The sequence below is a fragment of the Actinophytocola sp. genome, assembly GCF_035762905.1.
Taxonomy (GTDB): domain Bacteria; phylum Actinomycetota; class Actinomycetes; order Mycobacteriales; family Pseudonocardiaceae; genus DASYTH01.
In genome coordinates, this window is record NZ_DASUCC010000085.1 from 1 (window position 1) to 51,092 (window position 51,092).

The 51,092-nt window shown below is 70.5% G+C and carries 48 protein-coding genes and 1 tRNA gene; 28 read left to right on the plus strand and 21 right to left on the minus strand.

Annotated features, from left to right (window positions below; genetic code table 11):
• The first annotated feature begins 37 nt into the window (after nucleotides 1-37).
• The 13 genes from VFV67_RS17180 to VFV67_RS17240 all read left to right on the plus strand — a co-directional run bounded on the left by VFV67_RS17180 (nucleotide 38) and on the right by VFV67_RS17240 (nucleotide 13,309).
• Nucleotides 38-829, plus strand: coding sequence for an ABC transporter permease (locus tag VFV67_RS17180; protein ID WP_326471197.1), 792 nt, complete (start codon nucleotides 38-40; stop codon nucleotides 827-829).
• 6 nt (nucleotides 830-835) lie between these two features.
• Nucleotides 836-1,657 carry an ABC transporter permease gene (locus VFV67_RS17185; protein ID WP_326471198.1) on the plus strand — a complete coding sequence of 274 codons (822 nt, stop codon included), beginning with the start codon at nucleotides 836-838 and terminating at the stop codon, nucleotides 1,655-1,657.
• Nucleotides 1,654-2,961: an MCE family protein gene (locus VFV67_RS17190; RefSeq protein ID WP_326471200.1), complete on the plus strand. Its 1,308-nt coding sequence runs from the start codon at nucleotides 1,654-1,656 to the stop codon at nucleotides 2,959-2,961. The genes VFV67_RS17185 and VFV67_RS17190 overlap by 4 nt, the downstream gene beginning before the upstream one ends.
• Nucleotides 2,958-3,998 carry an MCE family protein gene (locus tag VFV67_RS17195; protein WP_326471201.1) on the plus strand — a complete coding sequence of 347 codons (1,041 nt, stop codon included), beginning with the start codon at nucleotides 2,958-2,960 and terminating at the stop codon, nucleotides 3,996-3,998. Before VFV67_RS17190 ends, VFV67_RS17195 begins: the two co-directional genes overlap by 4 nt.
• Nucleotides 3,995-5,014 (plus strand): MCE family protein, encoded by a 1,020-nt coding sequence (locus VFV67_RS17200; protein WP_326471202.1) that lies wholly within the window; start codon nucleotides 3,995-3,997, stop codon nucleotides 5,012-5,014. Before VFV67_RS17195 ends, VFV67_RS17200 begins: the two co-directional genes overlap by 4 nt.
• Complete coding sequence (locus VFV67_RS17205; protein WP_326471204.1) at nucleotides 5,011-6,189, plus strand: MCE family protein; 1,179 nt, start codon at nucleotides 5,011-5,013, stop codon at nucleotides 6,187-6,189. The genes VFV67_RS17200 and VFV67_RS17205 overlap by 4 nt, the downstream gene beginning before the upstream one ends.
• Nucleotides 6,186-7,331 carry an MCE family protein gene (locus tag VFV67_RS17210; protein ID WP_326471206.1) on the plus strand — a complete coding sequence of 382 codons (1,146 nt, stop codon included), beginning with the start codon at nucleotides 6,186-6,188 and terminating at the stop codon, nucleotides 7,329-7,331. The genes VFV67_RS17205 and VFV67_RS17210 overlap by 4 nt, the downstream gene beginning before the upstream one ends.
• Nucleotides 7,331-8,521 carry an MlaD family protein gene (locus tag VFV67_RS17215; protein ID WP_326471208.1) on the plus strand — a complete coding sequence of 397 codons (1,191 nt, stop codon included), beginning with the start codon at nucleotides 7,331-7,333 and terminating at the stop codon, nucleotides 8,519-8,521. Before VFV67_RS17210 ends, VFV67_RS17215 begins: the two co-directional genes overlap by 1 nt.
• Before the next feature lie 138 nt (nucleotides 8,522-8,659).
• Nucleotides 8,660-9,784 (plus strand): sensor histidine kinase, encoded by a 1,125-nt coding sequence (locus VFV67_RS17220; protein WP_326471209.1) that lies wholly within the window; start codon nucleotides 8,660-8,662, stop codon nucleotides 9,782-9,784.
• Complete coding sequence (locus tag VFV67_RS17225; protein ID WP_326471211.1) at nucleotides 9,777-10,886, plus strand: hypothetical protein; 1,110 nt, start codon at nucleotides 9,777-9,779, stop codon at nucleotides 10,884-10,886. The genes VFV67_RS17220 and VFV67_RS17225 overlap by 8 nt, the downstream gene beginning before the upstream one ends.
• A complete protein-coding gene (locus VFV67_RS17230; RefSeq protein WP_326471212.1) occupies nucleotides 10,868-11,524 on the plus strand; it encodes a response regulator in 657 nt (218 codons plus the stop codon). The genes VFV67_RS17225 and VFV67_RS17230 overlap by 19 nt, the downstream gene beginning before the upstream one ends.
• 88 nt (nucleotides 11,525-11,612) lie before the next feature.
• Nucleotides 11,613-12,167 carry a YbaB/EbfC family nucleoid-associated protein gene (locus VFV67_RS17235; RefSeq protein ID WP_326471213.1) on the plus strand — a complete coding sequence of 185 codons (555 nt, stop codon included), beginning with the start codon at nucleotides 11,613-11,615 and terminating at the stop codon, nucleotides 12,165-12,167.
• Nucleotides 12,168-12,193: 26 nt separating this feature from the next.
• A complete protein-coding gene (locus tag VFV67_RS17240) occupies nucleotides 12,194-13,309 on the plus strand; it encodes a type VII secretion target (protein ID WP_326471215.1) in 1,116 nt (371 codons plus the stop codon).
• A gap of 9 nt (nucleotides 13,310-13,318) precedes the next feature.
• Here VFV67_RS17240 and VFV67_RS17245 read toward each other — a convergent pair whose 3' ends face one another.
• On the minus strand, nucleotides 13,319-14,371 hold the full coding sequence (locus VFV67_RS17245) for a dihydrofolate reductase family protein (protein WP_414636271.1): 1,053 nt from the start codon (nucleotides 14,369-14,371) through the stop codon (nucleotides 13,319-13,321).
• A gap of 36 nt (nucleotides 14,372-14,407) precedes the next feature.
• On the opposite strand from VFV67_RS17245, the gene VFV67_RS17250 reads away from it, so the two are divergent.
• On the plus strand, nucleotides 14,408-16,318 hold the full coding sequence (locus VFV67_RS17250; protein WP_326471218.1) for an ABC transporter ATP-binding protein: 1,911 nt from the start codon (nucleotides 14,408-14,410) through the stop codon (nucleotides 16,316-16,318).
• A 20-nt stretch (nucleotides 16,319-16,338) separates the two neighbouring features.
• On the opposite strand, the gene VFV67_RS17255 is transcribed toward VFV67_RS17250, so the two are convergent.
• Genes VFV67_RS17255 through VFV67_RS17265 form a run of 3 tightly spaced genes read right to left on the minus strand, consistent with a single transcriptional unit; the run spans nucleotide 16,339 to nucleotide 20,306 of the window.
• Entirely contained in the window at nucleotides 16,339-18,762 is a 2,424-nt protein-coding gene (locus VFV67_RS17255) for a penicillin acylase family protein (RefSeq protein WP_326471220.1), read from the minus strand.
• Nucleotides 18,763-18,804: 42 nt separating this feature from the next.
• Entirely contained in the window at nucleotides 18,805-19,551 is a 747-nt protein-coding gene (locus tag VFV67_RS17260) for an MBL fold metallo-hydrolase (RefSeq protein WP_326471221.1), read from the minus strand.
• A complete protein-coding gene (locus VFV67_RS17265) occupies nucleotides 19,551-20,306 on the minus strand; it encodes an SIS domain-containing protein (RefSeq protein WP_326471222.1) in 756 nt (251 codons plus the stop codon). Before VFV67_RS17265 ends, VFV67_RS17260 begins: the two co-directional genes overlap by 1 nt.
• A gap of 76 nt (nucleotides 20,307-20,382) precedes the next feature.
• Here VFV67_RS17265 and VFV67_RS17270 point away from each other — a divergent pair, with 76 nt between their 5' ends.
• Nucleotides 20,383-21,363, plus strand: a complete 981-nt coding sequence (locus tag VFV67_RS17270) for a GNAT family N-acetyltransferase (protein WP_326471223.1) — start codon at nucleotides 20,383-20,385, stop codon at nucleotides 21,361-21,363.
• Between the two features lie 27 nt (nucleotides 21,364-21,390).
• On the opposite strand, the gene VFV67_RS17275 is transcribed toward VFV67_RS17270, so the two are convergent.
• A complete protein-coding gene (locus VFV67_RS17275) occupies nucleotides 21,391-22,185 on the minus strand; it encodes an META domain-containing protein (protein ID WP_326471224.1) in 795 nt (264 codons plus the stop codon).
• A gap of 134 nt (nucleotides 22,186-22,319) precedes the next feature.
• On the minus strand, nucleotides 22,320-23,027 hold the full coding sequence (locus tag VFV67_RS17280; protein ID WP_326471226.1) for a histidine phosphatase family protein: 708 nt from the start codon (nucleotides 23,025-23,027) through the stop codon (nucleotides 22,320-22,322).
• Between the two features lie 88 nt (nucleotides 23,028-23,115).
• On the opposite strand from VFV67_RS17280, the gene VFV67_RS17285 reads away from it, so the two are divergent.
• Nucleotides 23,116-24,147, plus strand: a complete 1,032-nt coding sequence (locus VFV67_RS17285; RefSeq protein WP_326471227.1) for a helix-turn-helix transcriptional regulator — start codon at nucleotides 23,116-23,118, stop codon at nucleotides 24,145-24,147.
• Between the two features lie 106 nt (nucleotides 24,148-24,253).
• Entirely contained in the window at nucleotides 24,254-24,805 is a 552-nt protein-coding gene (locus tag VFV67_RS17290) for a DinB family protein (RefSeq protein ID WP_326471228.1), read from the plus strand.
• A 19-nt stretch (nucleotides 24,806-24,824) separates the two neighbouring features.
• On the opposite strand, the gene VFV67_RS17295 is transcribed toward VFV67_RS17290, so the two are convergent.
• Nucleotides 24,825-25,238 (minus strand): HIT family protein, encoded by a 414-nt coding sequence (locus VFV67_RS17295; protein WP_326471230.1) that lies wholly within the window; start codon nucleotides 25,236-25,238, stop codon nucleotides 24,825-24,827.
• Nucleotides 25,239-25,310: 72 nt separating this feature from the next.
• Between VFV67_RS17295 and VFV67_RS17300 the strand changes: the two genes are divergently transcribed.
• Complete coding sequence (locus VFV67_RS17300) at nucleotides 25,311-25,724, plus strand: hypothetical protein (protein WP_326471231.1); 414 nt, start codon at nucleotides 25,311-25,313, stop codon at nucleotides 25,722-25,724.
• Here VFV67_RS17300 and VFV67_RS17305 read toward each other — a convergent pair.
• On the minus strand, nucleotides 25,718-26,815 hold the full coding sequence (locus VFV67_RS17305) for a winged helix DNA-binding domain-containing protein (protein ID WP_326471232.1): 1,098 nt from the start codon (nucleotides 26,813-26,815) through the stop codon (nucleotides 25,718-25,720). The two genes, VFV67_RS17300 and VFV67_RS17305, sit on opposite strands and share 7 nt — an antisense overlap.
• 80 nt (nucleotides 26,816-26,895) lie before the next feature.
• On the opposite strand from VFV67_RS17305, the gene VFV67_RS17310 reads away from it, so the two are divergent.
• Nucleotides 26,896-27,900 (plus strand): LLM class flavin-dependent oxidoreductase, encoded by a 1,005-nt coding sequence (locus tag VFV67_RS17310; protein ID WP_326471234.1) that lies wholly within the window; start codon nucleotides 26,896-26,898, stop codon nucleotides 27,898-27,900.
• On the opposite strand, the gene VFV67_RS17315 is transcribed toward VFV67_RS17310, so the two are convergent.
• The 4 genes from VFV67_RS17315 to VFV67_RS17330 all read right to left on the minus strand — a co-directional run bounded on the left by VFV67_RS17315 (nucleotide 27,887) and on the right by VFV67_RS17330 (nucleotide 32,106).
• Entirely contained in the window at nucleotides 27,887-29,335 is a 1,449-nt protein-coding gene (locus VFV67_RS17315) for an MFS transporter (RefSeq protein ID WP_326471235.1), read from the minus strand. The two genes, VFV67_RS17310 and VFV67_RS17315, sit on opposite strands and share 14 nt — an antisense overlap.
• Nucleotides 29,336-29,413: 78 nt before the next feature.
• Nucleotides 29,414-29,893, minus strand: a complete 480-nt coding sequence (locus VFV67_RS17320) for a MarR family winged helix-turn-helix transcriptional regulator (protein WP_326471237.1) — start codon at nucleotides 29,891-29,893, stop codon at nucleotides 29,414-29,416.
• A 339-nt stretch (nucleotides 29,894-30,232) separates the two neighbouring features.
• Nucleotides 30,233-30,748, minus strand: a complete 516-nt coding sequence (locus VFV67_RS17325) for a flavoprotein (RefSeq protein ID WP_326471239.1) — start codon at nucleotides 30,746-30,748, stop codon at nucleotides 30,233-30,235.
• A complete protein-coding gene (locus tag VFV67_RS17330; RefSeq protein WP_326471241.1) occupies nucleotides 30,745-32,106 on the minus strand; it encodes a helix-turn-helix transcriptional regulator in 1,362 nt (453 codons plus the stop codon). The genes VFV67_RS17325 and VFV67_RS17330 overlap by 4 nt, the downstream gene beginning before the upstream one ends.
• 232 nt (nucleotides 32,107-32,338) lie before the next feature.
• Between VFV67_RS17330 and VFV67_RS17335 the strand changes: the two genes are divergently transcribed.
• A complete protein-coding gene (locus VFV67_RS17335; RefSeq protein ID WP_326471243.1) occupies nucleotides 32,339-32,698 on the plus strand; it encodes a hypothetical protein in 360 nt (119 codons plus the stop codon).
• 316 nt (nucleotides 32,699-33,014) lie between these two features.
• On the opposite strand, the gene VFV67_RS17340 is transcribed toward VFV67_RS17335, so the two are convergent.
• From VFV67_RS17340 to VFV67_RS17350, 3 genes are read right to left on the minus strand one after another with little or no spacing between them, the layout of a single operon-like run.
• Complete coding sequence (locus tag VFV67_RS17340; RefSeq protein ID WP_326471245.1) at nucleotides 33,015-34,013, minus strand: NADPH:quinone reductase; 999 nt, start codon at nucleotides 34,011-34,013, stop codon at nucleotides 33,015-33,017.
• A 42-nt stretch (nucleotides 34,014-34,055) separates the two neighbouring features.
• Nucleotides 34,056-35,567, minus strand: coding sequence for a DHA2 family efflux MFS transporter permease subunit (locus VFV67_RS17345; RefSeq protein ID WP_326471247.1), 1,512 nt, complete (start codon nucleotides 35,565-35,567; stop codon nucleotides 34,056-34,058).
• A 21-nt stretch (nucleotides 35,568-35,588) separates the two neighbouring features.
• Entirely contained in the window at nucleotides 35,589-36,041 is a 453-nt protein-coding gene (locus tag VFV67_RS17350) for a MarR family transcriptional regulator (protein WP_326471249.1), read from the minus strand.
• A gap of 177 nt (nucleotides 36,042-36,218) precedes the next feature.
• On the opposite strand from VFV67_RS17350, the gene VFV67_RS17355 reads away from it, so the two are divergent.
• The 3 genes from VFV67_RS17355 to VFV67_RS17365 are packed head-to-tail and all read left to right on the plus strand — an operon-like array spanning nucleotide 36,219 to nucleotide 38,245.
• On the plus strand, nucleotides 36,219-36,818 hold the full coding sequence (locus VFV67_RS17355; RefSeq protein ID WP_326471250.1) for a DsbA family protein: 600 nt from the start codon (nucleotides 36,219-36,221) through the stop codon (nucleotides 36,816-36,818).
• Nucleotides 36,819-36,845: 27 nt separating this feature from the next.
• The gene (locus VFV67_RS17360; protein ID WP_326471252.1) at nucleotides 36,846-37,820 is read left to right on the plus strand and encodes a phosphotransferase family protein; all 975 of its coding nucleotides are present in this window, start codon (nucleotides 36,846-36,848) and stop codon (nucleotides 37,818-37,820) included.
• Between the two features lie 8 nt (nucleotides 37,821-37,828).
• Nucleotides 37,829-38,245: a DUF6285 domain-containing protein gene (locus VFV67_RS17365; RefSeq protein WP_326471254.1), complete on the plus strand. Its 417-nt coding sequence runs from the start codon at nucleotides 37,829-37,831 to the stop codon at nucleotides 38,243-38,245.
• Here VFV67_RS17365 and VFV67_RS17370 read toward each other — a convergent pair.
• Genes VFV67_RS17370 through VFV67_RS17380 form a run of 3 tightly spaced genes read right to left on the minus strand, consistent with a single transcriptional unit; the run spans nucleotide 38,212 to nucleotide 40,575 of the window.
• On the minus strand, nucleotides 38,212-39,339 hold the full coding sequence (locus VFV67_RS17370) for an aromatic ring-hydroxylating dioxygenase subunit alpha (RefSeq protein WP_326471256.1): 1,128 nt from the start codon (nucleotides 39,337-39,339) through the stop codon (nucleotides 38,212-38,214). The two genes, VFV67_RS17365 and VFV67_RS17370, sit on opposite strands and share 34 nt — an antisense overlap.
• Nucleotides 39,336-39,764, minus strand: a complete 429-nt coding sequence (locus tag VFV67_RS17375; RefSeq protein WP_326471257.1) for a hypothetical protein — start codon at nucleotides 39,762-39,764, stop codon at nucleotides 39,336-39,338. The genes VFV67_RS17370 and VFV67_RS17375 overlap by 4 nt, the downstream gene beginning before the upstream one ends.
• Nucleotides 39,765-39,810: 46 nt before the next feature.
• Complete coding sequence (locus VFV67_RS17380; protein WP_326471259.1) at nucleotides 39,811-40,575, minus strand: SDR family oxidoreductase; 765 nt, start codon at nucleotides 40,573-40,575, stop codon at nucleotides 39,811-39,813.
• A gap of 271 nt (nucleotides 40,576-40,846) precedes the next feature.
• On the opposite strand from VFV67_RS17380, the gene VFV67_RS17385 reads away from it, so the two are divergent.
• Nucleotides 40,847-41,686, plus strand: coding sequence for a class I SAM-dependent methyltransferase (locus VFV67_RS17385; RefSeq protein WP_326471260.1), 840 nt, complete (start codon nucleotides 40,847-40,849; stop codon nucleotides 41,684-41,686).
• Between the two features lie 70 nt (nucleotides 41,687-41,756).
• Here VFV67_RS17385 and VFV67_RS17390 read toward each other — a convergent pair whose 3' ends face one another.
• Both VFV67_RS17390 and VFV67_RS17395 read right to left on the minus strand, forming a co-directional pair.
• Nucleotides 41,757-42,317, minus strand: a complete 561-nt coding sequence (locus VFV67_RS17390; RefSeq protein WP_326471261.1) for a hemerythrin domain-containing protein — start codon at nucleotides 42,315-42,317, stop codon at nucleotides 41,757-41,759.
• Nucleotides 42,314-43,897, minus strand: a complete 1,584-nt coding sequence (locus tag VFV67_RS17395; protein WP_326471263.1) for a thiamine pyrophosphate-requiring protein — start codon at nucleotides 43,895-43,897, stop codon at nucleotides 42,314-42,316. The genes VFV67_RS17390 and VFV67_RS17395 overlap by 4 nt, the downstream gene beginning before the upstream one ends.
• 119 nt (nucleotides 43,898-44,016) lie before the next feature.
• Between VFV67_RS17395 and VFV67_RS17400 the strand changes: the two genes are divergently transcribed.
• Together VFV67_RS17400 and VFV67_RS17405 are read left to right on the plus strand one after the other, a co-directional pair.
• Nucleotides 44,017-44,436 (plus strand): CBS domain-containing protein, encoded by a 420-nt coding sequence (locus VFV67_RS17400; RefSeq protein ID WP_326471265.1) that lies wholly within the window; start codon nucleotides 44,017-44,019, stop codon nucleotides 44,434-44,436.
• Nucleotides 44,437-44,509: 73 nt separating this feature from the next.
• Complete coding sequence (locus VFV67_RS17405) at nucleotides 44,510-45,427, plus strand: sensor histidine kinase (protein ID WP_326471266.1); 918 nt, start codon at nucleotides 44,510-44,512, stop codon at nucleotides 45,425-45,427.
• Between the two features lie 127 nt (nucleotides 45,428-45,554).
• On the opposite strand, the gene VFV67_RS17410 is transcribed toward VFV67_RS17405, so the two are convergent.
• Nucleotides 45,555-49,313 (minus strand): HAMP domain-containing protein, encoded by a 3,759-nt coding sequence (locus VFV67_RS17410; RefSeq protein WP_326471267.1) that lies wholly within the window; start codon nucleotides 49,311-49,313, stop codon nucleotides 45,555-45,557.
• Between the two features lie 124 nt (nucleotides 49,314-49,437).
• On the opposite strand from VFV67_RS17410, the gene VFV67_RS17415 reads away from it, so the two are divergent.
• On the plus strand, nucleotides 49,438-50,742 hold the full coding sequence (locus VFV67_RS17415) for a PP2C family protein-serine/threonine phosphatase (protein WP_326471269.1): 1,305 nt from the start codon (nucleotides 49,438-49,440) through the stop codon (nucleotides 50,740-50,742).
• A 73-nt stretch (nucleotides 50,743-50,815) separates the two neighbouring features.
• Nucleotides 50,816-50,887, plus strand: a tRNA-Arg gene (locus VFV67_RS17420).
• The last annotated feature ends 205 nt before the right edge of the window (nucleotides 50,888-51,092 follow it).

A 51,092-nucleotide genomic window follows, 5' to 3' on the forward strand; every position in this document is an offset into this window, starting at 1 on the left:
GTTACCGCAGTAGGGCATCGGAGCTTTGCGAGGCGACATGAGCGCAGGTCGGACGGACCCGAACGTCGCCGTTCGCGGGCTGGCCCAGGTGGGCCGGCTGACCTCGTTGGCCTGGGAAGTCAGCCGGCTCACCGTCCGCCGTCCGTTCCAGGTGCGCGAACTGATCCAACAGTGCTGGTTCTTCGCCAGCGTCACGATCCTGCCGACCGCGCTGGTGGCCATCCCGTTCGGCGCGGTGATCGCCCTGCAACTGGGCTCGCTGACCCAGCAGATCGGTGCCCAGTCGTTCATCGGCGCGGCCAGCGCGCTGGCCATCGTGCAGCAGGCCAGCCCGCTGATCACCGCGCTGCTGGTCGCCGGCGCCGGCGGCTCGGCGATGTGCGCGGACATCGGCTCCCGGAAGATCCGCGAGGAGATCGACGCGATGGAGGCGCTCGGGGTCAACCCGATCCAGCGCCTGATCGTGCCGAGGGTGCTGGCCGCGGTGATCGTCGCGGTGCTGCTCAACGGGTTGGTCAGCGTGGTCGGGGTGGTCGGCGGCTACTACTTCAACGTGGTCATGCAGGGCGGCACGCCGGGCGCCTACCTGGCCAGCTTCAACGCCCTGGCCCAGGTTCCGGACCTGTGGATCAGCGAGATCAAGGCGGTGGCGTTCGGGTTCGTCGCCGGCATCGTCGCGGCCTACCGCGGGCTCAACCCGGCCGGCGGTCCGAAGGGCGTCGGCGACGCGGTGAACCAGACCGTGGTGATCACCTTCCTGCTGCTGTTCCTGATCAACGTGGTGCTCACCGGGATATACCTGCAGATCGTCCCGCCGAAGGGGATGTGACCGCCGATGGCCACGGTGGCGGCACTGGCGCCGCAGCGGGGACTGGCCACGCTGGGGGCGCAGCTGGCCTTCTACGCCCGGGTGCTCGCCTGGGTGCCGCGCACGATCGTCCACTACCCCAAGGAGATCCTGCGGCTGCTGTCCGACGTGTTCTTCGGCAGCGGCGCGCTCGCGGTGATCGGCGGCACGCTCGGCGTGATGATCGGCATGACCGCGTTCACCGGCCTGATCGTCGGGCTGCAGGGCTACTCGGCGCTCAACCAGCTGGGCACCTCCGCGCTGACCGGGTTCATCGCCGCCTACTTCGACACCAGGGAGGTCGCCCCGCTGGCCGCCGGGCTCGCGCTGTCCGCCACGGTCGGCTGCGGCTTCACCGCGCAGCTGGGCGCCATGCGCATCTCCGAGGAGATCGACGCGCTCGAGGTGATGGCCGTGCCGAGCGTGCCGTACCTGGTGACCACCCGGGTACTGGCCGCGCTCGGTGCGGTGATCCCGCTCTACGTGGTGGGCCTGGTCTGCTCCTACGCCGCGTCCCGGCAGATCACCGTGTGGTTCTACGGTCAGTCCGCCGGCACCTACGACCACTACTTCCACCTGTTCCTGCCCCCGGGCGACGTGCTCTGGTCGTTCCTCAAGGTGATCGTGTTCAGCGTGGTCGTGATCATGGTGCACTGCTACTACGGCTACACCGCCACCGGTGGCCCGGCCGGCGTCGGTGTCGCGGTCGGCCGGGCGGTACGCGCCGCGATCGTGCTGCAGATGCTGCTGGACTTCTTTCTCAGCCTGGCCATCTGGGGCGCGACGACGACCGTCCGGATCGCCGGATGAACGCGGCCGAGCGTCCGGCGCTGCGCCACCAGGTCTACGGGCTGGTGTTCCTGGTGATCACCGGGTTGCTGGTCGCGCTGTCGATCGCCTTCTACCGCAAGACGTTCACCCCGGTGGTACCGGTGCGGCTGGAGACCGGCCACGCCGGAAACCAGCTGCGGGTGCAGGCCGACGTCAAGCTGCGCGGGGTGGTGGTCGGCGAGGTGCGGGCGATCCGGTCCGAGGGTGACCGGGCGGTGCTCGACCTGGCGCTCGATCCGGACCTGGCCGGGCGGATCCCGGCCAACGTCACCGCCCGGCTGCTGCCCAAGACGCTTTTCGGCGAGCGCTACGTGGCCCTGTCCACCCCGGCGCGGCCGGACCGGCCGATCGCCGCCGGCGACGTGATCAGCCAGGACCGCACCGCCGCGTCGGTCGAGATCGACGCCGTGCTCTCCGACCTGCTGCCGGTGCTGCAGGCGGTCCGGCCAGCGGAACTGGCCGCGACCCTGAACGCCATGTCCACCGCGCTGGACGGACGCGGCCGGCAGCTCGGCGAGACACTGGTGGCGCTGAACGGATACCTCGAGGCGCTCGATCCGGCCCGGCCCGACCTGCGGGCGGACATCCAACGCCTGGCCGAGGTCGCCGACACCTACGCCGACGCCGCGCCGGATCTGTTGCAGGCGCTCAGCGATCTGACCACGACCAGCCAAACCCTTGTCGCGCAGCGGGTCGGGCTGCAGAACCTGCTCGGGACGCTGACCACGGCCGCGACCGACCTGACCAACTTCCTGGCCGCCAACCGGAACAACCTGATCAGCCTCGAGGCGAGCGCCCGGCCGGCGTTGGAGGTACTGGCCAAGTACGCCCCGGAGTACCCGTGCCTGCTCCAGCAGTTGGTGGACGCGATCCCGGCCGCGGATGCCGCGTTCGGCAAGGGTTCCGCGCACCCCAACGTGTCCCGGGTGACCATCGAGATCACCGCCAACCGGGGCAAGTACCGGCCCGGCGTGGACACCCCGCGCTACGACGACAAGCGCGGGCCGCGGTGTTACCCGGTGGCCCGGCCGCCGGCCCGGTTCCCGCAGTACCCGCCCGGCGGCCCGTTGCGGGACGGCTCGACCAAGCCGCCGCCACCGCGCTCGGACCGGCCGCAGGACTTCCAGCCCACCGCGCCCGCGGTGGCCAACCTGCCGGCCGAGCGGGACCTGGTCGCGGCGCTGGTCGCGCCGTCCCTCGGGGTCATGCCCGAGGACGTCCCGCCATGGGCGACCCTGCTGATCGGCCCGCTGCTGCGGGGTGCGGAGGTGACCGTGGAATGAGGGGTCTGCTCGCGCCGCTGGTCAAGCTCACCGTGTTCGCGGTGGTCACGGTCGCGCTGACCGCGCTGCTCGGCCTGACCATCGCGAACAGCAACCTGAGCGACACCAACGACTACGCCGCCCGGTTCACCGACGCGACCGGGCTGAACCCCGGTGACGACGTGCGCATGTCGGGCGTCCGGGTCGGCCAGGTCGGCTCGGTCGAGGTGGTGGACGGCCGATTGGCCGAGGTGGGCTTCGAGGTGGCGGCGGCCCGCCGGCTGCCCGCGTCGGTCACCGCGACCATCAAGTACCGCAACCTGATCGGCCAGCGGTACCTGTCGCTCGCGGTCGGCACCGGCGACCCCAACGCGGTGCTGAACCCGGGCGGGACCATCCCCGTTGAGCGCACCGCACCCGCGCTCAACCTCACCGTGCTGTTCAACGGGTTCCGGCCACTGTTCCAGGCCCTCGATCCGGCCGAGGTGAACAAGCTGGCCGGCGAGCTGATCCAGGTGCTGCAGGGGGAGGGCGGCACGATCGACAGCGTGCTGGCGCACACGGCGTCGCTGACCGCCGCGATCGCCGGCAAGGACGAGGTGATCGGCCAGGTGATCGACAACCTGAACACGGTGCTGGACACGGTGAACGGCCGCGGCGCCGAGCTGTCCGACCTGATCGACACGGTCGCGCGACTCGCCACCGGCCTCGCCGAACAACGAGCGCCGATCGGCGACGCGATCGCCGCACTCGGTGAGCTCACCGACTCGACCGCAGGTCTGCTCACCGCCGCCCGCCCGCCGCTCAAAGCCGACATCGCCGCCCTCGGTGCCCTGTCGACCAACCTCGCCACCAACGGCGACACCGTCGACCGGTTCCTCCGCACGCTGCCGCACAAGGTCGCGTCGATCAACCGGGTGGCCAGCTACGGCGGCTGGTTCAACTACTTCCTGTGCAGCGCCTCCGGCCGGGTCGGCATCTCCAGCCTCGGCATCGTCGTCGACATCCCCGCGCTCCCCCTCCCGGGCTCACCCATGCCGGAAAGGTGCGGCCCATGAAGCGGTTGAAGGACCGGAACCAGGCGAGCGTCGGCGCGGTGGCGCTGGTGCTGGTGGCGCTGGCCGCACTGGCCGCGTTCAACGCCGACGACCTGCCGATCATCGGCGGCGGGACCACCTACACCGCCGAGTTCGCCGAGTCGGCCGGGATCAAGCCGGGCAACGAGGTCCGGCTGGCCGGGGTGAAGGTCGGCGACGTGCGCCGGGTGGAGCTGGTCCGGAACCGGGTGCTGGTCGACTTCCGGGTGCGGGACGTGGCCATCGGCGACCGCAGCCGGATCTCCATCGAGATCAAGACCCTGCTCGGCGACAAGTTCCTCGCCGTAACGCCGGACGGCACGGCGGCACAGGACCCCAACGACGTGATCCCCCGGGCCCGCACGGTGTCCCCGTTCGACATCGTGCCGGCGGTCAGCGAGCTGTCCCGGACCGTCGACCGAATCGACACCGCCGAGTTGGCCCGCAGCTTCCAGGTCATCTCGGAAAGCTTCGCGCACAGCCCGCAGCACATGCGCGACGCGCTCACCGGCCTGTCCCGGCTGTCCACCACACTGTCCACAAGGGACGAGCAGTTGGCCAGGCTGCTGTCCAACACCGCCGCGCTGTCGCAAACCGTGGCCGACCGGGACGCCCAGCTGCGCACCCTGTTCACCGACGCCACGCTGCTGCTCGACGAGCTGTCCCGGCGCCGGGAAGCGGTCCGCGCGTTGCTCACCGGCACCCGGGACCTGGCCGAGCAGCTCACCGGTCTGGTGGCGGACAACCAGCAGCAGCTGCGGCCGGCACTGGACGAGCTGACCAAGGTGACCACGATCCTGCAACGCAACCAGGACAACCTCAGCCAGGGCCTGCACAACCTCGCGCCGTTCGTCCGGATGTTCAACAACGTGGTCGGCAACGGCCGCTGGTTCGAGGGTTACATCTGCGGCCTGCTGCCGCCGCCGACGACGATCGGGGTGTTCGACATCAACCCCGAGGGCTGCGCCACACCGCTCACCCCGGGGGGCACGCGATGACCCCGCGCCCGGTCCGCCTCGCCGCCATCGCGGCCGTGCTGCTGCTGGTGCTGGTCGCCGCGCTGTGGTGGCTGGTCAGCGGCCGCGCCGGAACCGCGGTGACCGCGTACTTCGACAAGGCCGTCGGCGTGTACCCGGGATCCGAGGTGCGGGTGCTCGGTGTGTCCGTCGGCCGGATCGACGGCGTTGTCCCGCAAGGAGACACGGTCCGGGTCACGCTGACCGTGGACTCCGGCGTCGAGGTTCCGGCCGGCGCGCACGCGGTGGTGGTGGCGCCAAGCCTGGTCAGCGACCGCTACATCCAGCTCACCCCCGCCTACGAGTCCGGTCCGCTGCTCGCCGACGGCGCGGTGATACCCAGGGAACGCACCCAGATCCCGGTCGAGCTGGACGACCTGACCGCGAGCGTGAACGAGCTGGCCACCGCGCTCGGGCCGAACGGGGCCAACGCCGACGGCGCGCTGGCCGGGGTGCTGGACACCGCCGCCGCCAACCTGTCCGGCAACGGCGAGCTGCTCGGCGACACCGTGCGGCAGCTCGGGGACGCGGCGGCGACGCTGTCCCGCTCCTCCGGCGACCTGTTCGCCACCGTGGACAACCTTCAGCGGTTCACCCGGATGCTGGCCGACAGCGACGCGCAGGTGCGCCAGTTCAACGAGAAGCTGGCCGGGGTCACCGGGTACCTGGCCGAGAGCCGGGACGACCTCGGCGGGGCGCTCGCCTCGCTGGCCACCGCGTTGACCCAGGTGCGGGCGTTCGTGGCGGAGAACACCGATGCCTTGTCCGGCAACGTGAAGCGGCTGACTGGGGTCACCCAGGCCCTGGTGGACCAGCGGGCGGCGCTGGCCGAGATCCTTGACGTGGCACCGCTGGCGATGTCGAACTTCCTGTCCACCTACGACGCGGCCTCGGCGTCCTTCGCGATCCGGGGCAACCTCAACGAGTTGACCTATCCACCGCTGCTGCTGGTGTGCCGGACGATCGCCTCGGCAACGCCGGTTCAGTTGCCGAGCACGCTCGCCGACCTGTGCAAGCGGCTCGCCCCGGTGATCGACGGGACGCTCAAGCTGCCCACTCCGGCCGAGGTTCTTGCCGCGCTGTCGGCCGGGAAACTGCCGCCGCTCCCGCTGCCGATCACCGATCTGTACGTGCCGTCGCTCGGCGGTGCCGGATGATCCGCGCGCTGGCCCTGGTCCTGGTGCTGCTCTCCGCCGGCTGCGGGTTCACCGGTGTGTACGAGGTTCCGCTGCCCGGCGGGGCCGATCTCGGCGACCGGCCGTACCGGATCTCGGCGGAGTTCGCCGACGTGCTCGACCTGGTGCCGCAGGCCGCGGTGAAGGTCAACGACGTGGCGGTCGGCCGGGTGGAGCGGATCGAGCTGGCCGCGGACAACGTCACCGCCGTGGTGCGCATGGTGGTCAACGGCGACGTGCGGCTGCCCGCCAACGCCGGGGCCGAGCTGCGCCAGTCCAGCCTGCTCGGCGAGAAGTACGTCGCGCTGCACGCCCCGCAGGCGCCGGCCGGGCAGCTCGCCGAGGGGGCGGTGATCCCGATCCGGGCGACCAACCGGAACCCGGAGATCGAAGAGGTGCTCGGCGCACTGTCGCTGCTGCTCAACGGTGGCGGAATCGGGCAGCTGCAGACCATTCTCCGCGAGGTCAACCTGGCGCTGGCCGGCAACGAGCCGGAGCTGCGGTCCCTGCTGTCCAATGTGGACAACCTGGTGACCGACCTGGACGCGCAGCGCGGCGACATCGTGCGGGCGATCGACGCGCTCAACCGGCTGTCCGGCACGCTGGTGGACCAGACCGCCAACCTCACCGCGGCGCTGGACCGGCTGGCCCCCGGCCTGAAGGTGATCACGGAGGAACGCACCGCGCTGGTGTCTCTGCTCGGCGCGCTGGACCGGCTGTCGGACGTCGCGGTGGACACGGTGAACCGCGGCCGGGACGACCTGGTGGCCGACCTGCGGCTGCTTGAGCCGACCCTGCGCAAGCTCGCCGAGTCGGGCGCGAACCTGCCGAACTCGTTGCAGATCCTGGCCACCTACCCGTTCACCGACTACTTCCTCAACCCGCTCAAGGGCGACTACGTCAACGTGGACGTGCGGTTCGACCTGGACCTGAGCGTGCTGCTGGAGAACATCGGCAACGCCAGCACGCCGCTGTTGCCGGTGCCGGACGTGGCCCCGCCGGCCGCGACGTCGCAGCTGCCGGCGTTGCCGCTGCCGTTGCCGCTGCCCCCGGTGCCGGTCCGGCCGCCTGCGCCCGATCCGATCTCGGCGTTGCTCGGTGCGCTGCTGGGCGGTGGCCGCTGATGCTGCTGCCCAAGGTGCGCCTGTTCCTGTTCTCGCTGATCGCGGTGGTCGGAATCGGCTACGTCGGCGGAACCTATGTGGGACTGTTCTCCACCGGCTACACGGTCACGGTCCAGCTCGCCGACTCCGGCGGGATCTTCGCCAACGCCGAGGTGACCTACCGCGGCGTTCCGGTCGGCCGGGTGCGCGAGCTGCGGCTGTCCGACGACGGCATCGACGTGCTGCTGGACATCGACGCCGCCGCCGGGCCGATCCCGGCGGACACCGCGGCCGTCGTGGCCAACCGGTCCGCCATCGGCGAGCAGTACGTCGACCTGGTGCCCGAGCACGACCGGTGTCCCTGTCTCGGCGAGGGTTCGGTGATCACTCGGGACCGCACGGAGCTGCCGTCCGCGCCGGAGACCCTGCTGTCCAATGTGGACCAACTGGTGGCGTCCGTGCCGACCGACTCGCTGCGCACCGTGGTCGCGGAGCTGGACGCGGCGTTCCGCGGCACCGGCCCGGCCCTCGCGGTGCTGCTGGACAGCGCCGGCTCGCTCACCCGGGCGGCCACCGAGCACCTGCCGCAGACCACGTCATTGCTGGCCGACGGCCGGATCGTGCTGCAGACCCAGGCCGAGCAGTCCCGGCTGATCACCGACTACAGCCGCAACCTGCGCCTGCTCGCCGACGCGCTCAAGCGCTCCGACCCCGACCTGCGCACGCTGATCGACACCGTGCCGCAGGTCTCGGTCCAGGTCACCGACCTGCTCCGCAGGTCCGGCTCGGACCTCGGTGTGGTCATCGCCAACCTGCTCACCACCGCCATGATCACCCGAACCCGCACCGACGCCGTCGAGCAACTGCTGGTCGCCTTCCCGATCATCACCGCCACCGCGCCGGGCGCCAACCCGGATGGCACCGGCCACCTCGGCCTGGTGCTCACCTTCAACGACCCGTTCTCCTGCACCCGCGGCTACGAGGGGACGAACCAGCGGCCCGCCAACGACATCACCGACGTCCCGGCCAACCAGAACGCCTACTGCGCCGAACCCCCCGGCAGCCCGATCGGCGTGCGCGGCTCACAGAACGCCCCGTTCGGCGGCAAACCCGCCGACTTCCCCCCACCCGGCCAGGCTTCGGTCCCCACCCCCGCCCGCCCACCACTGCCCGCCCTACTCCCGCAGCTGTTGCCGCCGCTCCGGAATTAACTGCTGTCGTTGCGTTCCAGCGAAGTGCGGATCACGGGTTGATGGTGGCTGGGTACCGTCACGGTCCCCCGCGGTTGCGTACGAAAAGCGGCTGGCGTACTAAACTGCACGTTGCAGCCGGGGAAAGCTGGGGTGCAAATGGAATCTCCGTGGGGCGCAACCGTTGGCGAGCTGCGCCGGCTGTGCCGCCGGTATGTCGTCGTCCTGCGGACCGCCGTGGTGGTTCTGGCCGGCGGCGCGGCGGTGGCCCAAGCCCCGACCGATCGGCTTCCCTTGGTCGTCGCGGTCGTGGTGGGGCTGTTCGGCTGGAGCGGGATGTACCTCCGGTACGCACCGCGCAGCGGTCTGCTTCTCGCCGACTCGGTGTTGATCATGGCGCTGTGCCTGGTCCAAGGCTGGGTGGTGCGGCCGGATGCCCTGCCGGACAGTACGAACTGGGTATTCGCCATCGTCACGATCTCCGCCGGCGGGCATCAGTGGTTCACCACGACGGCCGCCGGCCTGCTGCTCACCACCGGGTTCTTCGCAGCCCACCTGACCGGCAAATACCTTGCCGCGCCGGACGACCTGGCTGTCTCCGCGGCGCTGGCATTGTGGATCTTCGGCGCGGCCGTCCTAGCCAGACTGCTGTGGGTCCTGCTCCACGTGGGTGCCACGCAGGCCGACCGCGTCATCGCGGCGAGCAACCGGGCGGCGCGGGATGGTGCGGTCGCGGCGGCGCGGCGCGCCGATGAACGAGAGCACCTCGCGGTGCTGCACGACACGGCCGCGGCCACGCTGCTCGCCGTCGGCACCGGGATGGTCGCCGGCACCGAACCGTGGCTGGCCGAGCAGGCCGGGCGGGATCTGGAAATCCTCGCCGCACCTCGGGAATTCCCGGACGGCCGGGCCGATCTGGCTCGGCTGCTCGGCGAGGTGGCGCGGCAGGCGCCGATCACCGTCCGGCTACACGTGCCGGACCCGATGCCCCTACCGGCCGGCCCCGCCGAGGCGATCGGCGCGGCGGCCAGGGAGGCGCTGGCCAACGTCGCTCGGCACGCCGAGGTGGACACCGCCGTGGTTGTGGTGACCCGCACCGGCCCGACGGTCATGGTGGATGTCTCCGACCAGGGCCGGGGTTTCACACCGGACCAGGTGCCGCCAAACCGCCGGGGGGTGTCGGAGTCGATCAAGCAGCGCATGAGTCGCGCAGGCGGACACGCCGCGGTGACCTCCCGGCCGGGCGCCGGTACCGTGGTTCGGCTGCGGTGGTCCAGTGAGTGAATCGAGCCGGACCCTGGTGACGAGCGCCCTGATGCGCGCGCTGCGTCTGATCATCCTGGCCGTGGCCGTCGTTTCGATGCTTGTCTTCGCCCTGCCGTTGCTGGTGGTCAACGCGGCGTTGTACAGCAGCATGGCCCAGCAGGTGGTCGCGTTCGCGCTGCTGATGTCGGTTGCCGTCGTAGCCGGAGTCCAGGTGTTGGGCGACCGGCCGGTGGGTGGGGTGCGCTGGGTTCTGGTGGCGGTGGTGTTCACCGCGGCCGGGCTGGCCACCACCGGGATCCCGACCGAGCACCTGATGGCCGAGGCGGAGTGGTCCTACGGCGAGATCGGCTGGTTCCTGCTGCTCGTGCTGATCGACCGCGGCACCGTCGCCACCGCGGTCGCACTCGGCATGTACACCGCCGGCAGCTTCGTCCAGTTGGTCATGGTTGGTCAGGGCCAGGAGGTCGCCGATCTTGCCGTGGTGACAACGGTCGTGCTCGGCTGTGAGCTGCTGGTGCTCGCCATCGCCATGGCCCTGCGCCGGATCGCTGCCAGTGCGGTGCGCGCCGCCGAGTTGGCGGAACGAGCACGCACCGCCGACGCCATCGCCGAGCGGCTGCATGCCGACCGCAGGGCCAGGTATGCCGACCTCGCCACCACGATCGTGCCGCTGCTGACCGATCTGACCACTGGTGCGGCGAACCTGTCCGACGATGCCGTACGCGCGAACTATGCGGTGGCGGCCGCCCGGATGCGCAGGCTGTTCGCTGAGCACGACGAGGCCGTCGACCCGCTGCTGCACGAGCTGCGGGCGTGCCTGGATCTGGCCGACCGCAACGGGGTCGCGGTCTACCTCGGAACCATCGGAGAACATCCGCCGCCGCCACTGGTGGTGCGCCGCGCGCTGACCGAACCGGCAATGCGGGTCATCGCCGCCGCCAGGTCCGAGGTGCGGGTGACCGTACTCGGGTCACCGGCCGGCGTCACGGTCAGCGTGCTCGCCGACGCGGCGGCTACCGAGCCGGAACCTCGAGCCGGCGATCACGTCGGAATCAGGGTGACCAGACTCGTCGACGGACCGAAGGTCTGGCTGGAGGCGACATGGCCGGCGCCGAACTGACCACGGTGGTGGTGATCGACGACCACCCGGCGATCGTGTCCGGTGTCGAGGCCTGGTGCGCGGCGGCCGATCCGCCGCTGCGGGTCGTCGACTCCGGGGCGACGCCGGCCGTGGCGTGGACCGAGCCCGGCCGGTCGGCCGAGGTCGTCCTGTTCGACCTGCAGTTGACCAAGGAACTGCCGGCGTATGTCGACCTGCGGCGCCTGGTCGACGCCGGCCGGCAGGTGATCGTGTACAGCATGCGCGAGGATCGGGACTCCATTCTCACCTGTCTCGACCTCGGGGCGTTCGCCTACCTGGCGAAGACGGAAGGCCCCCGGCACCTGGTGCACGCGATCCACGCGGCGGGCCGAAACCTGCCGTACACGCCGCCGGCCATGGTCCGCGCGATCAGCACCGACACCCGGCCGGACCGGCCGCGGCCCACGCCTCGGGAGGTCGACGTGCTGGTCAACTGGTTCGCGTGCGAATCCAAGGAGATGGTGGCCCGCAAGCTCGGCCTGTCCGTGCGCACGGTGAACAGCTATATCGACCGGGTCCGGATCAGGTACGCCAACGCCGGACGCCCGGCCTCGACGAAGGCCGCGCTGGTCGCCAGAGCCATCCAGGACGGCCTGATCCGACTGGACGAGCTGTAGCGCCTGTGGGTCGATCGACCGTCGCGGCTGGCGGTGCCGCTGGCTACGGTCGGGTGCGGGGAAATCCACCAGTCCGGGGAGAACCACCATGTCGACGTATCGCATGTCGCTGGACGGAGCGGCGGCCGACGACACAATGCGGCAGATTGACGACGCGGTCGAGTTGGCTGTTCGCCGCCACGAGGTTTTCACCGAAGCCAACCGTCAGATCGACGGCATCACGGTCACCCGGCGATCACCGGACGGAGCGGTCGAGGTTACGGTCGGATCCAACGGCAACGTGTTGAACGTCCGCTGCACCGAAATGGTCCGCACCATGCCACCGCATCAGGTCGCGACCACCCTCCAACACGTCCTGCAGGCCGCGCAGGCCGGAGTCGCCAGCAGGGTCGCGGAAATCCTGCGCGCAGCCGCCCCTGACGACCCCCTCACCGGCCACCTGGTGGCCAAGGCGCACAACGCATTCCCGCCGCCACCGCCCCCAACACCCGGCTCGCCCGCAGATTCCCGACAACGACAAATGGCCATCGGCGCCATCGAGAGTGACGACGCGGTGCAGCCATACCGAACAGCACGACGCCGTCCGTCCCGCGGCCGTAACCAGAATCCGGACGACTGGACCGGCCGATCCATCCTGTCCTGATCCGCGAGACTGCTAGGAAACCACGAATGGCGCCGCCCAAAGGCATCGAAGTCGACCCCGACGAACTTTACGCCCACGCACGTGCCGTCGCTGGGATGCAGCACCCTCTCGATCGCGTTGTCGCTGCGACAAAGGCGGTGTGCCCGGACGGCTTCTCCTCCGCGTACGGCGTGCTGTGCCAACAAATCGGGCTTGTTTTGTGGTATTTCCGCGAGAGCGCGGAGGACACCATCGTCAAGCTCGATCGCTCGTTCGACTCGACTGCCAAACAACTTGTCAAAGCCGTCGAAACCTATACGGAATCAGACAAATCGAATGCGCAGGAACTTCGTAAACTCGGCGAGAGCCTACCGTCGAACGACCCCAACTGGGTTATCGAGCGCAACTCCTCTGACGGAGGATTCTTATCCAACTGGGAAAAAGGTGAGGAACGGGTCAAGGGCGCGGGGATCGTCAGCAGTACCTGGGACCTGTACCAGGAGATCAGCGACTCGAGCAAGCAGAACTACGCCTCGATGGTAGGCCACATCGCCGCGATGGGAGTGGATACCGGCGGCTTCATCGGCGACCCGGTCTCATCCGCCGTCGGCTGGCTGGCGGGCTGGGCGATGGAGCACATCACGCCTTTCCGGCTCATTCTCGACGCGCTTGCCGGAAAGCCTGAGATGGTCGAGGCGGCGAGCAAGACGTGGAAGAATATCCAGGGAGAGTTGGACCGCCTCGCCGACCACTACGCGGCGCACAAGGACCGCACCGGCAACTGGAACGGCGACGCGGGTGACTCATACCGACAGAAGGTCGCCCAGCCCATCATCGACGTGATGAAGTCGTCCGCCAACCTCGCGGGAGCCCTGAGCATCGTCGTCGGTACCACAGGCACTCTGGTCGATCTCGCCCGTTCCGCGGTACGGGACCTCGCCGCGCAGGCGATCGGCGAGCTTGCTAGTGCCGGGGTGCAAAAGATTATCCCTTATAAGCCACCGTTCGAAGAACTTTCGAACGCGCGATATATGCTCAACAACGCTAAATCGATTGTGAAATTCCTGATCGTGTTCATCAACCACTTCAGTGAGCAGGTTCTCCTTGTCCTCGAAGCCTTCAAGGCCGTCGCCAAGAGCATTCCCATGCTCGACGGCGTATGACACCAGCTATCAGAGCAGGTGCCGGTTGGGTTCCTTGGCGGCGGGGGCCAGGTCGGGGAACTCGATCACCTCGACTCCGCCCGCCGCCAGGAGTTCGGCGCCGTGGCCGTGGACGAAGGTGCTCGGTTCGCGCCAGGCGATGACCACCCGGCGGATGCCGGAGTCGAGGATGTGCTGGGTGCAGGTCGTCGGGCGGGAGGAGCGGCTGCTGCACGGTTCCAGTGAGCTGTACAGGGTGGCGCCGGGTGGTGGCGGTCCGGACAGCTTGGCCAGCGCGGACTCCTCGGCGTGCACGGTCGGGTCGGTGTCCCGGGAGTAGCCGCGGGCCAGCTCGGTGCCGGCGGCGTCGACGATCACCGCGCCGACGCTGAACGCGGTCTCGGACGGTGGACAGCACCGGGCCAGCTCCGTCGCGGTACGCAGCAGCCGCCAGTCCGCCGCCGCGGTGCCGAGAAAGTACCGCAGCAGCACCAGATCGCCGATCGGCTCGGCGCCGGCGAGGGTCATGCCTGAGCCGAACCGTCCGGAGTAGACGAACCGAGGGGCGCGCGGGTCGCCGACGAACAGCGGGGCCACCACCAGTTGCAGCTCGTCGACAAGGCCGGCGGTGAGGAACTGGGTGTGCACCGTTCCGCCGCCCTCGACCATCAGCCGCCGCACCCCGCGGGCGCGCAGGTCGGCCAGAATCCAGCGCAGGTCGATGTCCGGACCGGTCTCCACCACGGTCGCCGCACCGGTCAGCCCGGCGGCCGCGCCGGCCGGCGCGTACACCAGCTTGGCCGCCTCGCCGGTGGTGAAGAACTGGGCGGCCGGATCCAGGTCCCCGGTCGAGGTGATGGTGACCTTCACCGGGTGCGCCTTCCCGCTGCGCACCAGCAACCGCGGGTTGTCCCGCCGGATCGTGTTGGCACCGACCAGGATCGCGTCCACCCCGGCGCGAACCTCATCCACCCGGGCCCAGTCCGCGTCGTTGGACAGCACCAACCGGTCCGGGCCGGCGTCGTCGATGTACCCGTCGACCGACATCGCGCAGCTGAGCAGAACATATGGGCGGTTAATCAATCGGCTCTCCCTTTGCGCTCTGTCACCATTCGAAGTATGGACGGTAGCCAAGCCAGCGACACCGACAGGCCGCTGATCGGGGTCGACGGGATCGCCGCCCCGAAGTGGGCGGGCGGGGCGCAGCAGGTCGCCGCGGCGAGTTGGTGGAAGACGGTCCGCGCGCTGCCCGCCGCGGTCTCCTCGGTGGTGCGGCTGGCCTGGGCGGCCTCGCCGGGGTGGACCCTGCTGGCCGGCATGCTCCATCTGGCCGCCGGTGCGGTGACCGCGTTCGGCCTGCTGGCCACCGCCAACGTGCTGACCGAGCTGCTGCAGGCCGGCCCGACCCCGGAGCGGGTGCTCGCCGCGCTGCCGGCCCTGGCGCTGGTGGTCGGCGCCTACGCCGCCAAGGCCGGGCTGGACGCCGCCGTCGGGCTGGTGCAGGGGATGCTCACCCCGCGGGTCGAGGTGCTGGCCAGGGACCGGCTCTACGCGGTCGTGCTCGAGGTCGAGGCGGCCGCGTTCGACGACTCCGACTACCAGGAACTGGTGCGGCAGGGCGGAATCCAGGGGGTGCGCGCGTTCCGCTCTTCGGTCGACGGCGTCGGCGACCCGCTGGCCTCGCTGATCTCGCTGGTGGCCGCGCTGGTCACGGTGAGCGTGTTCAGCATCTGGCTGCTCCCGGCGCTGCTGGCCGCGGCGGCGGCGAACGCCTGGGCGTCGATGCGCGCGGCCAAGCTGCGCTATGCGTCGTTCCTCAAGATGATCGCGCGGGACCGGCAGTCCTGGGTGATCGGCGACCTGGTCACCGAGCGGGAGGCGGCGCTGGAGGTCCGGGCGTTCACCGCCCAGCCGCAGTTGCTGGCCGAGTACCGGCGAGTGGCCGGGATGCTCGTCGCCGAGGCGGTCCGGGTCGCTCGGCGGCAGACCTGGATCCAGCTCGTCGGCCGCGCGATCTCGGGTCTCGGCACCGGAATCGCGTACCTGGTGCTTGGCTGGCTGCTCTACGTCGAGGCCATGCCGCTCGCCCTGGCCGGCGCCGCGGTGGTGGCCATGCGCACCGGCTCCACCGCGCTGAGCAACACCATCCACGGTGTCAACGGCCTGTACGAGGACAGCTTCTACATCGAACTGTACGAGAAGCTGCTGACCGACAGTGCCGGCCGGCGCGGGCCGGCGGCGGTCGGGCCGGCCCCGGTCAACCCGAAGACCATCGAGCTGCGCGAGGTCTCCTACACCTACCCCGGCCAGGACGCACCGGCCATCGAGGGCGTCTCGCTGACCCTGCGGCGCGGTCAGGTGGTCGCGCTGGTCGGGGAGAACGGCTCCGGCAAGTCGACCCTTGGCAAGCTGATCACCGGGTTGTACCGGCCGACCACCGGAACGGTGCTGTGGGACGGCATGGACATCGCGACCGCGCGCCGGGACACCGTGCACGGCCAGATCTCCGTGGTGTCCCAGGAACCGCTGCGCTGGCCGATCACCGCGGCGGACAACATCAGGATCGGTCGGCTGTCCCGGGACAGCCGGGACGGGACGCTGTGGACCGGCAGCGCCCAGCTCTCCGGCGCCGACGAGCTGATCGATTCGTTGCCGCGCAAGGAGAACACCATGCTGTCCCGGCTGTACGAGGACGGCCAGGACCTGTCCGGCGGCCAGTGGCAGCGGCTGTCGGTGGCCCGCGGCGCCTACCGGGACGCGCCGGTACTGGTCGCCGACGAGCCCACCGCCGCACTGGACGCCAAGGCCGAGGCGCGGGTGTTCGGCGCGCTCCAGACGGCCAGCCGGGACGGCGCCGGCACCCGCACCACGCTGCTGGTCACCCACCGGCTGGCCAACGTCCGGCACGCCGACCGGATCCTGGTCCTCGAGCGCGGCCGGATCACCGGCGACGGCACGCACGCCGAGCTGATGGCGGCCGGCGGCCTGTACGCGGAGCTGTACTCGCTCCAGGCACAGGCCTACCGGTAGCGGTCGACGTCGCCTTCGGCTCAGCGTTCCCGCAGGCGCACCACCTTCAGCCCGGGTGCGGACCGGATGTCGTGCTCGCAGAACCGGGACCGCACCCACCGGCTGGCGGAGAACAGCTCGGTCTGGTCGGCGTGGTGCGCGGAGCGCGGATCGCTGGACTGCGAGTAGCTCAGCAGCGTCACCGCGTCCGGGCACGGCCCGCCGGTGTACGACACCACCTGCATGTGGCTGGAGCCGTGCACCACCTCGGTGGCGCCGCGCGCCGGATCCCACCCCGGGATGATCATGTTGAGCACGCCCTGCGATCCGTGCCCGCCGTGCACCGGGATGGTCCTGCCGCCCCGCACCACGTAGTGGTTTCGGCCGAGCGGGGCGTCCGGCTCGATGCCCGCGGCGCGGAGCTCGGCGACGGCGTCGCCGAGCGCGGTGTGCAGCACCGGGTTGGCGGTGTCCAGCGTGTGCGGGGTACGGACCGGATCGGCCGGATCGAACGGCACCCGCCACACCGCGGGCGGACCGTCGAACGCGTCGGCCACCCGCAGCCAGTACCGCTCGAACAGCAGGCCGCCGCGGCTCCCGACGGTCATCGTCTTGTCCCAAGTGGACAGTGCGGCGCAGGCCCGGCCGACCGGCACGGTGCCGCCGGCCGAGGTCGGCGCCTGGCCGTTCGGGAACGCCGCGCACATCGCCGCGGTGGCCGCGGCCGCCTGCTCGCCGATGAAGCTGCGGTCGTTGAACAGCAGGTTCTGCAGGTCCTGCCGGGTGAACCGGCCGCGGTCGAGCTGCTGCTCGATCGCCGTGATTCCCATCCGGGTGCGCGGTTCCCGCTCGGTGCCGATGGTGCCGACGATCCGCGGGTAGCCGGTGATCGGCTGGCGCGGGTTGGACAGCCAGGCGCTGTCGTTGGAGTTCGCCACGTAGTCGGATCGGGTCAGCAGCGGCATCCGGCGCGGGCCGAAGATCCCGGGCAGCAGGGCATCCGGATCGCTGCCCCACGCGCAGTTCCCCCGTGCGCCGTCCAGCACCGGGATCCCGGTGGCCGGGAAGATCGCCGCGCCGAGCGGGGTGTTGCACCGCGCGGCCAGCTCGTCGGTCACGTGCGGCGCCACCTGGATGTCGGCGTAGAGCGCGCGGCCGGACTGGTCGGCGGCGATCGTGTTCACCCACGGCACGCCCTGGGTGCGGGACAGCACCTCGACGATGTCCCGGGTACCGCGCGCCTGGCCGAACTCGAACCAGGTGTTCAGACCGCGCATGTTGCCCGCATTGGCATCCCGCATGGTGAACGCGGAGGTCGCGGTCCAGTTCAGCGGCAGGCCGAACACCGGCGAGAGCATCGGCCCGTACCGGGTGGAGTAGAGCGTGCGCTGCACCGTGGACAGTGAGCCGTCCGGGTTGCGCACCTGGACCGAGACCTGCCGGCTGGTCATCTGCTCCGGCCGGCCGTCCACCAGATACGTGGTCGGCGAGGCCAGCGTCAGCTGGTACAGGCCGAACGTGGCCGGAGTGGCCACCGTGTGGCTCCAGGCCACGTCGCGGTTGAAGCCGATCTGGACCAGCGGGATGCCGAGCAGGCTGCCGCCGCTCACGTCGAGCCGGCCCGGCACGGTCAGCTGCGACTGCCAGAACCGCCGGCCGCCGTGCCACGGATAGTGCGGGTTGCCCAGCAGCAGGCCGCGGTGGTTGCGGGCGCCGGCCGAGCCGATGGCGATCGCGTTGCTGCCCATGTCCTGCATGCCGATGGCGGCCGCGACCCGCTCGGCGGCGTCCGGCGGCACCGGCGCGGCGGCGGTCGCCGGGCCGGCCGCCGGCGGCGCCGCCTCGGTGATGCCGTCGATCACCTGGCCCTGGCCGGCGAGTGTGGCCAGCGCGTAGAAGTGGCGGTACACATCGGTTTCGGCGATCGGGCGCACCCAGGCGGCACCCCGGCAGGCCGGGTCGGTGATGCCGGCGGCGCCGGTCTCCCGCAGGAACCGGTTGTAGCCGGCGACATAGCCGCGGACGATCTGGCGCACCTCGGCCCGCGGGCCGTGCGGCGGCGGGCCGGTCATCGACCGCTCGACCACACCGGAGTCGTTCACCTGGCGGAAGTACAGGTCACTGCTCAGGCTGGTGCGCGCCGCGCCGTAGGCGGTGTTGCCCGGCGCGTCCGGTCCCAGGAAGCGCGAGCGCTCGGCGGCCACGGTCAGATAGGTGTCGGCCAGTACGCAGATGTTGTCCCGGGCCGCGGCGAACCCGTAGCCGTAGCCGAGACCGGCGAAGTCGTTCGCCTTGATGTGCGGGATTCCGTATTCGGTGTACCGGATGTCGGCGGCCAGGCCGCGCGCGTCCCGCAACTCGGTCGCGCCGTCGGCCGGCTCCGCGGCGGCCGCACCGGTGATCGTGGTCAGGACGGTTGCCATGGCGGCGGCGACGGCCACGGCCCGGCTCAAGCTTCGTCGCATGCCGACCTTCCTACCGGAGTGGCCGCGTTCCGGGATCAGGGATCACCCGGATATCAGGAAATCCCGGCCCGGCTCGGCGACCTCGACCGGACCGGCGAACTCGGTGCGGGCGCGAGTGATCGCCGCACCGGGATCCGCGTCGGGATGCAGATGGGTGAGCACCAACCGGCGGGCGCCGCCCAGTGTCGCCGCCCGCCCGGCGTCCTCCGGCCGGCTCACCGAGGTGAATCGCGGCGGGCCCGGGGTGGACAGGAAAGCCTCACACAGGAACAGATCCGCGTCCTCGGCCAGCCGGGTCACCGCCGGACACGGTGCGGAGTCCGCGGTATAGCCCAGGATCGCGCCGGCGCAGCTGGCCCGCAGGCCGTAGGTCGGCAGGCTGTGCCGCATGGCCACGGCACGCAAGGTCAGCGGGCCGAAGTCGTGCCGGGCGCCGTCGGTCAGCTCGACCACGGTGAAGATCCGGCCCAGCCGCTCGGGTTCGTCGAGCATCGGCGCAAGCGCGGCGCTCCACCCGGTCGGACCGAGCACCGGCAGCGGCCGGTCCCTCGGAGTGCCGTAGGCCAGCGTGTGCCAGAGCATCGGCAGATCGGCGCAGTGGTCGGGGTGCAGGTGGCTGATCCAGACCGCGTCCAGTTCGGCCGGCGTGGCCAGCCGGAGCAGTTCGACCAACACCCCCGACCCGGCATCCACCAGAACCTTGCGGCCCGCGGCCTCGAGCAGGTAGCCGGAGCACGCCCGGCCCGGGCCCGGCCAGCCGCCGGTCGAGCCGAGCACCCGCAACCGCATCAGTAGGCCATGCGGCGGATCCGGCCGGCGTAGTGCTTCTCCAGACCCAGGTTGCGATCGTGGCCGCCGGGGACATTGGAGGAGATGTAGACCGGCGGCGTGCTGCCGTCGTCGAGCAGTCGCCGGATCGCCTCGGCAACCACCATCTGGACCAGGACCGAGGCGGTGACCGAGGAGACCGCGCAGGCCGTCGCGCCGTCCGGCATGGACAGGATCGCGTCGCCGAACGGGGCGCCGGTGTCCAGGGTGACGTCGGCCAGCTCGTTCAGCCGCTTGCCGGACTCGTGCTTGGGGGTGGCCTGCCGGCTGTGCTCGAGCGAGGTGATCGCGATCAGCTTGTGCCCGGCCGCGGTGGCCAGGTGGGCCAGCTCGACAACGGATCCGTTGACCCCGGAGTTGGACGCGATCACGAACAGATCCCCGGGCCGGGGCGCGGCCAGCTCGAACAGCGGTGCGGCCACGTGCGCCTGCCGCTCCAGCATCGGATCGTCGAGCACGCTCGGATCCTGCCCGCCGGCGATCACCAGGTCGGCCAGGCTGATCCGGTTGGTCGGAATCAGCCCGCCGGCGCGGCCGGCGATCTCCAGCGCGGTGGCCTGGGAGTGCCCGGTGCCGAACGCGTGGATGACGCCGTCGGCGCGGACGCAGTCGGCGAACAGGGCGGCCGCGGCCTCGATGGCGGGCATCGACCTCGCGGTCAGCTGCTCGAGCAGGCGCAGGATCTCGGTGGCGTAGGTCTGTGCGGATACGTTCACCCGGCCAGTCTTCCCGATCGGGGTATCTCCGGAAATTCCGTAGACGGCGCCCGCCGCGTCCCCGCACCCTGCGGCTATGCAGCTTCCCGACGGACACACCGCCCGGCCGGCCACGCTCGCCGACGTCGAGGCCATCCACGCGCTGGTGTCCCGGTACACCGTCGACGTCGTCGGGTTCGCCGACTACACGCTGGACGACGTCCGCAACGACCTCGCTGACCCGGGCTTCGACCCGTCGGCGGGCACCTGGCTGGTGCACCGCGACGACACCCTTGTGGGTTATGGCTGGGCCGCCGCGCGGGCAACCGGCGAGCTGGTCGACATCGACGTGGTCACCCCGCACGACGCGCTGTTCCCGTGGCTCTACACCCGCACCCTGGCCCGCGCCGAGCAGTTGGCCATGGCCGGCGGCCACCCCACCACCATGGTCAACCAGGGCATCTACCGGTCCGACACGGCCACCCGCACCGCCGCAGGCGCCCACGGCCTGACCCCGGCCACCGTGTTCCTCCGCATGCGCATCGACCACGGTCCGCCCCAACCCCAAACCCCGAAGCCGCCGCCCGCCCCCGAGCCCCCGCCCGGCGTCACCCTCCGCGTCGGCCCCGGCGACGAGCCGTTCCGCCGCACCGCGCACGCCATCCTGACCGAGTCATTCCAGGACCACTTCGCCTTCGTCCCCACCTCGTTCGACCGGTGGCACGCCCGCCTCGACGCCGAGTCCACCTTCGACTGGTCCCAACTCATGGTCGCCGACCTCGACGGCACCCCGGCCGCCATGCTCGTCGCCAACTCGCGCTTCCTGACCACCGACAACTGCGGCTACGTGGCCGACCTCGGCGTCCTCCCCACCGCCCGCGGCCACGGCATCGCGCGCTGCCTGCTCCAAACCACCTTCCACCGCGACCACAACGCCGGCCGCACCGGCACCATCCTCCACGTCGACAGCAACAACCCCACCCCCGCCCTCAACCTCTACCGAAGCGTCGGCATGCACCCCATCCTCACCATCGACATGTGGCAGCGCACCTGGCCCACCCCCACCAACGCGCCCTGACCACCCACTCGCGGACGGGCTCTGTGATCAGCGTTGGCCGCGGGCTTTGAGGGCGGCGTTGGAGGGGTGGGTGAGGGTGAGGACGTCGGCGTCGATGGTGTGGTCGACGATGCCGTCGAGGACGGTGACGATGGCGGTCTCGAGGGCCATCAGTTCGGGTTCGCAGGCCATCTTGGTGGTGGCGATCGGGCCGAAGCGGATCTTGTCGCCGAGCAGTTGGTAGCTGCCGGAGCCGGTGTTGCAGCCGGTGTTGAGGTTGAGGGTGCCGTCCTTGAACTCCAGGGTGGCGGTGGCGCCGGATGGGGTGGAGGTGGCGATGTCGCCGGACATGAGGGTGTCCACCTGCCAGTGGGTGCCTTCGAGCGGCAGGCCCGGGTCGGCAACGGTGCGGTCCAGCATGGTGACCTCCGTCTTGTCCGAGGTGAGGATCAGGTTGGCGCCGTCGAGCCGGATGGTCGGGCGGCCGGTGAGGAAGGACGACAGCCACTGGTCCTGATCGGCGCGGGCCTCGTCGCAGGCCATCATGGTGCTGCCGAGCTCGTCGAGCACCAGCGCGCCGTTCTCGATGCGGGCCGCCCCGCTCATCTTGTTGCACCCGGCGTCGGCGAGCAGGCGCCCGTCGTCGGTGAACTGGATGGTCAGGCTGGTGCCCGGCACGAGCGGCCGGGGCTGGCCGTTCTCGGTCACGTCGGTGGACACGAAGGTGCGGCCGCGCAACTGGTCGACGTCCGTGCCGGCCGGCGCCGGATCGGGGTCGCCGCACGCGGCGGCGAGCAGGGCGAGTGGCGTGAGCAGGGCGACGGCGAACGGTGTGGCCTTCATGTCTCCTGGACGGTACCGGTCCCCGGCCGGGTTGTGTCAGGAATCCTCGGCGCGGTACCTCGGGTCCGTTGGTAGGCCTGGGAGAAGTCGCGCCGAACCTCCACAATGGACAGATCGCGGGCGCCGCTCCTCGGTCAGGTCAGCGGGGCCGGCACCAGGGTGAACGCCGGGTCGAGGTGCGCGGTGTCGTTGAACCGCCGGACGATCCAGACGTCCGGGACGATCACCAGATGGGAGATCGACCCGTTGTCCGCGCCGACGAAGGCGAACGACCGGGCGTTGGTGGCGGTGGCGAGCACCTGTCCGATCACGCCGCCGTGGGTGAAGACCGCGATGGTCTGGTCGCGGTGCGCGGCGGCCAGCCGCTCGATCGCCGCCCGGACCCGCGCGGCGAACTCCTCGGCCGGCTCGGCACCCGGGATCACGTCCCAGCGTCCCTCCCGCCACAGGCGCTGGGCGATCTCGCCGTTCTCCGCCACCTTGTGCCGGAAGATGCCGCCCTCCCAATCGCCGAGCAGCACCTCGCGCAGCCCGGGCTCCACGACCGGGGTGATCCCGAGCCGCTCGGCCAGCGGGGCGGCGGTCTGCACGGTGCGGCGCAGCGTGGTCACGTAGATGTGGTCGATCTTGGCGAAGCTCAGCCGATCCGCCACCCGCCGGGCCTGTTCCCGGCCCTCGGGCGCCAGTTCCGGGTCTGAGTGCCCGTCGACCAAGGGAAACTGGCGGTCACGGCGGGCCGGTTCGGATTCGCCGTGCCGGATGAGCAGCAGTTCGGTCGAGCCGGGTGGGCGCTCGAACCGGAACTGGCGGTACTCCTCGGGATGATCACTTGTGGTACTCACGTGCGCAGGCTAGTCCGGCCGGGCGACGACCAAGACCTTAACTTGCTTAACCGGCGGCGCCGGTTACTCTCGAGCCGGAGGTGGGGCGATGAGCCGGGCGGCGCGCAGGCTGCTGGCCAGCCGGTTGCGTGCGCTGCGCGAGACCACGTTCCCGGTGAAGATCACCCAGGAGGCGCTGGCCACGGCGCTCGGCAAGGGCAAGCCGCTGAGCAGCGCGGCCATCTCCATGTGGGAGAACGGCGAGGTCGACAAGTGGCCGTCGGAGTCCCGGCTGGTGCAGTACGCGCTGATCTTCAGCTCGGCCCGGGGGATCGGGCTGTCCGCGCCGCCGACCGACGTGTCCACATTGGACAAGCCGGCCCGGATTCGGTTCCATCGGTTGCGCACCGAGCTGCTCGAGCTGCGGGACAGCGCCGAGCGGGAGGCCAAGCAGGAGCGCGGCGCGCCGGATCCGTTGGGCGGCAACGAATTGTGGCAGCACGACCGGGCCGAGAAGGTCTACGTGGTCGCCCCCGAGTTGTCACCGGAGTCGGCCGCGGCCGACGGCGGCCGGGGCTACGTGCGGCTGGCCCGGTACGGCGATCTGGACGCGTTCTTCGAGATGTTCGTGGCGCTGACCAGGATGGGTTACCGCAACCTCAGCCACCGTTCGGCCCGGGAGCCGGGCATCGACACCGCCCGGCACCTGGTGCTGCTCGGCGGGCCGGCCGGCAACCCGCTGATCCGCACCTTCTTCCACCTGCTGGATCTGCCGTTCGAACAGCCCGAGGTGGCGTCGGGCGCGCCGGAGCGGTTCCGGCTGGCGGACGGCACCCCGGTGCTGCCCGCGGTGCTGGGTGAGCGTCAGGTGGTGGAGGACGTCGGGCTGTTCGTGCGGGCCGCCAACCCGACCAACCCGGACACCGACGTGACCATCTGCGGCGGCAGCCACACCTACGGCGTGCTCGGCGCGGTGCACCTGTTCACCAATCCCCGGCTGGGCGCGGACAACGTCGCGGTGGTGCGGGAACGGCTCGGCGGGACCCGTGGATTCGCCGTGCTGTTCCGGGTCAAGGTGATCGACGGTCGGGTGCCACCGCCGCGGCTGCCCGGCTCGATCATCGACTGCGTCCGGTTGTGAACTTCACCGGTTTCACCACGGCGGCGGTGAAGCATGTAGCCGGGCTGAAAGGTGCGTGAAGAAACTGTCGCTGGTGTCCGGCCGGTCCGCGGGCGATGCTCAGAGCGTGATCGTTCCTGACACCAAGGACTGGACCTGGGTGCTGCACCGGCCCTGCCCGGACTGCGGCTACGACGCGAGCACCGTGGCCGGCGCGGAGGTGCCGGACCGGCTGCGGGCGAACGCGGCGGCCTGGCGCCCGGTGCTCACCGGCCCGGCCGACCCGCGGGTGCGGCCGGCGCCGGACGTGTGGTCTCCGCTCGAGTACGCCTGCCACGTACGCGACACCTGCCGGGTCTTCGACGGGCGACTGCGGCTGATGCTGACCGAGGACGATCCGCACTACCCCAACTGGGACCAGGACGCCACGGCCGTCGAGGACCGCTACGCCGAGCAGGACCCGGCCCTCGTCGCCGAGGAGCTGGCGACCGCCGCGGAGACCCTGGCCGCGCGGTTCGCCTCGGTGTCCGGTGCGGCCTGGCGGCGCACCGGGCACCGCGGCGACGGCGCGGACTTCACGGTGGACACCTTCGCCCGCTACTTCCTGCACGACCCGGTGCACCACCTGCACGACGTCGGGGGCGGCGCAATGTCACATTCGGCGACCGGCATCGCATGAAGGTGGCATTGCGCCGGGTTCAGAGGGCGGCGCGGATCTTCTCGGCGTAGGTCTCGGCCGGGTCGTCCGGGGTGTACTTCTCCCTCGGCCCGAGCCAGAACCGCAGGCCGTCCTTGCGTCGGCGCGGGATCACGTGCAGGTGCAGGTGTGGGACCGACTGGCTGATCACGTTGTTGATCAGGATCATCGAGCCGTCCGCGCCGAGCCCGTCCTCGACCGCGCGCTCGAGCCGCTGGGCCAGCTGGAAGAACTCCGGCACCAGCTCGGCCGGCAGATCGCTGAGGATCTCCAGGTGCTGCCTGGGCACCAGCAGCACGTGGCCGCGGAACAGCGGGCGGTGGTCGAGGAAGGCCAGGGTCGTCGGGGTCTCGTGCACCACGGTGGCGGCCAGCTCGCCGTCGATGATCGCGCAGAAGGTGCAACGGCTCGGCATGGCGACCAGTGTAGTGCTGTGACTCCAGTCACAATTGAGTATTTTTCTAGCGCGACGAAACACGATTTTGTTATGCGGATTTCTGAGGCGACGGCACCGGCCCCCGGATGGCTCCGGGAGCTGGCCGACGCCCGGTCGAGCTACCAGGAATCGTTCGGCTGGCCGGTGTCCGTGCAGGTCGGCGCGCGTCATCTGGTCGTCGCGCTCGGCCGGGTGCTGAACGCGGTGAGCATGCCGGCCGGCCTGGGCGCCCGGGTCCTTGACCGGCTGACCGGCCCGGTGCCCATTTTCGCCAGCCCGGACGGAACCCGGTGGACATTTCTGGTCGGCCCCGGCACGCCGGCGAATTCGACCATTTCCGGAGACGTGGAATTGGCGCCGCCAGGCAGCCACGTCGCCATTCCGGTGAACCCCTCCGAGCGCTGGGTCGAGCCGCCGCGCCGCGCGCTGCCGCCGGCCCGGTCGGTGCTCGCCCTGGTCTACTGAGCGAACCGGACCTCGGGCGCGTCGCCGGGCGCGGCGAACGCCAGCAACCGGGCACCCTCCTCGGCCACCGCCGCGCCGTCCGCGCCGGACAGCGGGTCGAACGGCCGGACGGCCAGCGTCGCCGTGCCGCCCGCGCGGGTGATCCGCCATTCGCCCCGGGTGACGCCGTCGACCAGCAGCAGGCTCGGCATGACGTTGCGCTCCCGGTAGCCCTGCTGGTGGACCGCCGGGGTGACCACCCGGCTCCGGTCGGCGTGCGAGAGCAGCAGGTTGTCGTAGTCGTAGAGAAACCGCGGCGGGGCCGGGGTGTCCGGGTCGGGCCGCGGCGCGCCCGGCAGGTCGAACAGCTCCCGGCCGCCCTCGTCCCGGAAGGTCACCAGGCCGGAACGCAGCCGGTCGAACACCTCGGCCAGCCGGGTCAGGCCGGACCAGGTCTGCGCGTCCAGCACGCTGGCCGGGCCGAACGCGGCCAGGTAGCGCAGCACCAGCTCGTCGATGGACGGCGTCGGGTCGACGCCGCGACCCAGCCAGTGCTCCACGGTGGTATGCGCCGGCCGGCCGCTGCGCCCCCAGACCCCGCGCGGCGGCACCTGGACCAGCGGCACCCGGGCCCGGACCGCCTGCGCCAGCGAGTCCGGGTCGCGGTCCGGCCACCGCTGGGCGAGCGCCCGGCCCAGCTCGCGGAAGATCATCGGCCGGTCCTCGAGCAGCGCCCGGGCGGCGGTGTCGACCGCGTCCGCGTCCAGACCGACCAGGTTGCGGCCGAAGTTGCTCGCCATGCTGCGCTCGATCACCGGCTGCACCAGCGGGCGCATCGCCAGGCAGTCCCGGGCGGTGACCAGGTGGATGGTCGAGCGCATCAGCGCCATCCGCACCACCTTCCGCTCGGTGAGCAGCGCGCCGAGCGCGTCCGGGTCGAACCCGGTCAGCCGGCACCACAGGCCGTGGTACCAGGTGTGCGGGGTCTGCGCCTGCAGCCCGGCCAGGTGCTCGATCGCCTCGAGCAGCGGCATCGCCGTGCGGCGCAGCAGCAGCTGGCGGTCCAGCGTGGCCCGGTTGAGCGCCCGCGGGAGCAACGTGGCCGGTGACATCCGATCTCCGTTCCAGCGGTCATGCGGCCCGGTGGGTCGACAATGGCAGCAGGGTTACCGAACGACGAAGGGTGGCGCCCGTGCGGCCCGAGGTCTACCTGCTGATTCTCGGTGATCACCTGCCGGACCCACGGACCGGGCTGGCGGTCAGCGAGGCCGAGCGGCTGCGCGCCATGGTCGAGCAGGCGATCGTCGCCGAGGAGGCCGGGTTCACCGGCGTGGCGATCGGTGAGCACCACTTCACCCGCTACATCGTCTCCGCGCCGGAGCTGGTGCTGGCCGCGATCGCCGCGCGGACCAGCACGCTGCGGCTGTCCACCGGGGTGACGCTGCTGGCGCACCGCGACCCGGTGCTGGTCGCCGAGGAACTGGCCACGCTCGACGTGCTCTCCGGCGGCCGGGCCGAGCTGATCGTGGCGCGGGGCGTGTCCCAGGAGACCGACGCCGCGTTCGGAATCGGCCAGGGCCAGCTGCGCGCCCGGTTCGACGAGCACCTGCGCCTGCTGCTGTTGTTGCTGGAGAAGCCGGACGTGACCTGGAACGGGCGGTTCCGCGGCCCGCTGGCGGCGGTGACCACCACGCCGCGCCCGGTCCAGACGCCCCGGCCGACGGTGTGGATCGGCAGCGGCTCGGCGGCGTCGGCCGACCTGGCCGTGGAGCTGGGCCTGCCGCTGATGCTGCCGAGCACGCTGCGCGACCCGGTGGCGCACCTGCCGGTGGTCAGCCGCTACCGCGAGCGGATCCGCTCCGCGGACGCCCGGGTGGCGCTGCCCAGCCACGTGTTCGTCGCGCAGTCGACCGCCGAGGCGCACACCCGATGGCGGCCGTACCTGGCCTCCTACGCGTCGTTCGCCGACGAGTGGCGGGGCGACGGCACCCGGCTGGACATCGACAAGCTGCTGGCCGGCGCGGCGGTGTGCGGCGATCCCGAGCAGGTGGCGGGCCGGCTCAACCAGCTCGCCACCCTGCTCGGGTTGGACGCGCACCTGGTGATCGTCGACATCGGCGGGCTGGCCCAGCCGGATGTGCTGGCCGTGATCCGGCTGTTCGGCACCGAGGTGATCCCGCGACTCAGTGCACCGTGACCGGGTCCCGGTCGGCGTCCGGCTCGGCCGCGGACCGCAGCACGGTGACCGCGAGTCCGAGGGCCAGCGCCACCAGCACCGCGCCGATGCCGAACGCCAGGCGGAACCCGCTGGTCAGCGCGTCCGGCTCGGCCACCCCGGCGGCCCGCAGGTCGGCCGTGCGGGCGGTGGACAGCGTGGCCAGCACGGCGAGCCCGAGCGCGCCGCCGACCTGCGCGGTCGTGTTGACCAGCCCGGAGGCGAGCCCGGCGTCGCTTTCGGTGGCACCGGACATGGCCAGCGTCATCATGCTCGGGAAGGCGAGCCCGGCGCCGATGCCCATCAGCAGCACCGAGGGCAGCACGTCGGCCAGGTAGCCGCCGTCCACCGGCGCCCGGGTGAACAGCGCAAGGCCGGCCAGGACCAGCGTCAGGCCGGGCAGCAGCACCCGGCGGGCGCCGAACCGGGTGATCAGCCGGGCGGACAGGCCCACCGACAGACCGCCGATGGCCAGCGCCGTCGGCAGGAAGCCAAGCCCGATCTCCAGCGCGTCGTAGCCGAGCACCTGCTGCATGTAGAGCGTGCCGAGGAAGAACATGCCGAACATGCCGGCCACCATGAGAATCTGGATCGCGTTCGCCCCGGTCACGTTGCGGGAGCGGAACACCCGCAGGGGCAGCAGCGGGTTGGCCGCGGTGCGCTGCCGGGCGACGAACGCGGCGAGCAGCGCGGCGGCGATCGGGCCGAGGATCAGCGTGTGGGCCGAGTCCCAGCCGTACTCCTCGGTCTTGACGATCGTGTAGACGCCGAGCATCAGCGCGGCGGTGACCAGTCCGGCGCCGGTCACGTCGGCCCCGGCGCCGAAGCCGATCCCGTGGTCGGCCCGGACCAGGCGGGCGGTCAGCAGCGCGGCGCCGATGCCGATCGGGATGTTGACGAAGAAGATCCAGTGCCAGTTGAGCGCCTGGGTGAGCACGCCGCCGGCCAGCAGGCCGATCGAGGCGCCGGCCGCGGCGACGAAGCTGAACACGCCGATCGCCCTGGCCTGCTCGTCCCGCTCGGGGAACATGGTCACGATCATGCCCAGGGTCACGGCGGTGGCCATGGCGCCGCCGACGCCCTGCAGGAACCGGGCGCCGATGAGCATCTCCGGGGTGACCGCCGCCCCGCACAGCGCGGAGGCCACGGTGAACACGCCGAGCCCGGTGAGGAACATGCGTTTGCGCCCGATCAGGTCACCGACCCGGCCGGCCAGTAGTAACAGGCCGCCGAAGGCGATCAGGTAGGCGTTGACCACCCAGGCCAGGCTGGTCTGGGTGAAGCCGAGGTCGTCCCGGATGGCCGGCAGCGCCACGTTCACGATGGTCATGTCGAGAACGATCATGAGCATGCCGAGGCACAGCACGAGCAGCGCGAGCCACCGGGCGTCCCGGTGCGGTTGGACTGTCGCAGACACGAAATCCCCTCCTGGTCCTTGCGTTCCAGGAGCGACCGTAGCAGATAGTTTCGTTTCAGACGATCTATTAACGGACGATTAGATCCGGCGTCTCACTGGGCGGTCACACTGGACCGGGGTTGACAACCGGTCGCCGACCAGTCTGGTCAGCCCGCCGACGAACCCGTCGCGCTCCCTGGCCGGCAGCGTGTCCAACACGTCGGCGTAGATGCGGTCGACCAGCTTTCGCCCGTCCCGCACGGTTTTCGCGCCGGCCGCGGTCACCGCGACGATCCGGGCCCTGCGGTCGGTCGCCGAGGGCCGCCGCTCGGCCAACCCCGCCCGCTCCAACTCGTCGAGCGTGACCACCATCGTGGTCTTGTCCATCCCGCACAGCTCGGCAAGCCGGATCTGCGTCAGCTCCCCACCCTCCAACGCCTTGCACAGCACGCAGTAGTGCCGCTGGCTGACCCCCAACTCCTCCAGCGCCGCGGTAAGCTCGGTCATCAGCACATGACTGGCCTGCGCCAGCAGGAACATCAGATCGACCCCAACCTCACCCCGCACCCGCGTACCCATCCCACCAGCCTACCAGTCCGTCCGCAACGGGATTATCTACTGACCGGACGGGTTGCCCGAGCAGTTGTCGATCCTGATTCGCACGGCATCGCTCCGCCGACCACCGGACTGCGCACCGCCGCGGCCAGCACCTAAGTCCTGGGCTCGGGTGCTCTTGATCTTCGCCCGGTAGTCGTCGCAGGCCGTCATATGGACCTACAAACAGCCGGGCATCGGTGCCAGCAGCCCAAACTCCGTTCCCGACGCTGACATCGCGTGCGTCAACTGAACAACATACGAAGCCCTTGGTTGAATCCCCTGGCCTACAGTCCCTCACCCACCAACGCATCCACGCGGGGATTAAAACAGCTCACTGATGGGCTGCCAGTTAAAGGGAAGCTCGATTCGCTGCGGCCGAATAGCCTCATTCGGCAACACGGTCACGCCCCAATCGCTCAGGGTTCGCAGGTTCCGCTCGAACACCGGATGTGCCGCCAAGGGGGGTTTTGCATAGGGTGCGACCACTATTGGCAGCTCGAGTCCAATTGCCTCATTGAGCAACCCCAGCGCGAACGTGTCACTAATGCCCGCAACCCACTTATTGATCGTATTGAATGTTGCGGGCACCACTGCTATGGCGTCCGCCGGCGGCAAGACATCGGGATCATCGGGTCGTTTGTAGTCGTGTCGCACCGGGTAGCCGGTCTGCTCGGCAAGCGCGGAGTCATCGATCCAGGTAGTGGCGCGTGGCGTGGCAATCACACAGACAGCACAGCCTTGTTCGTGCAACAACTCCACCAACTCGCTGATGGCTTGGGCCGGTGGTGCGGCGCAGACGACGAGGTATAACACGCGCTTCGGCTGTGACGCGGTCACTGGAACACTCCGGCCCTGGCTGCCAGTGCGCGCAGGCCAGGGGTGGCACTCTTGCGCTCGCGAGCCAGCAAGGTGCTCAACAAGGCCCGAGCGTTGGCGTTGCGCGAAACGGCTTGCTTGGCGACACGCTCGGCTTCCAGCAGGTGAAGTACGGCCAAGCCGTCGTCACCTTGTCCAACCGACGCCCAACCTAGTTCGAGATGAACTTGTGAACGCCGACCAAGCAATCCGGCCGGCAACACCTCAGTGTCGATGCGTTCACCAATTTGCAAAGCCGTACGCCAATCGCCGAGTGTCACCTGTACGGCAAGTTCATGAATGGCGACGTTCGTCGGGCCGAAGGCTGTCCACAGCCAGTTGCCGTCTTGTCGTAGCCGTTCCGCCAGCAAGGCGCCGGCTCGCAAATACTTCTTGGCGGTGTGCGCATCACCGCGGCGAGCCGCCATAATTGCGAGCAACAACAAAAGGGCGCCCTGCGCCGCCAGGATTTCCTCAATGTCCGACCGGGCAGAGTTGGCGTTGCTGGCGACAAGGTCGGCGGCCCGGGCGGCGGTTTGCTCAGCCTCGGCGAGGCGACCACCTCCCAGCAACGCGCACGCTACCTGATAGTTGGCAATACCAATCAGTCCGGATCGGTCGGTTTCCGAAGCAAGCCGCAGACTTCGGTCAGCGACCACCCATGCCAGGCTGCTGTCTCCCACCTTGGTTGCCAACTTCGCGGCGACGAGATAGGCGGCAGCTTTTGTCTGTGCGGGAACGGTAGTGCTGATCGGTGCGGCTTCGATGCGATCAATAATCTGCGGCAGCATCCGAGCGGCACCCGCATAGTCCGCCCGTTGGTACAACCGGTGGGCTTGCATCGCGCCCGCCGCAAGCTGGGCGGCAGTTGGCGCGGCACCACCATGTGAAGAGGACTCAAGCTCACGTTGATGACCAAGCAGTGCACCACGAAGCCGCTCCAGTTCGGGCATGTCGACGCGCCCGATGTCGCCCCCACGCCCCTGACCATGATGAGAACCGGGTTGGCCCCTCAATTCGGCAGCCTTGGCTCGGACAGTGGCAAGGCGCTGGCCACGCTCACGCTGTTCGTACTCAGCTTTGGCGGCCGCTAGCTCCAAGTAAGCCGTGACAAGCACTCCACCGGCCGCACAGGCGGAATCAACGGTCCGCCAGAAGCGCTCCTCCGCTCGAGCCCGACCCTTCTCGATATGAACCATGGTGGTGCGATCACAGATCGCTAGCTTGCCGAGTTGACCCTGGGTCAGCCCGGCAGCTTGCCGGAACGTGGCGAGCTGTGCGCCGAGTGAACGGCGCAGCTCGGCGATGGCTTCCGGCTCCCTGGCCATGTCGTCGTCCACCTGGTCAGTGTCGGTCCGTCAGCTAAGGCAACGAGCATAACCGCAGGTGACGACCGGTGTGGCAACAGTCGGCACAGGATAACGCACAGCGTGCATTCACTGTTTTGGTGATCTCAGGCACCCACGACAACGACAGCGAAAGTACGGCCCCGCAGATGAACAGTCTCCGCCCGACCATCGCCGACGACATCACGCTGCGGCTTATCCGGACGCGGACTTCGGCCCGTGAGCCATGGACGCGGTGTCGGTAGCCCTGACGCTCATGGTGCCGCTAGCCATCGGGCTGGTGGTGGCCGGGTCGTTCTTGATCATTAACACCCGACAGCACCGGAGACTGCACGCGATGCGGCACCACGCCAGAGATGAACAGAGCAATGGTGGACGCATCGAGGACTACCACCGGCCCGGCCACCTGTTCCGTGGCCAGGGCGAGGCCATCACCGTGGCCGAACTGCTCCAGGACGCCATCGAGCGCGGCGAGGGCATCCGGCTCAACTGGCCGACGGACGACCTGTACGCCAGTCCGATACGGGCGGATGAGCAGGGACAGTTTCCGACGGTGATACTGCCGATGGTCAAGGACGAAGCGTGAGGTCCTCGCCGCCGGATGACCGCCCGGCTTCGCCGGGCGCCTGCGGCGCCCGGCGCCGCAGGCGCCGGGCCGCGCCGAGTGGGTTGACGGTGACACCACCTGCGGAACGCCGGGCCCAGCCCCGCCAAGGTGACCGACCCGAGCGTTCCGACGCTGCCGGGGACGGCACCCAGGCCCACCCGGCGACCCGGAACCGGGACTCGTGGGCCCGGAACCGGGAACTCACTGACTGGAGCCGGCGACTCGGTTGCTGGAGCGGGGAACTCGGTTGCTGGAGCCGGGGACTCGGTTGACGGGGACAGTCAGCCGGGGACTGTCAGCCGGGGATGTCGATGAGGACCTTGCCGACGGCGCCGGCGCGTACTGCTGCGTGGGCCTCGGCGGTGTTCGCCAAGGGGAAACGGTGCAGGGGGAGGCCGGCCTCGGGACCGGCGCGCAGTGCGCCCGCGGCCACCGCCGCGGTCACGTCGGCGATGGCGTTCTCCTTGGCGGCAACGGGTTCGGTATAGACCAGCACGAACTGGTATCGGATGTTGTGCGCCATCAACGGGAACACCGGCAGGGTCGCGCCGTCCCCGCCGTCGGTGGCGTACACCGAGACCGTCGCGTTCGGACCGGCCACGGCGGCGACCAGTGGGGCGTTCGTCGCCGGGGACACCTCGACCACGATGTCCACTCCGGCCGGTGCGAACGACTCGATCGCCTCGACCGCGTTGCCGGTGCGGTAGTTGACCACGTGGTCGGCGCCGGCCGCCTTGGCCAACTCCGCCTTCTCCGGCCCGCTCACCGTGCTGACCACGGTGGCGCCGGCCCACTTGGCGAGCTGGATCGCGGCGTTGCCGACCGCGCCCGCGCCCCCGGCGACCAACACCATCCGGCCGGACAGCGCCCCGGGGGCGAGCCGGTCCGGGCCGCCGTCGGCGACGGTCAGGCAGCGGTGCGCGGTGAGCGCCGGGATGCCGATGCTCGCGCCGAGGTCGAACGCGGCGCGCTCGGGCAGCGGCACCGCGTGCCGCTCGGGCAGCACGACGAACTCCTGAGCGGTGCCGTCCGGGCGCTGCCAGGCCGCCTCCCAGAGCCAGACCCGGGTACCGACGGTCAGGGACACGTCCGGCCCGACCGCGTCCACCACCCCGGCGCCGTCCTGGTTGGGCACGGTCCGGCCGTCCGGCTCGGCCACCCGGTCCCGCGCCTTCCAGTCGGTCGGGTTCACCCCGGACACCGCGACCTTGACCCGGACCTCGCCGGGCCCGGGCTCGGGCACCGGAAGGTCGACCAGATCGAAACCGCCCCGCGCGTACACGATCGCTTTCATGCGGTCGTGCATACCACGCGCGGGGCGGTCGATGTCAGGCGGTCACCCGACCGGTAGGGCCACCCGCTCGTCCGCAGTGGACTCCGGGTCGACCGGTGCCTTGCCGCGCGGCAGGAACAGCGCCGGCACGAAGGCCACCGCCAGCAGTGCCAGCGACCAGAAGAACGTCGAGCCGAACGCGTCGGCGATCAGCGGGTTGACCTGCTCGCGCAGCTCCGGCGGCACGCTCTGGGCCGCGCCGAGCCCGCCGCGGTCACCGCCACCGGGCAGCCGCTCGGCCAGCTCACTGGACAGGATGACCGCCATGATCGCGGTGCCGATCGAGCCGCCGATCTGCTGGATGATGTTCAGCGAGGTGGAGGCTCCACCCACTTCCGACTTGGTGATCGTGCGCAGCGCCGCCGACATCATCGGCATCATGGTCATGCCCATGCCCATCCCCATGACGAACAGGGCGGAGCCGAGCAGCCAGTACGAGGTGTCCGCGCCGAGCTGGGTGAACACCGCCATGCCCGCCACGATCACCACGATGCCGGCCTGCGCGATCCGGGCCGGACCGAACCGGTCGGCGACGATGCCGGCGATCGGCATGGTCAGCATCGCGCCGATGCCCTGCGGCGCCAGCAGCAGACCCGCGGACAGCGCGGTCTCGGCCCGCACGGTCTGGTAGTACAGCGGCAGCATCAGCATGGCGCCGAAGAACGCCACCGCGAACAGCACCATGGCCGTCGACGACACCGAGAACGTCTTGTTGCGGAACAGCTTCAGGTCGATCAGCGGGTTCGCGGTGCGGTTGGCCCGCACGACGAACGCGATGATCAGCGCGGCCCCGGCGATCGCCGGCACCAGTACCTCGGCGCCGGTGAACCCGCCGGCCTTCGGCACCTGGGCCAGGCCGTAGATCAACGCGGCCAGACCGGGGGAGAGCAGCAGCACGCCGAGCAGGTCGAGCTTCTTGGTCGGCTTGGGCTGGTCGGTCGGCAGGATGCGCAGGCCGAGCAGGAGCGCGATGATCCCGACCGGCACGTTGATGAAGAAGATCCAGCGCCAGGACACGTCGTCGACCAGCCAGCCGCCGAGGATCGGGCCGAAGATCGGGCCGAGCAGCATCGGCACGCCGAGCACGCTCATCACCCGGCCGATCCGCTGCGGTCCGGCCGCCTGGGTCAGGATGATCATGCCGGCCGGCATGATCATGCCGCCGCCGAGGCCCTGCAACACCCGGAAGCCGATCAGCGACTCGACCGACCAGGCCGTGCCGGCCAGCGCGGATCCGATCAGGAACAGCGTGATCGCGGTGAGGTAGAGCCGTTTCGTGCCGAACCGGTCCGCGGCCCAGCCGGTCAGCGGGATCACCGTGGCCAGTGCGAGCGTGTAGCCGGTGGCGATCCACTGGATGGTCTCCAGCGACGTCTCGAACTCGACCGAGAGCTTGCTGATGGCGACGTTCACCACGGTCACGTCGAGGATCGACATGATCGCGCCGAGCACCACGACCGCACCGACGGCGAGGAGCTTGCGATCGAGCCCCGTTCCGGACGGTGCCCCCGGCACCGTCGACTGTCCCCCCGGTACTCATCGCGACTCCTTTGCGTGTAGTTCCGGCCGTGCCAGGATCGGCGCCAGCGCGTCGTGGAGCTTGCGGCGCTCCCGCTCGGTGAGCAGGACAGCGAACGCACGCAGCCCCTCTTGGTGTGCTTCGGACAGGCGCAGCAACAGCTGCCGGCCGGGTTCGGCGAGGCTCGCCCGCTTGACCCGGCGGTCGTGCTCGTCCTCACGTCGGGCGACCAGTCCCGCCCGGACCAGGCCGTCCACCGCACGGCCGGCGGCCGCCACGGACAGCCCCAGCCGCTCGGCCAGCTCGTGCAGCGACGGTTCATGATCGCCGGTGTCCAGGATGAACAGGATGCACAGCTGGGAGAACGACAGGTCCAGGCCTGCGGCGAGGACGAACCTGCGCGCCTCGCCGGCCTTGGTCAGCAGCGTGAAGAACTCGGCCAGCACTCCGGTGAGCTGATCGACCGACACGCGAGAAACTTGCACAGACGCAACAATATCAACGGCGCAAGTGAACCGGTGTTGAATTCATGCTCGGGTGGCTGTGACGATCCACACAGGACAGCAGCGGTCCCGATCGACTCACATGCGCGCCACCGTACGTGGCCGACATAATGCGGCGCACCCGAAATTACCGGAGGGGAACCGATGACGAAGGTGGACTTCTACTTCGATCCGGCCTGCCCGTTCGCCTGGATCACCTCCCGGTGGATCCTGGAGGTCGAGCGGCACCGCGACATCGACCTGCACTTCCGGGTGATGAGCCTGTCCGTGCTCAACGAGCACCGCGAGCTGGACGACTGGTACCGCGAGTTCTGCGACCGGGCCTGGGGACCCGTGCGGGTGTGCATCGCCGCCGCGGCCGAGCACGGCGACAGCGTGCTGCGCGACCTCTACACCGCGCTGGGCACCCGGATCCACAACGGCGGCGACCAGGACTTCCCGGCGGTGATCGCGCAGGCGCTGGCCGAGCTGGGGCTGCCCGCCGACCTGGCCGCCGCGGCCGAGAGCACCGAGCACGACGAGGCGCTGCGCAAGAGCCACCACGAGGGCATGGACCCGGTCGGCGAGGAGGTCGGCACCCCGACGATCCATATCGACGGCGTGGCCTTCTTCGGGCCGGTGCTGATGTCCATCCCGCGTGGCGAGCAGGCCGCGGAACTGTTCGACGCGGCCCGCACGCTCGCCGGCTACCCCCGCTTCTTCGAGCTCAAGCGCACCCGAACCGGCGAGTTCGACTTCACCTGACCCGCTCGCCAACTAGGTTGGGCACCCATGAGGTGCGCGCCCGACGCCGTCGCCCGGGTGCTGGCGACGGCGGTGCCGGAGCCGGTCACGGTCGACCGGCTGGAACCGCTCACCGGCGGCGCGTCCGCGGACATCTGGTCGGTGGACGCCACCGACGGCGCGGGAACCGCGCACGCGCTGATCCTGCGCCGCGGGGCGAGTCGCGGCGACATCAGCTTCGGCATCGACCCGCGGCTGGAACCGCTGGTGCAGCGCGCGGCGGCCGGTGCGGCGGTGCCCACCGCGGACGTGCTGGCCACCTTCGCCGACGACGATGCGCTCGGCACCGGCTACCTGATGCGCCGGCTGCCCGGCGAGACCATTCCGCGCAAACTGTTCCGGGACCCCGCCTACGCCGTGGCCCTTGCGGCGCTCACCGGCGACTGCGCCACGGCGCTGGCCCGGGTGCACGAGGTCCCGCTGGACGCCCTGCCGGCGCTGCCCCAACTGCCCGCCTACGAGCAGCTGACCTTCCTCGAGTCGCTGCACCGCTCGATCGGCCAACCGGTGCCCACCTTCGAGCTGGGATTCGCCTGGCTGCGCGAACGCATCCCGCCGCCGGCACCGCTTCGCCTTGTCCACGGCGACTTCCGCACCGGCAACTTCCTGGTCGACGAGCGCGGCCTGGTCGCCGTGCTGGACTGGGAGCTGGCCCATCTCGGCGACCCGGCCGAGGACATCGGCTGGCTGTGCACCCGCGCCTGGCGGTTCGGCGGGGCCGGCGAGGTCGGCGGGTTCGGCTCCCGGGCGGACTTCTACGCCGCCTACCAGCGGGCCAGCGGGCTCCCGGTGGACCACGACCGGGTGCGGTTCTGGGAGGTGTTCGGCTCGCTCAAGTGGGGCATCATCTGTCAGCTTCAAGCGTTCGCCCACCTGCGCGGCGAGCGGCCGTCCGTGGAACGCGCCGCGATCGGCCGGCGGGTCACCGAGGCCGAGCTGGACCTGCTGCTGCTCACCCTGTGAGGTACGCCATGCTGGACGAACGCCCGACCGCCGCCGAACTGGTCGCCGCCGTCGCCGAGTTCCTGGAGCGGGAGGCCGGACCCGCGCTGACCGGCCCGCTGGCCTTCCACGCCAGGGTGGCCGCGGGTGCGCTGCGGATCGTCGGGCGGGAGCTGGCCGACGGGCCCGGGACGACCGCCGCCGAACTGTCCCGGCTGCGTGCCCTCACCCATGCCGACGCCGACCTGCCCACGCTGAACGCCTTGCTGGCGGCCAAGATCCAGGCCGGTGAACTGTCCACAGCGGACGATGCGGTTCGCGACCATCTGATCCGCAGCGTGCTGGCCCGGCTGGCCATCGACAACCCCCGGTATCCCTCGCTCGCCGAGGCGGAACGGCGGTGGCCGGATGTTCAGCCGCCGGCCCACGGCGGATCACCCCGGTAGGCCCGCCCCACCAGCGTGACCCACTGGTGCACCGCGTCCTCGTTGGGCGCGAACGGCCCCGGCCGGAAGTGCGGCGAGGCGAGCCCGCGCTGCACCGACTCGCAGGCGGCCCAGTCCTGCCGGTTCGTGCGGTCCCAGAACTCCACCGCGTAGGTCGGGTCGGCCACGCCGCCGGGCATCAGCCAGGAGCACTCGACCCGGGTGCGGTCCGGCGCGACCGGCCGCATCCGGTGCGTCATCACGTAGTCCGGGTGCAGCGAGAGCAGCAGGTCCGGCAGCAGCGCCAGGTAGCGCACCCGGCGCTGGTCCACTCCGGGCAGCGGGACGCCGCCGGACCGCCCGTCCACCGACATGGTGGCCATCCCGTCCCGGAGGTCCATGGACCCGCCGACCCAGGCGCCGGGCAGGTCGTAGTTGTCGCCGCTGTCCGGCGGGGACACCGCGCACAGCTCCGGATGGATCCGCGGGCAGTGGTAGCACTCCTGGTAGTTCTCGTGCAGCAGCTTCCAGTTCGCCCGGACCTCGTAGCTGTGCCGGGCGGCCAGGGTGAGCCGGTCCGGCGCGTACGGCGCGACCAGTTCGGTCAGTGCGCCGGCATACTCCTCGAACGGCGGCGCGTCGCCGGTCGCGTTGACGAACACCCAGCCGTGCCACACCCGCGCCGGCAGCGGCACCAGCCCGTGCTCGGCCGGGTCGAACCCCGGCACGTCTCGAAACCGCGGCGCCGCGGCCAGCGCACCGTCCACTGTGTACACCCAGCCGTGGTACGGGCAGACGACCACCCGGCCGTCCGCCGAACCGCCGTCCGGCAGCAGTTCGTGCCCGCGGTGCCGGCAGGTGTTGGCGAACGCCCGCACCTCGTCGCCGGTCCGGGTCAGCAGCACCGGAACATCGCCGACCGTGGCCCCGCGCTGCGCGGGCAGTTCGGCCAGCCGGCCGAGGCAGCTCCAGGTTCCGGCGAACAGGTGCCGGTGCTCCCAGCCGAGCACCTCGGCCGAGGTGTACGCCCGGGCCGGCAGCATCCGGGACGCACCGAACGGGCGCACGACGCCGGCCAACTCGTCCGGGTCAAGCGGAGCGGGCGGCCAGGTCATACCGTCGGCGAGTCCACGGTGCACTGGGGTGGCCGGACCTCCGCGGCCGTGGCCAACTCGCCCTTCAGCAGACCGGCGAGACCCTCGCCGGTCAGCCCGGGTGCGGGCACCGCCCGCACCGTCGCGGGCAGCGAATCCGGCCCGGCCAGCCCGGCCAGGTTGGGCTGGCTCTCGAAGACTTCCTTGAACCGCTCGTAGGCCTGCTGCTGGGTCTCGGTCCACAGCATGGCGATCCGCGGATCGCCGTCGAGCCGCTCGGCGGCGACCCGCATCGCGGCGTCGTCGTGGAAGTACGCGATGACCGCGTCGGCGCAGCGCACCTCGGGCCGGCCGTCCTTCCAGTTCAGCACGATCACCATGGTGACGGTGGACACCAGCACCACCGCGGCCGTCACGATCCACGCCACCCGTTCACGCACCGTCACAGCACAGACGCTACCTGTCGATCATGGCTCGCGGCGATGGCGTTCGTCAAAAAGCCAGCCAGCCGCCGTCGACGGCAAGGGCATGACCGCTGACATAGTCGGAGCCCGGGCCGGCCAGGAACACGGCGGCGCCGGCCAGATCGGGTGGATCGCCCCAGCGGCCGGCCGGAATCCGGGTCAGTGTCTGCCGGTACGCCCGCGGGTCGGCGCGCAGCGGTGCGGTGTTGTCGGTGTCGAAGAAGCCCGGTGCGATGGCGTTGACCTGGACGTTGTGCGGGGCCCATTCGTTGGCCCAGGCCCGGGTCAGGCCGAGCACCGCGTGCTTGCTCGCGGTGTAGCCGGAAACCATGGTGCCGCCATGGCAGCTCAGGATCGACGCGATATTGATGATCTTGCCGGACCGCCGGTGCAGCATCGGCGGGACCAGTGCCCTGGTCAACTCGAACAGCGAGTCCACGTTCACCGCGAAGACCGCGCGCCAGTCCGCCAGCGCGTGCCCTTCGGCCGGCGCGCGCCGGATGGTCCCGGCGTTGTTGACCAGGATGTCGATCCGGTGCTCGGCCAGGATCGCCGCGGCGGCGCCGGCCACCCGGTCCGGCTCGAGCAGCTCCACCTCGACCACCGACGCGCGCCGGCCGTGTGCCTCGACCTGCTGGCACACCGCGGAGAGATCCCCCCCGTGACCGAGCAGTACCAGGTCGGCGCCGGCTCCGGCCAGCGCCCCGGCGATCGCCGCGCCGAGTCCGGTCCGGGCACCGGTGACCAGGGCGGTGCGGCCGTGCAGCGAGAACAGTTGCTCCAGATAGCTCACCAGGGCAGCCTCCCATCCGCGTAGCGCTCCGCAGAAAGGGGACGATGCTCCCATTTGGTTGGCGGCCGGCCATTTGATCGCCAATTCGATGTTCGCCCACGGTGTCCGGAATCGTGCCGTTGGGGCATTTGGTTCGCATGTGGGTTAACCCGGCAAAAAATGTGGGGGATTAGATCGCGAACCCGTAACGGCACCGCGAGCGAGAGCTATGCGGGGGGATAGATGGTCCGATTGGCTCGGCTTTCGATCTCCACCGTTGTGAGGAGTTTGGGTGCAACCCTTCGATGTCAAGCAGCCGAACAGGCCAACCAGGGACAGCGCCGTCGAAGACCAGTACGAGGGTGCCGCGGCGGCCGCCGGATACGCCGCCGCGCACGACGGGTGGGGGGCCACCGCGCGGTTCTTCCACTCCCGGCTGCATGCGGTGCTCGCGGCCATCGCCGAGTGTCCCGGCGGGGAGTTGATCGATGTGGGGTGCGGTCCGGGCATGCTGGTCCAGCGCCTGCTGGACACCCGCCCGGCCGATTTCAAGATCACCGCGTGCGACCTGTCGCCGGCCATGGTGGCCGCCGCGGCCGCCCGCGCCGGGGACGCCGGCGTGCACACCATGGTGGCGCGGATCGAGGATCTGCCGGTCCCGGACGGCGGCTTCGACGTGGTGCTCGCGATGGGTGTGCTCGAGTACGCAGATGCCGACCAGGGTTTGCGGGAATTGGCTCGCATCGTTCGGCCGAATGGCTTAGTTCTGGTGACGATGCTCAACCCGCGCAGCATTTACCGGTTGTTCGAATGGTCCATCTGGTGGCCGGCGCTGCGCCTACTCGGCCGATTGGAGAAATTGGTCGGCGTGCCGGTGGCAAAACGCCACGGCGCGCCCATCACCGGAATCCGCGCATACTCCCGCCGGGCGCTGTGCGGCAAACTGCGTGATCTCGGCCTGCGCCCCGAGGACGTCGTCTACTTCGACCTCACCCCGGTCCCGCCCCCGTTCGACCGCGTGGTGCGCAAGTTCTCCCGCCGGTGGCGCGCCCACCCCGAGCGGACCGCGACCCGCGGCCTGCGGCGCTGGATGGGTACCGCCTACCTGGTCACGGCCCGCCGAACTCCCTGACCCCGCAGGGAGTTTCGGCGGGCTGCAGGTTGGGGCGGGCGGCACGCGCCCGCCCCAACCGAACCTCGGGTCAGACCTTGCGGCCGGTGAGCGCGTCCCGCAGCCGGTCGATCAGCCCGACGCCCGGCGCCAGGACCAGGTTGGCCGGCGGCGTGTCCGGCGCGGCGGGATGCGGCCGGGTCGGCGCGATCTTCTTCGCGGCCAGCACCCGCTCGCCCAGCTTCGACAGTTCCTCGGCCGAGCAAGTCTCGCGCAGCCGGGGGAGCAGCTTGGTCTCCTCCTCCTCGAGGTGGTGCCGCACGTCGTGGATCAGCTTGAGCACCATCTCCTCGAACCGGGGGTCGGACGGCTGGATGTCCTCCAGCGCCTTCATGCCGTCCTCGGCCTCGTTGTGCTCGGCGATCTCGTGATCGACGATCTCGTCCCCGTCCGGCAGCGCCTTGCGGGCCGCCGGATACATGAACATCTCCTCGGCCACCGCGTGCCGCATCAGCTCGGCGATCAGGTGATCGAGCAGATCCCGTCGGTCCTGCTCGGTGCCACCGAACATCTCCAACTCGGCGAACACCTTCTCGAACTCCCGGTGGTCCGCCAGGATCACGTCGATCAGGTCGGTCCGTTCCGTCGTCATCTTCCTTCCTCCCAACAGTGCACGTCGAGCACGACCGGACAGTCCGCGCTCAGTGCGTCTGCCCAAGCCATACCCAGATCCGTGGCGTTCTCAACGTCGAACCCGCCGAGACCAAGCTCTCGGGCGAACACCGCGTACGACACGTCCGTCCGCGGCTCCCCCGGAACCTGGTTGAGATCGTTGTGCAGCACGCAGATCACGCACCTGGGGTCGGTCCATTCGGACCAGTAGCGCTGGATGGTGATCAGTTCGGTCAGCCCGTTCAGCCGCATCGCCCCGGCGCCGACCAGCGCCACCACCGGGCGGTCCGGGTGGGCGAACTTCGCCCCGATCGCATACGGCACACCGCATCCCGTGATCGCCAGGGTGCCGGACAGCGAGCCGCGCATCCCCGCGCGCATCCGTAGGTCGCGCGCGTACCAACTGGCCGGCAAGCCGGAGTCGGCGGTCACGATCAGGTCGTCCGGCGCCCGTTCGGACAGCTCCCACACGGTTCGCATCGGGTTCACCGGGTCCGCACCGGTCAGCGCCGCGCTGCGCATGGTCCGCCACCACTGGGCCACATCGGACTCGATTCGCCGCCGCCAACCGCGGTCGGTCTTGCGCTCCAGCAACGGAATCAGCGCGCCCAGCGTCTCCCGGGCGTCGCCGATCAGGTTCACCTCGGTGGGATAACGCATTCCGATGACCCGGGCGTCGATGTCGATCTGCACCCCGCGGGCGGTGCCGTACCCGGGCAGGAACTGCGGGTACGGGAAGTTCGAGCCGACGATCAGCAGCGTGTCGCAGTCGCGCATCAGCCCGGAACTCGGCCGGGTACCGAGCAAACCGATGGACCCGGTCACGTACGGCAGCTCGTCCGGCAGCACATCCTTGCCCAGCAACGCCTTTGCAACGCCTGCGCCGGTCACCTCGGCGACCTCGCGCAGCTCGGCGGCGGCGTCCCTGGCACCCTGGCCGATCAGCATGGCCACCTTCGATCCGGCGTTGAGCACCTGGGCCGCTCGCTCGATCTCCCCGGCCGGCGGCACGACCACAGCGCGGGCCGGGCCGGGCGGCCCGGGCTGGAGCCCGGGGCCCGGCGGCGGATACGGCTCGGCCTGCAGTCGGGCCGGAATGATCAGGGCAACCGGCTCGCGCTGCGCAAGGGCCGCCCGCATCGCCCGGTCCACCGCGGTGGGCACCTCGGCGGCCGCGGTCAGCTCGATCAGCGCCATGCTGGCCACGTCGGCGTACAGCGCCTGCAGGTTGACCTCCTGGGCGCCGCGCGCGGTCGCGCCGATGATCGCCACCAGCGGCACGTGGTCGAGTTTGGCGTCGTAGAGCCCGTTGAGCAGGTGGATCGCGCCCGGTCCGGACGTGGCCAGGCAGACCCCCACCCGGCCGGAGAACTTGGCGTAGCCGACCGCGGCCATCGCCGACATCTCCTCGTGCCGGGCCTGCACGAACCGCGGCGCGCCGGCCGTGGCCCCGAACGCGTCCAGCAGGTGACTGATCCCGTCGCCGGGAAAGGCGAAGACCAGCTCGACGTCCCATTCCCGCAGTCGCCGCACCACGAGGTCGGCGACGGTCTCGGACATGAGTTCCTCCCGGGTCCGGGTTACCCGGGGTCTCCCACCCGAACCACGGGGTTTGTCCGCCCACCGTGCCGGGTACGGCCAAGGAGCCTGAACTGGAAAAACGATGGCGGGAGGACGAGATGACCACCGCTAGGGACATCATGACCGCGAACCCCACGTGCGTCCGGACCAGCGACACGGTGCTGGACGCGGCCCGCCGGATGGCCGAGGAGTCGATCGGCGCGCTGCCCGTGTGCGGCGAGGACAACCGGCTCAAGGGGATGCTCACCGACCGGGACATCGTGGTGAAGGTGCTGGCCGAGGGGAAGGACCCGCGGGCCATGCACGCCGGCGAGGTGCCGCACGAGCCCGTTGTGACCGTGCGGGCCGACGACGACGTCGCCACCGTGCTGCAGACGATGAAGCAACACCAGGTGCGTCGGGTGCCAGTGCTCGATGAACAACAGCAACTGGTCGGTATCGTGGCGCAGGCCGACATCGCTCGGACCCAGCCGGACGCACAGGTCGGAGACCTGGTCGAAGCCGTATCGAACGAGTGATGAACGACAGGCCCTGTATTACCCCAAACGAATGGTGTCACCTGGGAGTATCGTGACTCTGGGTGGTGAGGTCATGGGTGGAACGAACGGGGTCGGCTTCGTGCACCCCGCGCTGTTCTACCGCGGCCTCGACGATTACCTGGCCGGCGTCGGCGGATTCCTGCGCGCCGGCCTGGACGCCGGGGAGCCGGCGCTCGCCTCGGTGCCCCCCGAGCGGCTCGGGCCGCTGCGCGAGTACCTCGGACCAGCGGCCGACCGGGTCACCCTGCTGAACATGGCCGAGGTGGGCCGCAACCCGGGCCGGATCATGACCGCGCTCACCGATTTCGCCGCTGGCCGGGGTGCCGGCCGAGCCAGGCTGGTCGGCGAGCCGATCTGGGCCACCCGCACGGCGGGGGAGATCCGCGAGGCCACCCGGCACGAGGCGCTGATCAACCTGGCGTTCGCCGGCGTTGCGGTCACCATCCTGTGCCCGTACGACCTGACCGGACTGCCTCCGGACGTGCTCGCCGACGCCACCCGCACGCACCCGGTGCTGTGGTCCGACGGGCAGGAGAAGCCCAGCCCCGACTACCTGGACCCGATCGCCGTCGCCGCCCGCTGCGACCTGCTCGACACGGCGCCAGAGCACGCCGAACGCCGCGAGTTCGACCGGCGCAGCCTGGTCCCCACCCGCGCCCGGGCCGAGGAGTTCGCCCGCACCGTCGGCGGGCTGTCCGCCGAGCGCAGCGTCGACGTCAAGCTCGCCGTGGGAGAGGCGGTCGCCAACGCCATCCGGCACGGCGGCGGTCGCGGCATCCTTTCCTTATGGCGAAACGGATCCGGCGTGGTTGCCGAGATCTGGGACGGCGGCAGGCTGGCCGACCCGCTGGCCGGCAGGCGCCGCCCGGCAAGCTCCGCCGCCGGCGGCCGCGGCCTGTGGATGATCCACCAACTCTGCGACCTGGTCGAGTTCGCTCCCGGCGCCGTCCGCCTCCACCTGTCGGACTAGTAGAGCCTGGTTCCGAGATCATCGTGTGAAGGTCTAGGCCCCACCAACGTAATCTCAGGGGCACCGGGCGGCACCCAGCCACAATCGATCCGCCAACCGCACTTCCGCTGGAACGCAACGACAGCAGTTAATTCCGGAGAGGCGGACTGGCAGTTACCGGTAGCGCGATGTCCTCCTCCAGGTGCGCGGCCATCAGCTCCAACAGTTGGTGCGCGTCCACCGGCTTGGTCACGTAGTCGTTCGCGCCCGCGGCCAGCGTGCGCTGCCGGTCCTCCGGCATGGCCTTCGCGGTCACCGCGATGATCGGCAGATCGGCGTGCTGGCGCATGTTCCGGATCGCCGCGATCGTCGCGTTCCCGTCCAGCTCCGGCATCATCACGTCCATCAGCACCAGCGCGATCTCCGGATTCTGCTCGAGCACCCTGATCCCGGACACCCCGGTGTCGGCCGAGACCACGTCGAAGCCGCGCTGCTCGAGCACCGCGGTCAGGGCGAACACATTGCGCGGATCGTCGTCCACGATCAGCACCTTCACTCCACGGAACCGCAGGTCGAACGCGTGGTCCGGATCGGGTGCCGCGGTGAGCGCCGGGACCGGCACCTCGCCGTTGGACAGCACCGGAGTCATGCTCGCGGCCGGCACGGTCGCCGGCAGGTACAGCGTGAACGTGCTGCCGACGCCGGGCTCGCTGCGCACGGTCAGCTCCCCGCCGAGCAGTTGGGTCAGGTCCCGGCTGATCGACAGGCCCAGCCCGGTGCCGCCGTAGGCGCGGTTGGTGGTGCCGTCCGCCTGCCGGAACGCCTCGAAGATCACGCCGAGCTTGTCCTCCGGGATGCCGACCCCGGTGTCGATCACCGCGAACGCGAACACCGCCGGCTCGGCCCGCAGCGCCGGGGTGCGCACCTCGTTCGGTCCGGCCATCCGGATCCGCAGCCGGACGGTACCGCTGTGCGTGAACTTCACCGCGTTGGACAGCAGGTTGCGCAGGATCTGCTGCAGCCGCTGCTCGTCGGTGTGCAGCACCGGCCGGGTGTCCGGGTCGACCACGACCTCGAAGTCCAGCCCCTTGTCCGTGGTCAGCGGCCGGCACATGGACTCGACGTAGTCCACCAGCAGGGGTACCGACACCTCGGTCGGGTGCGGCTCGAGGTGACCGGCCTCCACCTTGGCCAGGTCCAGGATGTCGTTGATCAGCTGGAGCAGGTCGCTGCCGGCCGAGTGGATGGTCCGGGCGTACTCGACCTGCTTTCCGGTCAGGTTGTCGTCGTGGTTTTCGGCCAGCACCTTGGCCAGCACCAGCGCGCTGTTCAACGGCGTGCGCAGCTCGTGCGACATGTTCGCCATGAACTCCGACTTGTACTTCGAGGCGATGGCCAGCTGCTGGGCGCGCTCCTCCAGCTCCTGGCGGGCCTGCTCGATCTCGAAGTTCTTCACCTCGATGTCGCTGTTCTGCCTGGCCAGCAGCGCCGCCTTCTCGGCCAGCTCGGTGTTGGACCGCTGCAGTTCCTGCTGCTGCGCCCGCAACTCCTGGGCCAGCCGCTGCGACTCGCCGAGCAGCGCCTCGGTGCGCTCGTTGGCCAGGATCGTGTTGACCCCGATGCCAATCGGCTCCTTGAGCTGCTCGAGCAGGTCCTGGTGCACGGCGGTGAACCGGTTGACGGTGGACAGCTCGATCACGCCGAGCGCCTGGCCCTCGAACATCAGCGGCAGCACGATCACCTGGATCCGGCGGGTGGAGCCCAACCCGGACGCCACCTTCACGTAGTCCGGCGGAGCGTCGGCAACCAGGATCGTCTTCTTGTCCATCGCCGCCTGCCCGACCAGCGACTCGCCCAGCCCGAACCGCGGTGGGATGGCATTGACCCGGCCGTAGGCGGCGGTCTGCTCGAGCGTGGTGACCTGGTCCGGATCGGTCCGGCTCAGGAAGAACGCGCCGTGCTGGGCGTTCACCAGCGGCGCCAGCTCGGACAGGATCAGCATGGACACCGTGCCGAAGTCCCGGTGGCCCTGCATCAGGCCGGAGATCCGGGCCAGGTTGGTCTTCAGCCAGTCCTGCTCCTGGTTGGTCCGGGTGGTCTCCTTGAGGTTGCCGATCATCCGGTTGATGTTGTCCTTGAGCTCGGCCACCTCGCCGGACGCGTCGACGGTGATCTGCCTGGTCAGGTCGCCCGCGGTCACGGCGGTGGCCACCGCGGCGATCGCACGCACCTGGGTGGTCAGGTTGCCGGCCAGCTGGTTCACGCTCTCGGTCAGGTCCTGCCAGGTGCCGGCGACCCCGCGGACCTGCGCCTGGCCGCCCAGCTTGCCCTCGGTGCCGACCTCGCGGGCCACCCGGGTCACCTCGTCGGCGAACGCGGAGAGCTGGTCCACCATGGTGTTCAGGGTGTTCTTCAGCTCCAGGATCTCGCCGCGGGCGTCCACGTCGATCTTCTTGGACAGATCGCCGCTGGCCACGGCGGTGGTGACCTGGGCGATGTTGCGCACCTGGCTGGTCAGGTTGAACGCCATCGAGTTGACGTTGTCGGTCAGGTCCTTCCAGATCCCGGCCACGTTGCGCACGTGCGCCTGCCCGCCGAGGATGCCCTCGGTGCCGACCTCGCGGGCCACCCGGGTCACCTCGTCGGCGAACGCGCGCAGCGTGTCCACCATGCCGTTGAACGTGTCGGCCAGCGCCGCGACCTCGCCCTTGGCCTCGACCGTGATCTTCTTCGACAGGTCGCCGCCGGCCACCGCGCCGGCCACCGCGGCGATGCTGCGCACCTGACCGGTGAGGTTCTCGGCCATCACGTTGACGTTGTCGGTGAGGTCCTTCCAGGTGCCGGCCACCCCGCGCACCCGCGCCTGGCCGCCCAGCTTGCCCTCGGTGCCGACCTCGCGGGCCACCCGGGTCACCTCGTCGGCGAACGCGGAGAGCTGGTCCACCATCGTGTTCAGGGTGTTCTTCAGCTCCAGGATCTCGCCCTTGACGTCGACGGAGATCTTCTGCGACAGGTCGCCGCTGGCCACCGCGGTCGCCACGGCCGCGATGTTGCGCACCTGGGTGGTCAGGTTGTTGGCCATGAAATTGACCGAATCGGTGAGGTCGCGCCAGGTGCCGGCCACCCCGGGCACCTTGGCCTGGCCACCGAGCCGGCCGTCGCTGCCGACCTCGCGGGCCACCCGGGTCACCTCGTCGGCGAACGCGGAGAGCTGGTCCACCATCGTGTTGATGGTGTTCTTCAGGGCCAACATCTCGCCGGAGACCTCGACGGTGATCTTGCGGGTGAGGTCGCCGAGGGCCACCGCGGTGGTCACCTCGGCGATGTTGCGCACCTGACCGGTGAGGTTCTCGGCCATCACGTTGACGTTGTCGGTGAGGTCCTTCCAGGTGCCGGCCACCCCGGGCACCTCGGCTTGGCCGCCCAGCCGGCCGTCGGTGCCGATCTCCCTGGCCACCCGGGTCACCTCGGTGGCGAACAGGGACAGCTGCTCGAGCAGACCGTTGACCGTGCGGCCAAGCTCGGCGAACCGGCCCTGCAGCGGGCGGTCGTCCAGCAGCAGGGCCATCCGCTGGGACAGGTCGCCCTTGGCCACCGCGCCCAGCACCCGGTTCAGCTCGACGGTCGGCCGGGTCAGGTCCTCGATCAGGCCGTTGACCGCGTCGGCCGCGTCGCCGTACCCGCCGGTGCGCTGGTCGTTTCGGATGCGCTCGCCCAGCCGGCCGTCCCGCCCGACCGCGCCGCGCAACCGGATCAGCTCGGCGACCAGTTCCTCGTTGTGCGCGGCGATCTCGTTGAACACCGTGGCCAACTCGACCGGGACGTCGGTGCTGTCGACCGCGATCCGGTAGCCGAAGTCTCCGTCACGCAGGTTCCGCAATGCGGACAGCAACCCATCGGATCCCACGGTGCCCTCCCGGTAGACCGATATCGGGCCTCCAGCCTCCCATGCTTGGTGGCGATCGGCACTGACTCGGTTAGGCTACGACTGACCGGGGTCTGTGACGGTCGGGAGGTTCGGATGAGGCGGCGTGCATAGGGCCGAGCCGGCTGCCGCCCGGCCGAACGCCGACGAACGGGACGTCGGCGAGGCTTGGTTTCTGTCTTTCCTCGCCGATGCCGGCGGTCGTCTGGTGGGTACCTTCGACCTCGACTCGGCGGCGACCATGGTGGTCGAGTTGGCCGTGCCGACCCTCGCCGACTGTGCCGTCCTGGTTCTTCCGGATGTCCGCGGCCGCCTGGACTGGTGGCGCTGGTCGCGCGGCCGGTGCACCCGCGGCCGGATCCGCCGGCCCACGGTCGACGCCGCCCCCACCCTGACCGCCGGTCTTGACGGCCTGAAGCGGGTCGGCATCATGCCCCCGGCCGAGGTCGAGGCGCTGCCGCCCGCGTTCGCCGAACCCCTGATGCGCTACCCCGACGTGGCCGTCGTGTCCCTGCCCGCCGTGGCCGACGCCCCGCCGCCCGGTGTCCTCCTGCTCGCCCGCCCGGAACCCCCCCAACCGCTGCATTCGGCCGAGACCGAAGCCCGGACCGTGGCCGAGTTCGCCGAACGGGTGAGCCGCGCCGTCCACGGCGCCGCCGAGTTCGACCGCCACCGCGCCGCCTCCATCGAGCTGCAGAGCACCCTGCGCCCGCCCGCCCTCCCGGTCCTCCCCGGCGTCCGCCTCTCGGCGATCTACCGCCCCGCCGCCGGCCCGGTCGACGTCGGCGGCGACTTCTACGACCTGCACCCCCAACCCGACGGCAGCACCCTGTTCACCCTCGGCGACGTCTGCGGCAACGGCGCCGAAGCCGCCGCCCTCAGCGGCCGCGTCCGCCACGCCCTAGCCGCCCTCCGCCTGGTCGAAAACGACCCACTCACCCTCCTCACCCTCCTCAACCAGGCCCTCCTCGGCGTATCCGGCAGCAAGTTCGCCACTGCGGTGCTGGGCACCATCACCCGCCGCAGCGGCGGCTCCCTGCACCTCCGCATGAGCTCCGGCGGCCACCCCTCCCCCCTGATCCTCCGCGCCAACGGCACCGTAGAAGTCATCGCCATCCCCGGCATGCTCGTCGGCATCATGCCCCAAGCCCAGTTCGGCGAAACCACCGTCGAACTGGCCCCCCAAGACACCTGCATCCTCTACACCGACGGCATCACCGAAGCCCGCGGCGGCGAAGACGGCGAAGAACTCTTCGGCTCCGAACGCCTCCGCACAGCCCTATCCTTCTGTCAAGGCCGCCAAGCCGACCAAGTCGCCACCCACATCGACCAAACCATCCAACACTGGTCCAACAACGCCAGCCGCGATGACATCGCCCTCCTAGCCATCCAAAGCACCCCCACCCCCTGATGCCCCGTCCCACCCCCCGCCATCCCACCCCCGCCCCACCCACCCCCATACGCTAAGCTTCCCCGGTCAACAGGCCCCCGTAGCTCAGGGGATAGAGCACCGCCCTCCGGAGGCGGGAGCGCAGGTTCGAATCCTGCCGGGGGCGCCTTCTCGATGATCGGTCGGATCCTGGCTCTGCAGGGCCCCGGGCCTCAGGGAGCCGCAGGAAGCGCACGCTTGTGCTGTGTGATCGCGTAGGCGCGCTCGATCACCTCGCGGGCCTCCCGGCTGACCGGCTCGCCCGTGAGATAGGCATCGATCTCCTCGTAGGTGACGCCGTACGCCGTCTCGTCCGGCAGCTGCGGCCGGTC

Excerpts from the sequence above, each read along its gene's own strand:
- VFV67_RS17180 (WP_326471197.1), top strand. The coding sequence starts at position 38 with ATGAGCGCAGGTCGGACGGACCCGAACGTCGCCGTTCGCGGGCTGGCC.
- VFV67_RS17185 (WP_326471198.1), top strand. The coding sequence starts at position 836 with ATGGCCACGGTGGCGGCACTGGCGCCGCAGCGGGGACTGGCCACGCTG.
- VFV67_RS17190 (WP_326471200.1), top strand. The coding sequence starts at position 1,654 with ATGAACGCGGCCGAGCGTCCGGCGCTGCGCCACCAGGTCTACGGGCTG.
- VFV67_RS17195 (WP_326471201.1), top strand. The coding sequence starts at position 2,958 with ATGAGGGGTCTGCTCGCGCCGCTGGTCAAGCTCACCGTGTTCGCGGTG.
- VFV67_RS17200 (WP_326471202.1), top strand. The coding sequence starts at position 3,995 with ATGAAGCGGTTGAAGGACCGGAACCAGGCGAGCGTCGGCGCGGTGGCG.
- VFV67_RS17205 (WP_326471204.1), top strand. The coding sequence starts at position 5,011 with ATGACCCCGCGCCCGGTCCGCCTCGCCGCCATCGCGGCCGTGCTGCTG.
- VFV67_RS17210 (WP_326471206.1), top strand. The coding sequence starts at position 6,186 with ATGATCCGCGCGCTGGCCCTGGTCCTGGTGCTGCTCTCCGCCGGCTGC.
- VFV67_RS17215 (WP_326471208.1), top strand. The coding sequence starts at position 7,331 with ATGCTGCTGCCCAAGGTGCGCCTGTTCCTGTTCTCGCTGATCGCGGTG.
- VFV67_RS17220 (WP_326471209.1), top strand. The coding sequence starts at position 8,660 with ATGGAATCTCCGTGGGGCGCAACCGTTGGCGAGCTGCGCCGGCTGTGC.
- VFV67_RS17230 (WP_326471212.1), top strand. The coding sequence starts at position 10,868 with ATGGCCGGCGCCGAACTGACCACGGTGGTGGTGATCGACGACCACCCG.
- VFV67_RS17235 (WP_326471213.1), top strand. The coding sequence starts at position 11,613 with ATGTCGACGTATCGCATGTCGCTGGACGGAGCGGCGGCCGACGACACA.
- VFV67_RS17240 (WP_326471215.1), top strand. The coding sequence starts at position 12,194 with ATGGCGCCGCCCAAAGGCATCGAAGTCGACCCCGACGAACTTTACGCC.
- VFV67_RS17250 (WP_326471218.1), top strand. The coding sequence starts at position 14,408 with ATGGACGGTAGCCAAGCCAGCGACACCGACAGGCCGCTGATCGGGGTC.
- VFV67_RS17255 (WP_326471220.1), bottom strand. The coding sequence starts at position 18,762 with ATGCGACGAAGCTTGAGCCGGGCCGTGGCCGTCGCCGCCGCCATGGCA.
- VFV67_RS17260 (WP_326471221.1), bottom strand. The coding sequence starts at position 19,551 with ATGCGGTTGCGGGTGCTCGGCTCGACCGGCGGCTGGCCGGGCCCGGGC.
- VFV67_RS17270 (WP_326471223.1), top strand. The coding sequence starts at position 20,383 with ATGCAGCTTCCCGACGGACACACCGCCCGGCCGGCCACGCTCGCCGAC.
- VFV67_RS17275 (WP_326471224.1), bottom strand. The coding sequence starts at position 22,185 with ATGAAGGCCACACCGTTCGCCGTCGCCCTGCTCACGCCACTCGCCCTG.
- VFV67_RS17285 (WP_326471227.1), top strand. The coding sequence starts at position 23,116 with ATGAGCCGGGCGGCGCGCAGGCTGCTGGCCAGCCGGTTGCGTGCGCTG.
- VFV67_RS17295 (WP_326471230.1), bottom strand. The coding sequence starts at position 25,238 with ATGCCGAGCCGTTGCACCTTCTGCGCGATCATCGACGGCGAGCTGGCC.
- VFV67_RS17300 (WP_326471231.1), top strand. The coding sequence starts at position 25,311 with ATGCGGATTTCTGAGGCGACGGCACCGGCCCCCGGATGGCTCCGGGAG.
- VFV67_RS17305 (WP_326471232.1), bottom strand. The coding sequence starts at position 26,815 with ATGTCACCGGCCACGTTGCTCCCGCGGGCGCTCAACCGGGCCACGCTG.
- VFV67_RS17320 (WP_326471237.1), bottom strand. The coding sequence starts at position 29,893 with ATGGGTACGCGGGTGCGGGGTGAGGTTGGGGTCGATCTGATGTTCCTG.
- VFV67_RS17335 (WP_326471243.1), top strand. The coding sequence starts at position 32,339 with ATGGACGCGGTGTCGGTAGCCCTGACGCTCATGGTGCCGCTAGCCATC.
- VFV67_RS17340 (WP_326471245.1), bottom strand. The coding sequence starts at position 34,013 with ATGAAAGCGATCGTGTACGCGCGGGGCGGTTTCGATCTGGTCGACCTT.
- VFV67_RS17355 (WP_326471250.1), top strand. The coding sequence starts at position 36,219 with ATGACGAAGGTGGACTTCTACTTCGATCCGGCCTGCCCGTTCGCCTGG.
- VFV67_RS17360 (WP_326471252.1), top strand. The coding sequence starts at position 36,846 with ATGAGGTGCGCGCCCGACGCCGTCGCCCGGGTGCTGGCGACGGCGGTG.
- VFV67_RS17365 (WP_326471254.1), top strand. The coding sequence starts at position 37,829 with ATGCTGGACGAACGCCCGACCGCCGCCGAACTGGTCGCCGCCGTCGCC.
- VFV67_RS17370 (WP_326471256.1), bottom strand. The coding sequence starts at position 39,339 with ATGACCTGGCCGCCCGCTCCGCTTGACCCGGACGAGTTGGCCGGCGTC.
- VFV67_RS17390 (WP_326471261.1), bottom strand. The coding sequence starts at position 42,317 with ATGACGACGGAACGGACCGACCTGATCGACGTGATCCTGGCGGACCAC.
- VFV67_RS17395 (WP_326471263.1), bottom strand. The coding sequence starts at position 43,897 with ATGTCCGAGACCGTCGCCGACCTCGTGGTGCGGCGACTGCGGGAATGG.
- VFV67_RS17400 (WP_326471265.1), top strand. The coding sequence starts at position 44,017 with ATGACCACCGCTAGGGACATCATGACCGCGAACCCCACGTGCGTCCGG.
- VFV67_RS17405 (WP_326471266.1), top strand. The coding sequence starts at position 44,510 with ATGGGTGGAACGAACGGGGTCGGCTTCGTGCACCCCGCGCTGTTCTAC.